This is a genomic window from Halopseudomonas sp., from assembly GCF_038130085.1.
Taxonomy (GTDB): Bacteria; Pseudomonadota; Gammaproteobacteria; order Pseudomonadales; family Pseudomonadaceae; genus Halopseudomonas.
Genome location: NZ_JAYPMU010000014.1, coordinates 56,027 through 104,206, shown reverse-complemented (window position 1 = coordinate 104,206; position 48,180 = coordinate 56,027). Strand labels below are relative to the sequence as shown.

Below are 48,180 nucleotides of genomic sequence, written 5' to 3'. Positions count from 1 at the left end.
CTCAGTTGATCGGCGCGGGTGATGCGCAAATCTGATTTGATCAGCGTTTCCCTAACTCCAGCTCCCCGCGATTCTCATACCGCCCCCAACCGACCCAGCCGTCCCAGTTTTCTTCCTCTGGCGTACGCACCCGTGCAATGCCTAGCGTCGCCATGACGGCATCGTAAAAACGCACCGCCCGCGGCAGGTTGTTAGTGCCCAGTGTGATGTAGGTAAACATGGCCCACTCGCAGCGCAGAAATCTGTCTACCAGCATAGTCAGCCGAGTGCTAATCGGTCATTTTTTAGACATCAATGGATCATTTCGCTATCATGCGCAGCTGCTGAACTTTCAGCCCATCACTTTGATCGTTGCACTTTTGCCAATGATCGACGCTTTTTTTCGCCGTTCAATCCAGTTTATCGGCTTACTTTCATGCACGCGCACTGCCTGTCAGCAGCTTGCCCGATGCGACCTATTGCTTTTGACAAGAAAGATACAGACGATCCGCTATGCCAAATTCAAATCTTCTCGCCGTAACTTCGATTACCCCCGACAGTTTCGACATCGACCAACTCCGCCACCAGCGGTTTAAGGTCTACACCGCCAAGCAGCTGGACCAGATTCCGCAACTTCAGCAGCTCAGCGCAGAGCAACGCTTTGAAATGCAGGTAGTCGCCAGCGTACTGCCGTTCCGCGTCAACCAATACGTCATCGACGAGCTGATCGATTGGCAGCAGGTCCCAGCCGACCCGATGTTTCAGCTCACCTTCCCGCAACGCGGCATGCTCAAGCCCGAACACTACGAGCGGGTTGCCGATGCCATGCGCAACGACGTCGGGGCAGCCGAACTGAAAACGCTGATCAGCGAGGTCCGTGCCGAGCTGAACCCCCACCCGGCAGGCCAGCTGGAGCACAACATCCCGATGCTCGACGGCCAGGTGGTCGAGGGCCTGCAGCACAAGTACCGCGAGACCGTGCTGTTCTTCCCCAGCTCCGGCCAGGTCTGCCACAGCTACTGCACCTTCTGCTTCCGCTGGGCGCAGTTTGTCGGCGACAAGGATCTGAAGATTGCAGCGCGCGAGTCCAACCAGCTGCAGGACTACCTGCGCGCCCACCCGGAAGTGACCGACGTACTGGTCACCGGGGGCGATCCGATGGTGATGAAGACCCGCAACCTGCGCGCCTATCTGGAACCGCTGCTCAGCGACGAGTTCGCCCACGTGCGCACCATTCGCATTGGCACCAAGGCCCTGACCTTCTGGCCGCAGCGCTTCGTCAGCGACGACGATGCCGAGGACCTGCTGGCCCTGTTCGGCGAAATTCAGGCCGCAGGCAAGCATCTGGCGATCATGGCGCACTACAACCACTGGAAGGAGCTGGAGCCGGAGATCGCCCGCGAGGCAATCCGCCGCATCCGTCAAACCGGTGCGCAGATTCGCGCCCAAGGCCCCCTGCTCGCCCACATCAACGACGACGCCAGTGTTTGGGCTCGCCTCTGGCAGACCCAGGTCGAGCTCGGCATCATCCCTTACTACATGTTCGTTGAGCGCGACACCGGGGCCCGCCATTACTTCGAGGTGCCACTGGTAAAGGCCTGGGAAATTTACCGCGATGCCATGCAACAGGTGTCGGGCATCGCCCGGACCGCGCGTGGCCCGTCGATGAGCTCGCACCCGGGCAAGGTCGAGATTCAGGGCGTCACCGAGATCAATGGCGAGAAAGTCATCGCCCTGCGCATGATTCAGGGTCGCAACCCGGACTGGGTACAACGTCCGTTCTTTGCCAAGTACGACGAGCAGGCCACCTGGCTCAACCACCTGCAACCGGCATTCGGCGAAGAACGCTTCTTTTTCGACGACTAACCCCACGACGCCCGGTGGTTCAGCACATCGCCGGGCTCTTTTATAATGCGCGCCTCATCCCTGAGGCGCCGTATGAAACCGCAACTGATTCCTGCAGCCGACATTGACCGGCTAGACACCTGGCAGAAGTACCGCAAAGGCCTGTGCGACAGCTGCAACGCCAGCTGCTGCACGCTGCCAGTGGAAGTCCGCATTGACGACTTGATCAGGTTGGGGCTGGTGGACGAATTTGAGCGCGAAGAACCGCTCAAACAGATCGCCAAGCGCTTGCAACGCGAAGGCGTGGTGGAACGCTTCCACCAGACAAGCAGCATTTTCACCCTCAGCCGCATGAGCAACGATGACTGCCTGTTCCTGGACACCCGCAGCCGCCGCTGCACCGTCTACGACAAACGCCCCACAACCTGCCGCAACCATCCTCAGATAGGACCGCGTCCCGGCTACTGCGCCTACCGCCCGAGACCCTGACACGCAGGCATAAAAAAGGCGCCGACCCGATGGGGGGCCGACGCCTGCTCCTTAAACCGGGAACTTAGTACGGGCAGTTGCCGCGATAATCAGAGATATCACGATCGGAGGTGTGGTTCGGGCCACACAGGAACTGCTTGTAGCGAGCATCCTCGTCGAGGTGCAGCTTCATCCAGGACACACCGAAGCGGCTCAGCACGTCGTTATAGATGCTGCCGCCGTTACCGCAGTAGTGGCTGCCACCATCGATCTCAACAAACGCCTTGTCATAGCTGGACGGCAGTGCGTTGTAGAACGGCGAAGCGTGCTGGTACACCGGCGCAATGACGTCCGACTCACAGGCAAAGATCAGGGTCGGTGCCTGAGCGCGACGCGCGTAGTAGCTGGTGGTATCCCACGGCGCCAGCGGAATGGCAGCCTTGATGCGACCTTGGCTGGCAACGCGAATGGTACCGCCACCGCCCATCGACCAGCCGATCACGCCGAGGCGATCGGTGTCGATCATGCCGCGAACCGGGCTGCCGCTGCGGGTGTTTTGTTCAATCAGGTAGTCCAGCGCGTTGTTGATCTGGGTTGCACGGCTCGGCGGCTGGTCAAAGCCGGAGTTGGTGTCGATGGTCATGACCACAAAGCCGTAGGACGCCAGCTTCGGGCCCCACCAGTCAATCGAGGACTCGGCAGAGACAAAGCCGGGAATCACGACAACCGCACCCATGGTGCCGGTAGTGCCTGTCGGGTAGTAGATGGTGCCGCCGCCAAAGCCGCTGACCAGGCTGGAGACGCGCTCATCGTTAACACTGTACTGACCACGATCGGCTTCAAGGAAGCTGACAGTCGGATCCGGACCGCGCTGATAGCTGGAACCGCCACCATCACCCGGATCAGTTGGCGGCGGGTTGTTGGCGAGAGCAGACATCGAAAACAGCAGCGCGCCAGCGCCGCAAATGGACAGAATGCCTTTTTTGCTGAATGGCATGGGTAAGACCTCCATGAATCGTGCGTGGTTTTTGTTGTTGGTACTTCACGATCCGGCATGCGCCGTTCGGACCTCGGGTTGCCTGAGCGCAACTCTAGCGCCCTCCCCGACCAACACCAGCACCCATTCAGGTGACCTGCCCACAAATCCACCCTTTCGGGCGATGGCTGACACTTCAGCCTGCAACTAATCTCCATTCTGCAATAGACGAACCCCGACGCCAGCCGAGCGGACCTCAGGTTGCCACCTCACATGCTGGCCTGCGCCAACGTCGATCAGGGGTCTTGTAAAGACTCCCGGACCGACTCGATTTCGTCGAACAGCCCCGCCATGATCTCCACGCCTGCGGGATCAAAATGCTTGCCTGACTGCTCCAGAATGTACGCCTGCGTCTTTTCTGCACTCCAGCCCTGCTTGTAGGGGCGCGAGCTGCGCAACGCATCATAGACATCGCAGAGAGCGACGATACGCGCCGAAATCGGTATTTCTTCGCCCTTCAGGCCCGCTGGGTAGCCACTGCCATCCCACTTCTCGTGATGATTCAGGGCAATTTCTGCCGCTAGCTCCAGCAAGGATGAGCGCCCACTATCCGCGAGAATATCGTGACCGATGCGCGAGTGCTGCTTCATGATCTCGAACTCGTCTGCCGTCAGCTTGCCCGGTTTGAGTAGAATCTCGTCCGGTATCCCGATCTTGCCGACATCATGCATGGGCGCCGCCAACCTCATCAGTTCCACCCAGGTTGCCGGCGCACCGACCTCGCGCGCAATCAGTGCCGCGGTTTCACCGATACGCATGATGTGATTGCCGGTTTCGTTGTCCTTGTAGTCCGCGGCCCGGGCCAACGCTCTAATGACCGCCTGATAGCTGTCGCGCAGCCGCGCGGTGCGCTCCTGAACCCGTATTTCCAGGGTTTCACGCTCCTGCTGCAACAACCGGTGAGCAAAACTCAACTCCAGACAATTGCGCACCCGCAGCAGCAGCTCGGGCAAATCAACCGGCTTGGTCAGGTAGTCATTACCGCCCAGATCCAGACCACGGCGCCGACTTACCGCATCTCCCAGAGCAGTCACCAGAATGATCTGCTGCGCGCTGCGATCGCGATCACGCAGCGCCTCCAAAATGGCGAAGCCATCGGGCGCGGGCATATCAAGATCCAGCAACAGCAGATCCCAGTTGTGTTCCTGCAGCCAGTTCAAGCCTTCAGCCGAATTGCTGAAGCCGCGTACCTGGCCAAGCCCCATCGTGCGCAGACTCGATTCCAGCAGCCGCAGGTTCGCGACGACATCGTCGATGACGACCACGGTCGCCCGTCGCAAGATATTACTGAGCATTACTCCTCCCCCGTTCCCAACAGCGCATGCACCAGCGCTCTCAGCTCGTCGCTATCTAGCGGTTTGCGGACCAAGCCCTGACACTCGCTCACCAGCTCATGCAGCTGCGCCGAATGCACCGAGCTGACCATCAACAATACCGGCAGCTCCCTGCCTGGTACTTGCTGACGCAGCCGCCGCAGCATCTGCACACTCGACTCATCGATGGCCGCTTCATCCAGCAGCAGCAGCTCCGGGGGTCGATCTGCAGCCTGTTCAACCAACTTTCCCGCGCGCCCGACCTGAACCAAGGCCTCATCAGTCAACAGCGCACGGACCTGGTCTATCAGGTCTGCGTCATCACTAAGGCAATAGATCACCGGCTGACCGGTACGAACCTTTGCCTTGATAGGCGTCAGCGGCAGCGCCACCCAAAACCGACTGCCAACACCAGGTTCACTGTGCAGGCCGATCTCGCCGCCCATGGCTCGGGTGTACTCGCGACAGATGGACAGGCCAATACCGGTACCCTGAATGGCGGTATTCTCACGCCCAAGGCGCTGGAAAGGCTCGAAAAGTAGTGCCTGATCCTCACCCTTGATGCCCATACCGGTATCTTCCACCACCAATCGCAGCCACTCGCCATGGATCTCGCTATAGAGTCGTACGGTACCGCCGACGCTGTTGTACTTCTTGGCGTTCGACAGCAGATTGATCATGACCTGTCGCAACCTGCGCGGATCGGCCATAACCGTTAGCCCCTTCGGCGCGGGCAACACCTCAAACCACAACCCCTGTTCCTTGATCTGCAAGCGCACCATCTCGGCACTCTCATTCATGATCTGGCCGACATCGGTTGGCACCAGCTCCACTCGTCGGGCATCAACCTGGATCGCCGACCAGTCGAGAATATCGCTCAACAGGGTGTTTAGATGCCGACTGGCCAGCAAAATCTCGTCGACATACTCCGACGGCTCACCCTTCTCCTGGCTATCCATCTCCATCAACTGGGCGAAACCGAGAATCGCGTTCAGCGGTGTGCGCAGTTCATGGCTCATACTGGAGATGAAACGCGCCTTCGCCAGATTGGCGGTCTCGGCTTCTCGGGTGGCCAAGCGCAGATCACTTTCGATGTGCTTGAGTTCATCAATATCGACGTGGGTACCGGCCAGCAGCGCAACCTTGCCCGTGTCGGGGTCGTGCTCGAGCACCCGCCCGCGACTCAGCAACCAGTGATAAACCCCCTGCTTGTCGGCAAACCGAAACTCAGCAGCGTAGTGGGCCCCTGAGCGCAACGCCGACTGCTCGGCGTTCAGGACTCTGGCCCGGTCATCTGGGTGAATGTGGGCGCGGAACTGCTCCAGCGCAATCAGCCCTCGCGGTAGCCCAAACCGCTCGCTAAACCGACCGCGCAGTTCTATCTGATCTGCATCAACGCGCCATTCCCAGATACTCTCGGTGGTGCTGTCGAGTACCAGCTCAATACGCTGCTGAGCACGCTGATTGAGCGCTTGGCTCTGCTCCAACTGCAGGCCGATTTCATGGGTGTGCTGAGCCATACCGTCCAGCTCGGCGATATCTGAGCGCACCCGCACTGGGCGCCAACGCTCGGCACCAATATCACTCATCATCCGAGAGATACCCTCAATTGGAGCCAGCAGCCGCCGACTCAAACCACGCGCCCTGATCCAAAGGAAGGCAAAGAACACCATATAAAATGCGACTAGCCCTGCAATCAGCAGCATGCCGATGCGGCGGTAGTGGTCCGCCATTTCGTTCGTTCGCGCGAACAGCTGCTCCTCGTCGACAACCGTCAGCAACTTCCAGCCCGTCTGTTCCACCGCCGTCCAGCCAACCAGCATCGCCTTGCCCTTGAGCATCAACTGCTGCACACCGTTGTCGCGGGCCTCCAGCACGCCAGCCAGATGCTCGGTTTCAGACCGCCTACTCAGGTTGAAGTCATCCGGCTTGAAGATTTCCTGCCGAATTGCGTCCTGGTAGGAATGGGTAGTCAGCTCACGCAGGCCGAAGTCCCGCTCGGCCGGAGCAGGCATAGCCATGATGTTGAGATCCTGGCTGACCAGCATTGCGTAACCATTCCAGGAGACCGGCAGGCTGTTGATCTCGGTCAGAATCCCGTCAACGGTGACATCAATGCCGACCACACCCTCAAGGAAGTCGCCGCGATACACCGGCGCAATCGCTGACATCATCCAGCCTTGGCCGGCCGGATCCAGATAGACGTCGGTCCAGACCACACCCCGACTGGGGTTGTGTTCTGCGTCAGCAAGGTAATAGAAGTTGTAGTCGGGGATCACCATTTCATGCGGATACTGCTCCGCAGTGGCAAACCAGGGGTAAATGTGGTTATAGCTATCCCAGCTGTTGAAATACACGCTGGCGATCAGCGGATTGCTGTGCTGCAACTCACGCATGACCGGATCGAGCGTTGCCATGCGCCTGATCTTGTCCAGATCCTGCCGCGATTCCGGGGTGGCGCCAGAATAGAAGAACGCGCTACCGCCAAGATCATCGGGGCTATAGATGACGCCGCTTGGCGTGCGTGCGGTCGCAACCTCCGGCAGCACCTGCGGCTCGGTCAAGGCCGCAGCAACGAGGTTTCGATAACCGTTAGTCAGTGCGGCTACCTGCTCCAGCCGCGCGTTGATTACCCGTGCCTCCAGCTTTGCAGCACCACTGAGTTCGGCCAACGCCGTCTGCCGCAGATAGTCGGTTTGCTCATCGCGAATAGCCGCGTTGCTGAACAGGTAGATAGCAATCAGCGCCGCCTCTACCAACACCAGCGGCACCAGCGCACTGCGAATAAACGCGCGCCAGATCCACTGTTGCAGGCCGATGTGCCGGTTTTCACCCATTATTATTATCCCCGAACAAGGCATGCCGGAAGGCATTTGATATCAATATGATATCACACGGATTATTCAGAACGCCCCTCTCACACGTTAGCCATTGGTCACCTATACCGCCAACCCCGACTTTCGGACATAAAAAAACCCGCGCCGGATTCCCGGGCGGGTTTTTTTTAGTTCGACGCAGCTCAGTTCTTGCTGGCGCGCTTGCGATCAGTCTCGCTGAGCAGCTTCTTGCGCAGACGAATCGACTTGGGCGTTACCTCAACCAGTTCGTCGTCATCGATGAACTCAAGAGCCTGTTCCAGGGTGAACTTGACCGGCGGTACCAGCTGGATGGTCTCATCCTTGCCGGAAGCACGCATGTTGTCGAGCTTCTTGCCCTTGGTCGGGTTGATGACCAGGTCGTTGTCGCGGCTATGAATACCGGCCAGCTGACCTTCATAGATTTCCTGACCAGGCTCCAGGAACAGCTTGCCGCGATCCTGCAGGGTTTCCAGCGAGTAGGTCAGCGCCTTGCCGGTCGCCATGGAGACCAGTACACCGTTCTGACGATGACCAACCTCACCCTGCTTGACCGGCCCGTAGTGGCTGAAGGTACTGGTGATGATGCCGGTACCCGAGGTCATGGTCAGGAAGCTGTTACGGAAGCCGATCAGGCCTCGCGCCGGAACAACGTACTCGAGACGCAGGCGGCCCTTGCCATCCGGAACCATGTTGCCCAGGTCGCCTTTACGCAGACCCATCTGCTCCATGATAGGACCCTGATGCTGCTCTTCGATGTCGATGGTGACGTTCTCGTACGGCTCCTGTTTCTCGCCGTCGATTTCCTTGATCACTACCTCAGGACGGGAAATACCCAGCTCGAAGCCTTCACGACGCATGGTTTCGATCAGTACCGACAGGTGCAGCTCGCCACGACCGGAAACCTTGAACTTGTCAGCGCTGTCGCCTTCTTCAACGCGCAGAGCGACGTTGTGCAGCAGCTCCTTCTCCAGACGCTCCTTGATGTTGCGGCTGGTGACGAACTTGCCTTCCTTGCCGGCGAACGGCGAGTCGTTGACCTGGAAGGTCATGCTCACGGTCGGCTCATCAACGGTCAGGGCCGGCATGGCTTCGACGTTCTGCTGATCGCACAGGGTGTCGGAGATGAACAGCGGATCGAAGCCGCTGATGCAGACGATGTCGCCCGCCTGTGCTTCTTCAACTTCAACGCGCTGCAGACCGTGGTGACCCATGATCTTCAGGATACGGCCGTTGCGCTTCTTGCCACTGGCGTCGATGGAGGTGACCGGCGTGTTGGTTTTGACCTTACCGCGACGGATACGGCCGATACCGATTACACCCAGAAAGCTGTTGTAGTCCAGGGCAGAGATCTGCATCTGGAACGGACCGTCGAGGTCAACGTCAGGGGACGGGACGCGATCGACGATGGTCTGGAACAGCGGAGTCAGGTCCTCGGACATTTCTTCCGGATCCATGCCGGCGATACCGTTGATCGCGGAGGCATAAACGAACGGGAAGTCCAGCTGCTCATCGGTCGCACCCAGGCTGTCAAACAGATCGAAGACCTGATCGATAACCCAGTCAGGGCGTGCGCCCGGACGGTCAATTTTGTTCACTACAACGATCGGACGCAGGCCGGCCTGGAAGGCCTTCTGGGTTACGAAACGGGTCTGCGGCATCGGGCCGTCAACCGCATCAACCAGCAGCAGTACCGAGTCAACCATGGACATAACGCGCTCAACCTCGCCACCGAAGTCTGCGTGGCCGGGGGTGTCAACGATGTTGATGTTGTAGCCGTTCCACTTGATGGCGGTGTTCTTCGCCAGAATGGTAATGCCGCGTTCCTTTTCCTGGTCGTTGGAATCCATGATCCGCTCGGAATCCAGTTCCTTACGATCCAGGGTACCGGACTGACGCAGCAGGGCATCGACCAGCGTGGTTTTACCGTGGTCAACGTGCGCGATGATGGCGATATTGCGGAGATTCTCGATCACTGTGAGCGTCCTGGGTGATGCGGCGACAGCCGGCATACTGAAAAAAAGAGGGGGGCATTATACAGACCCAAAGGTGACAATGGGTGTTTTTTGTTCAAAACACCCCGCCATTACTTCAATTGCGCCGAGCAGAACCGCAGCTCGGCAAAGCTATTTAGCGCTTGCTGCTGCCGACCGGACGCAGCACACGCACGTTGCCGTGACCTTCATCGAGCAGATACTGGGCATGCAACTGGCTCATCACGCCTTTTTCGCAATACAGCAGATAAGCACGAGACGGATCCAGTTCGGCAAAGCGGCTGTTAAGGGTATAGAAAGGAATTGATTGCACTTCCACCCCCTCCAACTGCAACGGGCGCAGCTCCTGTTCATCCGGGTGGCGGATGTCGATCACGATCTGGCCCGTCAGCGCCTGCTCGACAATCTCGACCGGCGAACCGCCCTCCATCATTTCGCCCAGCTCGCTGCATTCGCTGTAGACGGCATTCTCAACCGCCTGCGACAGCACCTCGAAATCGAACTCGGCCTCGGCCGCCTCAACCCGCGCCACCGTGGTGCGAATCGCCGGACTAACGGAGATCACCCCGCAGTACTCGGGCATGCTGCTGGAAAACTCCAGCGTGCCGATACGCCGCGCAACATCAATGATGTCCAGCTTGCTGGTGGTAATCAGCGGGCGAATGACCAGGCGCTCGGCAACCTTGTCGATCACACTCAGGTTCGGCAGGGTCTGGCTGGCAACTTGGGCAATCGCCTCACCGGTAACCAGCGCATCAATACCCAGACGATAGGCCACGCGGTCTGCCGCACGCAGCATCATGCGCTTGAGCACCACGCCCATCTGGCTGTTTTCGACGTTCTGCAGAATCTCGGCAACGACGCCCTCAAACGGCACACTGACAAAGCGCAGGCGATGACTGGTCGCGTAACGCTCCCACAGATAATGGGCGACCTGACGCACACCCAGCTCATGGGCACGGCCACCCAGATTGAAGAATACAAAGTGCGGCAGCAGACCCCGCTGGAGCATCTGATAACTCGCCACGGTGGAGTCAAAGCCACCGGACAGCAAACTAAGCACCGGCTCCATGGTCCCCAGCGGGAAGCCACCCATCCCCTCGTGGCGCGCCTGGATCAGATAAATCTTCTGATCACGGATCTCGACGTGCACTTCCACTTCAGGATCTTTCAGCGACACGCCCGCTGCGCCGCAGCGCCTGTTGAGTGCGCTACCCACTTTGATCGCGACATCCTGCGAGGAGAACGGATGAGTGCCCACGCGCTTGCAGCGCACCGCGAAGGTTTTGCCGTGCAGCTGCTCGCCAACGTTGGTCACACAGAGTTCGATCAATTCATCGATGGTGCCGAGCGGATACTCGTGCACCTCGAAGCAATGCGAAATGCCCGGCGTGTTGCGCAACCGCTCGATACAGCGCTGCTGCAACGCTGGGTCAGGCCCCAGATTGACTTCAAGACTGTCCCAGTTGCCGTTGACCCGGGCTTGCGGATCGACCGCCGACAGCACCTTTTTCAAATTGCCCTTCAATTGGGCAATGAAACGCTTGCGAACCTGGCGGCTCTTGATGGTAATTTCCGGGAAAAATTTGATGATCAGTTTCATGGGGCTGGCATATCGTGCGCAAAGCGCTGCATTATACGCGCAGCAGGCGCCCGGCGCTCGGCTAACTGCCGGGCGGGCAATGCACCAACTTGGCGCACAAACATCGTTCATTGCACCAACAAGGTGCTCCAGAATGGTGCGCACCACCAGGTTTCAGTGCAAGAGGCGCCAAACACGGGGCTTACAGCCAATGCTCCGAAATGGCACACCTTTTGCTCACTTGTAATGCAACCGAGCAGCGGCTCAACCGCTGGACGTTATATTGAGGCGCCAGACCGGCTGTCTGGCAAACGATTCCTTTTGGAGGAAACCATGTCGAAAGCGATGCAACTGATCAACGAGCATGACGTGAAGTGGGTAGACCTGCGCTTCACCGATACCAAGGGCAAACAGCAGCACGTCACCATGCCGGCCCGTGATGTCAACGAAGACTTCTTCGAAGACGGCAAGATGTTCGACGGCTCCTCGATTGCCGGCTGGAAAGGCATCGAAGCGTCCGACATGATCCTCATGCCCGATGACAGCACTGCGGTTCTGGATCCGTTCACCGAAGAGCCGACCCTGATCATCGTCTGCGACATCATCGAGCCCTCCACCATGCAGGGCTACGAGCGCGACCCGCGCGGCATCGCCAAGCGCGCTGAAGAGTACCTGAAGTCCACCGGTATCGGTGACACCGTATTCGTTGGCCCGGAGCCGGAATTCTTCGTATTCGACGAAGTGAAGTTCAAGTCCGACATCTCCGGCTCCATGTTCAAGATCTTCTCCGAACAGGCTTCCTGGAACACTGACGGCGACTTCGAGACTGGCAACAAAGGCCACCGTCCGGGCGTCAAAGGTGGTTACTTCCCGGTTCCGCCGGTCGATCACGACCACGAAATCCGTACTGCCATGTGTAACGCCATGGAAGAAATGGGCCTGACCATCGAAGTTCACCACCACGAAGTGGCAACTGCTGGCCAGAACGAAATCGGCGTACTGTTCAACACCCTGGTGAAGAAAGCCGACGAAGTACAGACCCTGAAGTACTGCGTACACAACGTTGCTGACGCGTTCGGCAAAACTGCTACCTTCATGCCGAAGCCGCTGTACGGTGACAACGGTTCCGGTATGCACGTTCACATGTCCATCTCCAAGGACGGCACCAACACCTTCGCTGGCGAAGGTTACTCCGGCCTGTCTGACACCGCCCTGTACTTCATCGGCGGTATCATCAAGCACGGTAAGGCGCTGAACGCGTTCACCAACCCGTCTACCAACTCCTACAAGCGTCTGGTTCCGGGCTTCGAAGCACCGGTCATGCTGGCCTACTCCGCCCGCAACCGCTCTGCCTCGATCCGTATTCCGTACGTTTCCAGCCCGAAAGCACGCCGCATCGAAGCTCGCTTCCCTGATCCGGCTGCCAACCCCTACCTGTGCTTTGCAGCACTGCTGATGGCGGGTCTGGACGGTATCCAGAACAAGATCCACCCTGGCGATGCAGCCGACAAGAACCTGTACGATCTGCCGCCGGAAGAGTCCGCACAGATCCCGCAGGTTTGCGGCAGCCTGAAGGAAGCGCTGGAGTCCCTGGACGCTGGCCGCGAGTTCCTGACCAAGGGCGACGTGTTCACCAACGAATTCATCGACGCTTACATCGAGCTCAAGAGCGCCGAAGAAATCAAGGTTCGCACCTTCGTTCACCCGCTGGAATACGACCTGTACTACAGCGTCTGATCCAGAGACAGGCAACTGTCACCCCAAAAAGGGCGCCCAGTCGGGCGCCCTTTTTTTACGCCCGTCGCAGATACGGATCAGGGTAGTTGCCAGCCCTCGCCGACGGTGCCAGCATGCGCATATGTCTCAAGGAGAGTACGAAAATGCCGCGCACGCTTATCTTTGCCCTCTGCAGCGCACTGATCTTCTGCCAAGGTGTCAGCGCCGAGATCTACACATGGACGGATGCGGACGGAAATACCGTCTACTCGGACAAGCCGTCCCCCAACGCCCAGCGCATTGAGGTCAGCACCCCCAACTCGATGGAGCCTCCGCGACCTACTCCTTCGTACAACCAGAACAGCAGCCAGGCGGATACCTCAAGCTCGACTCAGAGCCGCTACCGCCGGGTGGAAATCACCAGCCCCGCCAACGACAGCGCCGTGCGCGCCAACGACGGCAATATCACCCTCAGCGTCGCCATTGATCCGCCACTGCGCAGCGGCGCCTTGCTGCGTGCACGGGTTGACGGCACCCTCGGCGCCCAAGCCCTGCCCGGCGCGGGCCAGACCCAGGCCAACCTGACCCTGCCAAACCTGGATCGGGGGTCGCACCAGATTGAAGCAGTGATTACCGATACCCGCGGCAAGGAAATCGGCGCAAGCAGTCCGATTACCGTGCATGTGCAACGCACTTCGCTTAATCAGCCCGGCCGACTCAATAGCGCCAATCAGGCACCCCGCGCGCCTGCCGCGCCCACTGCTCCGAACGTACCTGCGCCACCGGCCAGCGCACCCTGACCAATACGCCCTTCCCGCGCCAATGACGAGCGCACCACTTCGGTGCATACTCGCAATTGGCGACTCCAATTCGCGCACCGTTCCAATGCGCTCGACCACACCAGGTCGAGCGCCCGCCGTATCGCACACCGGTCATTAATCAGGGGTTGGCAGTAAAGCAGCCCAGCATTAGCAGGGGCTGTGCGCGTTCTTGAGCAGTCCGGTGGCAGCCGGTCACAGAAACGGGCAAGTGATTCCCGCCATTACCCGGAATGCGCCCCGAATTGGTTCGCTTCTTGCATTTCCCTGCCCAAACAACGGATATAGCCATGCTGCCAGACCGATTTCTACGCCAGATTCTCGACAACCTGACCACCGCAGTGCTGCTGCTGGACAGCGACCTGCGCCTGAGCTTTATGAACCCGGCGGCGGAGATGCTGCTGGCGGTCAGTGGCCAGCGGGTCTATCAGCAGCGCGTGCAGGATCTGTTTACCGATACCGCCGCGGCGCTCGACTCACTGCATAACGCAGTCGAGAACGGCCACCCCTTCACCAAGCGCGAAGCACAGCTGACGCTCAGTAACGGCCAGAGCATGATGGCCGACTACTCGGTGACCCCGATCATCGCGGCCAATCGCAGCTGGTTGCTGATGGAGCTGTATCCGCGTGACCGTCTGCTGCGCATCACCAAGGAAGAGGCACAGCTGTCCAAGCAGGAAGTCACCAAGGTGCTGGTACGCGGCCTGGCCCACGAGATCAAAAATCCACTTGGCGGCATCCGCGGCGCAGCACAACTGCTGGCGCGCGAATTGCCGGAAGACGGCCTGAAGGATTACACCGACGTCATCATTGAAGAGGCTGACCGGCTGCGCAATTTGGTCGACAGCATGCTCGGCCCCTACCGCCCGCCAGCCCTGCGACCGATCAATATTCACGAGATTACCGAGCGGGTCTGCAGCCTGATCGAGGCCGAAACCCAGGGCGCACTGCACATCAAGCGCGACTACGACCCCAGCATTCCCGATGTCCAGGCCGATCGCGAGCAGTTAATCCAGGCCCTGCTGAACATCGTCCGCAACGCCATGCAGGCAATCGCCTCGGCGGCGCCGCTGGAAGAAGGCCAGATCACCCTGCGCACCCGCACGCTGCGCCAGTTCACCATTGGCCAGACCCGCTACCGGCTGGTCTGCCGTGTTGAAGTGATCGACAACGGCCCAGGCATCCCGGCCGACATCGTCGAAAGCATCTTCTACCCGATGGTCAGTGGGCGCGCCGACGGCACCGGCCTCGGGCTGTCGATCACCCAGAACATCATCAGCCAGCATCAGGGCCTGATCGAATGCGACAGCGTTCCGGGACAAACCACCTTTACCCTGTTCCTGCCACTGGAACAGGAGGGAGCGGACTAACATGCCCCGCCCCCACGACGACACGAGCGCCGCCCATGTGGCAGCCCGACTTTTAGCATCCTTGCCTTTGCGCAATGCCTCAACTGCCTGCCGGTGAAACCGGAACTGGAGAACTGTTTTATGACCCGCTCACAGAATCGTGCCGAGAACGTCTGGATCGTTGATGACGATCGTTCCATCCGCTGGGTACTGGAGAAGGCCCTGCAGCAGGAAGGCATGGAGCCGGTCGCCTTCGACAGCGCCGACGCCGCACTGGCGCGTTTGCAGCGCCAGCACCCGGATGTGCTGATCAGCGACATCCGCATGCCGGGCACCAGTGGCCTGGAGCTGCTTGCGACCGTACGCGAGCGCTATCCGAAACTGCCGGTCATCATCATGACCGCGCATTCCGACCTCGACAGCGCGGTGGCGTCCTACCAGGGCGGCGCGTTTGAATACCTGCCCAAGCCATTCGACGTCGACGAGGCCGTTGCCCTGGTGCGCCGCGCCCTGGCTCATACCCACGAGCAGGAAGCTCAGGACGAAGAAACCCTGCAGACCCGCACACCGGAAATCATCGGTGAAGCACCGGCCATGCAGGAAGTCTTCCGCGCCATTGGTCGCCTGTCCCACTCCAACATCACCGTGCTGATCAACGGCGAATCGGGTACCGGTAAAGAACTGGTTGCCCACGCACTGCACCGTCACAGCCCGCGCTCGCACAACCCGTTCATTGCGCTGAACATGGCGGCGATTCCGAAGGATCTGATGGAGTCGGAGCTGTTCGGTCACGAAAAAGGCGCCTTCACCGGCGCCGCCGTGCAACGCCGCGGCCGCTTTGAGCAGGCCGACGGCGGCACCCTGTTTCTCGACGAGATCGGCGACATGCCGGCCGAGACCCAGACCCGATTGCTGCGGGTACTGGCCGATGGCGAGTTCTACCGGGTTGGTGGTCACACCCCCATCAAGGTCGACGTGCGCATCATTGCCGCGACCCACCAGAACCTCGAAGGCCTGGTGCAGGCCGGCAAGTTCCGTGAGGACTTGTTCCACCGCCTCAACGTCATCCGTATCCATATTCCCAAGCTGGCCGAACGCCGCGAAGACATCCCGGCACTGGCCCAGCACTTCCTGGCCCGCGCGGCTCAGGAACTGGCCGTCGAGCCCAAGACCCTGAAGCCCCAGACCCAGGACTATCTGCGCAACCTGCCGTGGCCCGGTAACGTGCGCCAGCTGGAGAACACCTGCCGCTGGATCACCGTCATGGCCTCCAGCCGCGAAGTGCTGATCGAGGACTTGCCCCCGGAACTGCTCACTCAGCACCAGGACAGTGCGCCGGATGGGCATTGGGAGCACGGATTGCGCACGTGGGCCGACCAGGAACTGGCCCGCGGCGTCACCAACCTGCTCGATATTGCGGTACCCGCATTCGAGCGCATCATGATCGAAACAGCCCTCAAGCATACTGCCGGCAGACGCCGCGATGCCGCGCAGCTACTGGGCTGGGGCCGCAATACCCTGACCCGCAAGATCAAGGAACTGGGCATGAATGTCGACGGTTCCGACGACGATGAAAGCGAATAAAGTACACCCAGAGACAAACTGGCACGCTTGATGCTAAATGACTAATGGGTGTATTTGGGGTGACCTCGGTTCAGGCAGGCTGGGGTCGCCTTTTTTTTCGCCCCTACTTCTTCGGGCACCCTGACGTGACACACCTTGCAGCAACTGCCGGCGCCCTGCACACTGGCGCCTTTCTCAGCTGCGCACCCTGCCCATGTTTCATATCGCCCTGCTCGAACCCGAAATCCCGCCGAACACCGGCAACATCATCCGCCTGTGCGCCAATACCGGCTGCCAGCTACACCTGATCGAGCCGCTGGGCTTCGAGCTGGATGACAAGCGCCTGCGCCGCGCTGGGCTGGACTACCACGAGTTTGCTGCGGTGCGCAGCTACCCGGACCTGGCCAGCTGCCTGGAGCAGGTGCAACCGAACCGGGTGTTCGCCTTGAGCACCAAGGGCACCCGCTGGTTCAGCGAACCCGAGTATCAGGCGGGCGACCTGTTTCTGTTTGGGCCGGAGAGCCGCGGCCTGCCGGTCGAGGTGCGCGAGTCGCTACCAGCGGATCAGGTGCTGCGTATTCCGATGCAGGCCAGCAGCCGCAGCCTGAACCTCTCTAACAGCGCCGCGATTCTGATCTATGAAGCCTGGCGCCAGCAGGGCTATCAGGGCGCCAGCTGATGCTGCAACGCAAAAGCCCCGCACAGGCGACCTGTGCGGGGCTTTTTTTGCCGCAGGGATTGATCAGCGGGTCTTAACGACGACCTTGCCAACCGCCTGACGGGTGCTGAGGATGTTCAGCGCAGCTTCATACTCATTCAGCTCGAAGGTCTTGGAGACCAGCGGCTTGAGCTTGCCTTCACTGTACCAGCGGAACATTTCCTGGAAGTTCTCCAGATTGACCTGCGGCTCGCGCGCGGCAAAGGCCCCCCAGAACACGCCGACAATGGACGAGCCTTTCAGCAGCGCCAGGTTGATCGGGAATTCCGGAATACGACCGCTGGCGAAGCCAACGACCAGCAGACGACCTTTCCAGTTGATGCAGCGCACAGCTTCGTCGAACAGGTCACCACCGACCGGATCGTAGATCACGTCGGCGCCTTGGCCGTTGGTCAGTTCCTTGACCGCGTCCTTCAGGCTGACTTCGCTGTAGTTGATCAGCTCATCGGCACCTGCCGCCTTGGCAACTTCCAGCTTCTCGGCGCTGGAGGCAGCGGCGATGACGCGTGCGCCCATGGCCTTGCCCAGTTCAACAGCAGCCAGGCCTACCCCACCGGACGCACCCAAAACCAGCAGGGTCTCGCCCGGCTTCAGTTCACCACGCTGCTTCAGCGCGTGCATGGAGGTGCCATAGGTCATGCTGAAACCGGCAGCGGTAACGAAGTCCATATCGGCCGGCATCGGCAGTACGCGCATGGCGTCGGTCGCGACCTTCTCGGCAAAGCTGCCGAAGCCGGTCAGGCCCATGACTCGATCACCGACTTTCAGGTGTTTGACGTTCTCGCCAACGCTGGCAACCACGCCAGCCGCTTCGCCGCCCGGAGAGAACGGGAACGGCGGCTTGACCTGATACTTGCCTTCGATGATCAGGGTGTCGGGGAAGTTGACGCCGGCAGCGTGGATGTCGATGACGACTTCGTTTTTCTTGGCAACCGGATCGGCAGTCTCTTCCAGCACCAGACTGCTGGCAGGACCGTAGGCTTTGCACAGTACCGCTTTCATTGTTGTCTCCTTGGCTAAAGCTGAGCAATGGCGACAGTCTAGACGTGAACCCGGCTAGAGGGTCAATGACCATGCCCCGAGGTGATAGGTTCGCATAAGACCGGAGGCACGCGATATTTGGCTGCAGCGAGCCCCTCAGCTATCCTGTGCGGACATTTATGGAGTTCCATCCCGATGCATTGCAAACCCCTCTACTCTCTGCTGCTGGCGCTGACGCTGGTGGCCTCCCCGGTTTTGGCCCAGGAAGATGCGGCCGCCCCCACTACCCAGTACGTTGAACTCAAGCCATCGTTCGTCGGCACGCTGGGCAACGGCCCGCGCATTCAGTATCTGAAGGCCGACGTGGCCCTGCGCACCGACGATGCCGCGGCAGTCGAGCGCATCCGCTACCACGACGCCTTGATCCGCAACGCGCTGGTGTTTCTGTTCAGCGAACAACTGCCGGAGAACCTGAGTTCACTGGAAGGCAAGGAAGCACTGCGCGCCAGCGCGCTGGCCGCAGTACAGAAGGTGCTGGAAGAGGAAGAAGGCGATCCGCTGGTCGATGACCTGCTGTTCACCAATCTGATCGTGCAGTAACGACGGCGGGGGTGTTCACCCCCCGCTTCTCAGGCTTGCTGGCTCAGATAGCGATCCACGAAGGTATCGAAATCGATGTCATCCGCCGCTTCAATCGCCGCCTGATCCGCCAATGACGCTGCGGCCTCAGCCGCCATGCGCATCTGCGTTTCGCTGTCCAGCGAGCGGGTTCGGAAGTACGCGCTGTGCTCTTCTGACTGCACCAGAGCAAAGCGGAAGAAACTGTCGCCCTGTTCGGCGATCGCCGCCAGTACCCTTGCCGACGGCGTCAACGATGCATCCTTGAGCTTGGCGCGCTGCACTGTCACAGAGTCGACAAACGCCGAATCGCCCTGCGACTGGTCCAGCAGCTCGGCGCAAGCGGCGATCCCATCCAGCAGAGACTCGCCCCAGCTCACCAGGCTGCGCTTGCTGCCGTTATCGCTCAGCAGCAGGCCTGGCTCGCGGCCGCGCTTGACCGCCAGACTGAAATTACTCGCCGCCTGCTCGCATTCGCTGTCGCTCAACTCGGGACTGTCGCTGATAGCGCAGAACAGCAGGAAGCTGTCGAGGAAGTGAGCCGTCGCCGGCTCAATCCCGAGCGGTACGAACGGATCGATATCCAGACAGCGCACTTCAATGTACTCGACCCCGCGCTCACGCAGCGCATGAACCGGCTTCTCGCCACTGTTTGCGACCCGCTTGGGACGGATCGGGCTGTAGAACTCGTTTTCGATCTGCAGCAGGTTGGTATTGAGCTGCTGCCACTGGCCGCTGGCATCATGGGTACCCAGCGCGGCGTAGGGCGCATACGGCAGACTGATCGCGTCCAGCATGCTGTTGATGTAGTTATCGAGGCTGTTGTAGCAGACGTTCAGGCCGGACTGAGCGTTGTTGTTGTAGCCCAGATCACTCATCCGCAGGCTGGTTGCCCAAGGCAGGTAGAGGCTTTGCTCACCGAGCGGCTGCAGACGATGGTCCCGACCCTGCAGGAAACTGGCGCAGACCGCCGGGGACGCACCAAACAGGTACATCAGCAGCCAGGCATAGCGACGGAAGTTGCGGATCAGCGCAAAATAGCGCTCCGATTGATACGCCTGCGCGCTGCGGGTATCCCCCTCATGTGCCTGCAACACCTGCCACAGTTGTGGCGGCAGCGAGAAGTTGTAGTGAATACCGGCAATGCACTGCATGGCCTTGCCGTAACGCACCGCCAGGCCGCGCCGGTAAACATACTTAAGAGTGCCGATATTCGAGGTGCCGTACCGGGCGATCGGGATCTCCTCATCGGTGGCCGGCAGGCGACAGGGCATGGACTCGGTCCACAGTCGCTCCTCCCCCAGCTCGCTGTAGGTAAAGCGATGGATCTCGTCCAGCTGGCCAAACAGATCCTCGATACGCTTTCGCACCGGGGTGATCAGCTCCAGCAGCGCCTCGGAGTAGTCTGTGGTGATCCGCGGGTGCGTCAATGCCGAACCCAAGGCCAGCGGATGCGGCGTCTGCGCCAGCGTGCCGTCGGCGGAAATACGCAGACTTTCCTTCTCGATACCGTGCTGACAGTCGGACAGCAGCGCGCGGTTCGCGGGTGTCGCCAGCAGAGCCAGGCGTTCACGGAGCAGTGGTGACAAGGCGTCACTCCTTAGGCAGAGGGTCGACGCACACCGCCGACCCGTTAGATCAGTATAGAAAGGCTGCTGGGGCTCGCTCAGATGCGGGCAAAGGTGCCCAGGCACTTGGCAACCAGAGCGCCATCCTGCCACACCTCACCATCGACGACGATGGTGCGCGTACCGGCATGCATTACCTTGCCGGTACATTCCAGCACGCCGCCGGTGACCGCGCGGGTGTAGTTGATCTTGCACTCGATGGTCGCCGTGCTTTCGTGCGGCTCCAGCACACTGAACGCCGAAGCGCCCATGGCCGAATCAAGCAGGGTAAAGACCACCCCGCCATGCACCCGACCGGTGGAATTGAAGTGCTTGTCATCGATCGGCAGGCGCAGGGTGCACACACCCCGCTCGATGGCCGCGAACTCGATACCCACCAGCGCAGTGAAAGCGCTGCTGCGTTCGGCGGCAAACGCCGCCAGTGCCGGATGCAAATCGGTCATGGGGTCACTTCTTCTTCAGGTTCTTGGCGTTGGCAAACAGGTTGGCAAAGGTGCCACCGGCAGCCTCCGAGCGCGCATTGCTACCGCCCGAGTTACCGCGCGGTGCGCTCTGGCGACCGCGATTGCGCTCGCCCGGCTGCTGACGCTCGCTGGCTGGCTGAGGTTTGTCGTCCAGGCGCATGGTCAGGCTGATACGCTGACGCGGGATGTCCACCTCCAGCACCTTGACCTTGACGATGTCACCGGCCTTGACCACGTCACGCGGGTCCTTGACGAACTGGTGCGAGAGCATGGAGATGTGCACCAGACCGTCCTGATGCACACCGATGTCGACAAAAGCGCCGAAGTTGGCCACGTTGGTCACGACCCCTTCCAGGGTCATGCCCGGCTTGAGGTCCTTGAGGCTCTCAACGCCCTCCTGGAACTCGGCCGCCTTGAATTCGGGGCGCGGGTCGCGGCCCGGCTTGTCCAGTTCGCGCAGGATGTCGGTAATGGTCGGAATACCGAAGTGTTCGTCGGTGTAACGCGCCGGCTCCAGCTTGCGCAGGAAGGTGGAGTCTCCGATCAGGCCCCGAATATCGCGGCCGGTCTGTTCGGCAATGCGCTCGACCAGCGGGTAGGCCTCCGGGTGCACCGCCGAGGCGTCCAGCGGGTTGTCGCCGTTCATGACGCGCAGGAAGCCCGCCGCCTGTTCAAAGGTCTTCTCGCCGAGACGGCTGACCTTGAGCAGCTCGCGGCGATTGCGAAAGGCGCCGTTGCTATCACGGTAATCGACGATGTTCTGGGCGATGCTCGGGTTGAGACCCGAGACGCGGGTGAGCAGCGCAGCAGAGGCGGTGTTCAGATCGACGCCGACCGCGTTCACACAGTCCTCAACCACCGCATCCAGCCCGCGTGCCAGTTTCACTTGCGAGACGTCGTGCTGATACTGGCCGACACCAATGGCCTTGGGCTCAATCTTCACCAGTTCGGCCAGCGGGTCCTGCAGGCGACGGGCGATAGACACCGCACCGCGGTAGGTCACGTCCAGATCCGGAAATTCGCGGGCCGCCAGCTCGGAGGCCGAGTACACCGAGGCGCCCGCCTCGGAGACCATCACCTTCTGCATCTTCTGGCCACTGCACAGCTTGATCAGATCAGCCGCCAGCTTGTCGGTCTCGCGCGAGGCCGTGCCGTTGCCCACCGCAATCAGGTCAACCTGATGCTTGCTGCACAGCGCAGCCAGGGTCGCCAACGAGCGATCCCAATCGTTGCGCGGCGCATGCGGGAAAATCGTCGCGGTATCGAGCAACTTGCCGGTGGCATCGACCACCACCACCTTGACCCCAGTGCGCAGCCCCGGGTCGAGGCCCAGCGTTACCCGCGGGCCGGCCGGTGCCGACAGCAGCAGATCTTTCAGGTTGCTGGCGAACACGCGAATCGCCTCATCTTCAGCGGCCTCACGCAGCTCGCCGAGCAGTTCGGTTTCCAGATGACCGAGCAACTTGACCCGCCAGGTCCAGCGCACCACTTCGTTCAGCCAGCGATCCGCCGCGCGGCCCTGATTGCTGATGCCGACGGCTTCGCCGATCAGCGCTTCGCAGGGGTGCATGGCGCCCGGCGCCGGCTCGGCGTCACCCAGCTCGAGCGCAATACTCAGCACGCCTTCGTTGCGGCCACGCAGAATCGCCAGCGCGCGGTGCGAGGGCACCTTCTTCAGCGGCTCGTCGTATTCGAAATAGTCGGAAAACTTGGCGCCTTCCTGCTCCTTGCCCGCCACCACGCGGGATACCACCCGACCGTCATCACGCAGCGCACCGCGCAGACGTTCCAGCAGACTGGCGTTTTCGGCAAAGCGCTCCATCAGGATGTACTTGGCGCCATCCAGCGCGGCCTTGGTATCTGCCACGCCCTTGTCGGCGTCAACGTAGCCAGCAGCGGTGCTCTCCGGGTCGAGTTGCGGATCAGCAAACAGCGCATCAGCCAGCGGCTCCAGACCGGCCTCGATGGCGATCTGACCCTTGGTTCGGCGCTTGGGCTTGTAGGGTAGGTAAAGGTCTTCCAGTCGGGTCTTGGTGTCGGCTTCCCGAATGTCGCGCTCCAGCTCGGGGCTCAGCTTGCCCTGCTCGGCAATACTCGACAGCACCGCAGCACGGCGGTCTTCCAGTTCACGCAGATAGCGCAGACGCTCTTCGAGATAGCGCAGCTGGGTATCGTCGAGACTGCCGGTTACTTCCTTGCGGTAACGGGCAATAAACGGGACGCTGGCGCCCTCGTCCAGCAGACTGACGGTAGCGGCGACCTGCTCGGGGCGAACAGACAGTTCGCTGGCGATGCGCGAGGCAATACTCTGCATGGGGAGACACTTCCACTCTTGGCTATAACAGGCCGGGCAGTATAACCGACAGATGCGCCCGTGGTCGGCCTTCATAAAGCGGCTGGATGACGGCGCCATAACAGGGTAAAAAGAAACCTCTTGTAACAATGGCCAGCCCTCAAGTTACGGGGGCTTGAGTCACAATGCAGGCTCACTCTTTTCGGTAGGTGGTACATGGCAGACGAAGGCGAAAAAATCCTGATTGTCGATGACGATGTGCGGTTGCGACGACTGCTTGAGCGCTTCCTTGGCGAGCAGGGCTACCGAGTCCGCGCGGTCGAGGACGTTGCGCAGATGGATCGCCTGCTGGCACGCGAGATCTACTCGTTGATCGTGCTCGACCTGATGCTGCCCGGCGAAGACGGCATGAGCGCCTGTGCGCGGCTGCGCGCCGAAGGCAACACCACGCCGATCATCATGCTGACCGCCAAAGGCGACGAGACCAGCCGCATTCAGGGGCTGGAGATCGGTGCCGACGACTACCTGCCCAAGCCGTTCAACCCGCGCGAGCTGGTTGCCCGCATGAAAGCGGTACTGCGCCGCCAGGCCCCTCAGGTGCCGGGCGCCCCGAGTGCGGACGACGATCAGGTCACCTTCGGCGAGTTCACCCTCAATCTGGCCACCCGTGAACTGACCCGCGGTGACGAAGTGAATATGCTGACCACCGGCGAGTTTGCGGTACTCAAGGCGCTGGTACGCCACCCGCGCGAGCCGCTGACCCGCGACAAGCTGATGCAACTGGCCCGTGGCCGCGAGTGGGATGCACTGGAACGCTCGATCGACGTACAGATTTCGCGTCTGCGCCGGATGCTGGAGCCCGATCCATCCAAGCCGCGCTACATCCAGACTGTCTGGGGCGTCGGCTACGTGTTCGTACCGGACGGTCAGAATACGTGAAGGGCGGACCCGGCTGGCACCCACTGCTGCCACGCAGTTTCTTTGGCCGCACCATCCTGCTGGTGCTGATCGTCACCCTGTTTTCGCAGGTGCTGACACTGATCTATCTGCTGAGCAACGAAGACCTGCTGGTTGATCGTCAGTACAGCCACGGCACCGCGATGCTGGTGCGCGCCTACTGGGCCAGTGGGCCGGAGGCCCGCCGCGATATCGAGGAGATGACCGGCATCCACATCATGGTGCCCGAACAGGTGCCACAGGGCGAAGTGCACTGGCCCTACTCCGGCATTTTCACCCATCAGCTGCGCGACGAGCTCGGCGACCAAACCGAAGTCCGAGTTCAGACCCAAGCCCAGCCGGCGGTCTGGATTCACCAGCCAATCTACGGCAATTACTGGCTGAAAGTGCCGCTCTACGCTCACCCCCTGCGCGGTCAGCGGGTCTGGCTGGTAGTTACCTGGCTGGTGCTGATTGGCATGCTTTCCACCGCCGCCGCCTGGCTGCTGGTACGCCAACTGAACCATCCGCTGAAGATGCTGGAGCGCGCCGCTCAGCGTATCGGTCGCGGCCAAAGTGTGCGGCTGCTCGACACCAGCGGGCCGTCGGAGATTTCCGAGGTGTACCGGGCGTTCAACCAGATGTCGCAGGACGTCGAACAGGCCAATCGGGACCGCACCATGTTGCTGGCCGGCGTGTCGCATGATCTGCGCACGCCACTCACTCGCATGCGGCTGTCATCCGAGTTGCTGTCGGATGCCGAACCCGAGCTGACTGACGGCATGATTCGCGATATCGAGGACATGGACGCCATCCTCGAACAGTTTATGAGCTACATCCGTGACGGCAGCGCCGAGCCGACCGAGGAAGGTGATATCAACGAGCTGATTCGTGAGGTAGTGGCGCCGTTGAACAGTAACGGCGAGGTCGTGCGGCTGTGTCTGGCCGAGGTGCCGCGCCTCACCTTCCGCCGCCTGTCACTCAAGCGCGTACTGATCAACCTGATCGACAACGCCCTGGTGCACGGTGGAACCGGCGTGGAAGTCTGCACTTACGTCAGTCGCGTGGGTGCTGAGCGGCAGCTGACTGTCAGCGTGCTGGACCGCGGCCCCGGCGTGGAGATTCTGGACAACGATGCCCTGTTCAGCCCCTTTATCCGCGGTGATCAGGCGCGTTCAACCAAGGGCACCGGGCTAGGGCTGGCCATCGTCAAGCGGATTACCGACAGCCACGGCGCGCAGGTGCAACTGCTCAATCGGGTCGGTGGCGGCACCGAGGCAAGACTGAGCTTTGCGCTGGGCGACTGAGGCCCAGCTCAGCTGGCCCGGCGTAGCAAGCCTGCCTGGTCCAGCGCCTGCTCCAGCGCCTGCAGGTCCGGGATCAACAGATCCTCTGGCTCGTCACTCAGGCTGACCTGCTGAAGCGTCCACTCCGTGGCGCTGGCGGTCGCCGTCACGTCTGCACGCTGCAACTTGCGTGAACGGGGAATGCCCCATACCCGCAGGGCGATGAAATGCACGCCGGGCGTGCCGCCAATGGCGTTAAGAATCAGGGTGCGTGGCTGAACGTCGGGCACGTCGGCGGCATCGCCCATCAAGAGATCAAGGTCGACCATCGGTACCTGCTGGTCGCGCCAGAGAGTCCAGCCAAGAAACCAATCGGGCCCCTGATTGGCAGCCTGACTCAGACGAAAGCCCACCAGCTCGGCAACCGCTACGTTCGGCAGCAGCAGCGACTGCTCGCGCAGCGGCACGATCAAGCCGTTCAGTGTCTCCAGCGCATCAGACGCCATGTACCCACTCCCTCATGATGATCAATAGTGTGCTCAGCTGGCGGCAGACCATTCCTGCGCCAGCCAGCGTTGCAGCGCAATCGCCAGTTCTTCCGGCGAACCCTGGCGCTGACTGAATCCCGCCTCAAGCACCGCGCCGGGCATGGTTGCACAGGCCGCACTCTGCGTATCCTGAGTCCAGACTTCAATACCCTGCTGACGCATTCGCCCGCAGGCCGCAACGCCATCTTCGCCCATACCGCTGAAGATGATCGCACCGCAGGCCGGCCCAAACTGCTGACAGACCAAGTCCAGCACGGTCTCAATCGACGGCTGATACGGGCCGGGCCAAGGTTCATTACTCAGGCTCAGCTCACCGTCGCGACCGAACAACAGCTGCTGGGCAATCGGCACCACCAGCACTTCGCCGGCCTGCAATCGGCTCCCGGGCCGGCAATTGAGTACTTGCCACTCGTTCTGCCGCCCAATGATCTGCGGCAGCTGTTGCTCAAAGCCCGGATCGATGTGTTGGGCATAGACAAAGGCAATCGGCAGACTTGCCGGCAAGGTGTCCAGAAAGCGCTTGACCGCGGCCGGCCCGCCAAGGGACGCGCCCAGCACCCAGACGCAAGGACCGCGCTCGATCGGATTGGGCAGCGCAGCCGCAACCAGGCTCGGCGCCTGGCCCTGGGCTGGAGCCCCCAGCAACGGCAGCAGCTTGGCATACAGGCGACATTGCCAGCGCGGATAATCTTCGCTGTCAGCGACGGGAATTTCCCCCGCCCCAAGCAGCACCGGCACCTCGCTATGCTCAAGCAGCCATTCGGTCAACGGTGATTCGTCAGCCAGCTCCAGCAGCCAGGCATCAGTCTGAATCTGTGCCAGTTGCTCCGGCTGCAGCACCGCCGGATCTTCAGCAGACACGATGCGATAGCCAAAGGTACTCAATACCTTCGCCAGCTGCTTGCGCTGGCCTGCGTCGCAGGCCAGCAATGCAATACCGGGCGCCGGCTCAGTCACCACTCTCTACCAGTTGATCAATCACCTCGAGCAGCTGCGCTTCCTGATACGGTTTACCCAGATAGACGTTGACGCCGATACCGAGTGCGCGCTCACGGTGCTTCTCGCCTGTCCGCGAGGTAATCATCACGATCGGCAGCTTCTCGAGACGCGGATCGTGGCGCACCAGCGTTGCGACTTCGAAGCCGTCCATGCGCGGCATTTCGATGTCGAGCAGCATGATGTCCGGAGTAATGTCCTGCAGCTTGGCGATCGCTTCGACCCCATCCTTGGCGGTAACCACTTCCATGCCGTTGCGCTCAAGCAGGCGGCTGGTGACCTTACGCACGGTGATCGAGTCGTCGACCACCATGACCAGCGTTGGCCGCTCTTCCTCGTACTCGCCAACCAGAGCCGCACGCTCGGCGGCCAGTTGCTGCTGGGCGTGCTGCGCCTGCTGGGCACGAATCACCGCCAGCAGATCCAGAATCACAACGACCCGGCCGTCCCCGAGGATGGTCGCCCCCGAGATACCGGGCACCACGGCGAACTGCTTGCCGAGGCCCTTTACAACGATCTCGCGCGAGCCAGCCAGCGCGTCGACCTGCACCGCAACGCTGTGCTCGGCGCCACGTACCAGAATGACCGGCAGCGGCAGACTGTGGCCCGACAGTTTGGGCTGCTGGCCGGTTACCAGCAGGTCGCCGAGATAGCGCAGATCGTAGGTCTTGCCGGCGTATTCGAATGGGGGTGCGTCAGGCGCGTAATAGGCCTCCAGCTCGTACCCGGAAACCCGCACGATACCCTCGATCGTGTTAAGCGGGATGGCGTACAGGTCTTCACCCGAATACACCATCAGCGCACGGTTTACCGACACCGTGAACGGCAGGCGAATAGTGAACGTCGAGCCATTACCCGGTTCAGTAGTCAGCGTCATGCTGCCGCCGAGCTGCTTGACCTCGGCATTAACCACGTCCATACCGACGCCGCGACCCGAAATCTGCGTCACCTTCTCGGCGGTAGAGAAACCGGCTTCGAGAATGTACTGCAGCACTTCCTGATCGGTCAGGTCGGCATCCGCATCCATCAAGCCGCGCTCGATGGCCTTGCGGCGCACGGCCTCCAGATTGATACCGGCGCCGTCGTCCTGCAGGGTCAGCACGATCTCGCCGCCCTCTCGCTGCAGATCCAGACTGATCCGACCGTCGCGCGGCTTGCCACTGGCCGCCCGCTGTTCGGGCGATTCGATGCCGTGGTCAACCGCGTTGCGCAACATGTGTTCCAGCGGTCCGATCATGCGCTCCAGAACGCTACGATCCATCTCCCCTTCGGCGTTGCCGATGGCGATGTCCACGTGTTTACCCAGTTCACTGGCAACCTGACGAACCACCCGGCGCAAGCGCGGCACGAGCCGCTCGAACGGTACCATGCGGGTACGCATCAGGCCTTCCTGCAGCTCGGTGTTGACCCGCGCCTGCTGCAGCAGCAGGGTTTCGGCGTCGCGGCTGCGGGTCGCCAGCGTTTCCTTCAGATCAAGCAAGTCAGACGCAGACTCGAACAACGAGCGCGACAACTGCTGCAACTGGGAGTACTGGTCCATCTCCAGCGGGTCGAAATCTTCGTAACCGGGGCCCATCTGGTCCTGGTGGCGCGAGAGGATCTGCGCCTGGGTTTCCATGTCGAGGCGACGCAGCTGATCACGTACCCGGTCGATGGTACTTTCCACGTCCTCAAGAATGTGCGCAACGTCGGTGACCTGCTGTTCGATACGGCCACGGAAGATGGAAGTCTCACCCGCCAAGTTAACCAGTTCTTCAAGCAGCGCAGCCGAGACCTTGACACTTTCCTGAGCAGCAGCACGCTTACCGCTGTCACCAACGGCGGGAGCATCGGCTTCCATCGCCTGCTTCAGCACCGCGTTGACCTCGGCCAGAGACATACCGTCTGCGCTGGCTGCCGGCAACTCAGCCGGCGGCTCGGGGGGCACCGGCAGCGGTGCTATCGGAGTCGGGATTGGCGCCAGTGCTTCGGCACCGGATGCCAGCTGGGCTACCGCATCCTGCAGCCCGGTCAGCTGTGATTCCTGCGCGGTACCGCTAGTGAGCGCCCCTTCCAGTTGCTTGGCCTGCTCGGCCAGCGCATGCTGACCGGCCAGACGGGCGCTGCCCTTGAGGGTTTGCACTCGGTGCAGCAGGTCAGCCGCGGCAGCGGCGTCGTTATCCTTGGCAGCAAACAGCCATTCACAGGGGCCCAACAGCTCTTGGGCTTCCTCGACGAACATCGCCAGCATGCCCTGCATTGGCGGCGCCATAGCAGGTTCGGCTGTCTTGCGCTCCAACGGCTGACTGGCAGCCGGCTCGGCGCCAGGCAAGGCCGGCACCTGGGAAGGATTCCTGCGGAAGCCGTTGATCGCGGCGATCAACGCGGCGCCGTCGCTGATCGGCCTGGAGGCGACCACCCCTTCAACCATCTCGGCGAGCGCGTCGTGGCAGGCGTGCAGCAAGGCGATCAGGCCATCGCTGGACTGATAACGTCCGTCGCAGAGGCCCTCGTATACAAATTCCATCTCGTGGGCGAGATCGCCGACCGGGCGAATTTCGGCCATCCGGGCGCCACCCTTGAGGGTATGCAGATCACGCTGCAGCGCTTCGACCGCGAGCGTGTTACCCGTATCGGCAATCCACTGCTGCAGGCTGCCCGCAGCGCTATCAATAATTTCCTGCGCTTCTTCCAGGAAGATGTCGACCAGCTCAGCATCCGTACCCGCTTCGCTGAGACTCCAGCTGCCGCCCGCAGGCGCTGCCGTTTCGGGCGCTGTAATCGAATCCGGCTCGCGTTCCGCCGCGCCTGGAATAAGCGCCTGCAACGCTCGCATCTCAGTCTCGGCCGGAAGCAGATGCTGATGGGCCGCCACCTGATCCATCATGCTGATCAATCGGTCATGACCGGCCGCCAGCGCGTTCAGGACGTCCTCATCAAGCTCCAACAGCTCGGAGCGCAGGCGATCATGTACTTGCTCAAGCACATCGGCCAAGCGCTCCAGCGGCGCCAGCTCAACTTCACCCGCCACCTCGGCCAGCGCACGCAAGCTGGCCGCCAGCTCGGCGCTATCCAACTCGGGAACGCTGCCGGGCGAACGCACGTTCAGCTCGTCGCTGACATCCAGCAGCAGATCGATACCTTCCGTCAGGAAGATCGACATCAGGTCGGCACCAGCGCCGCTCTCCAGATCTGCCCTGCCGCTGTCTCGCGCCGTCAGCCCCTGTTCGCGCATGGCGTCGATACGCTGCAGGAACGCGTCAGAACCGGGAATGGTTGCCTGCGGCGCAGATGCCAGCTGCTCCAGGCCGGTCTCGAACAGGGCCACCGCATCGCCAAGCAGATCGGCCATCGCCTGATCCGCGGGAATTAGATTGGCTTTGAAGTCTTTGGTCAGTTTTTCCAGCGGTGTGGCCAGCAGCGCGATCGGCTGAATTCCGGCCATATGCGCACTGCCCTTGAGGGTATGCAGTGCGCGCTGCAGCGCGTCGCTCAACGCCCGCGGTGTGCCGTACTCGTGGCAGTCGCTGAGGTAGGCGTTGATCTGGTCGATATGATTGCGGGTCTCGTTGCGGAAAATCTCCAGCAACATCGGGTCCATGCCGCCCGCAGCCTCTGGCTCTGGCTCTGGCTCTGGCTCTGGCTCTGGCTCTGGCTGTTCCGCAGACTGGTCTGCCGAAAACGCGAGGTCAATGGCCTCAGGCTGGCCTGGTTCAAACTCTGCGAGCGGCAACTCGGGCTCTTCAGCAGAGGTATCTTCCAGCTCGGGAAGCGACACATCTTCAAGCTCTGACAGCGACCATTCCGCCTCGGACTCCGGCAGTTCTTCCAGCTCTGGCAATTCCAGCGCGTCGCTCTGTGTCTCTGGCTCAAGTTCCGGCTCAACGCCAGCCGGATCGAGACCCTCGTCCTCGAAAGCCGCAAGCGGTAGCGCCTGTTCGCCGTCGACCGGCTCTTCGGGGGTATCGAGTTCGGGCAGTTCAAACTCGCTGAAGTCGACGATTTCTTCGGCTTCGGCTTCGGCTTCGGAAGGCAGCGTGTCTGCTTCATTGCCCGCGTCAAGCGACTCTGCAGCTTCAACAGCCTCGGATGGTGCCTCCTGAACCGCTGCTGTTGACTCAGGCAGGTCTTCACCTCGAGACAGCGCGTCGGCCTGTGCGGTCAGCGCCTCAACTTCCGGCAACATGTGCTGCTGGTGCTGCTCAAAATCGCTGACCAAACGCGGCATCAGCGCGCGCACGGCATTGACGACCTGGAACAGCGACGCGTCCGCTTCAATGCTGCGATCAATTACCCGATTGAGCATGTTCTCGACGGACCAGGCCAACTCGGCGAGCACGCCCGCGCGCACCATACGGCCGCTGCCCTTGAGGGTGTGGAAAGCACGGCGTACTTCTGCGAGCGCCTTGTCATCTTCAAGATCGGCCTGCCACTGCGGCGTAAACTCGGCGAGCGTCTCCAGCACTTCACCGGCTTCTTCAACGAAGATCTCGACCAGTTCCGCATCCAGCTCGTCTTCTTCCGGCTCGGCGGCGGCTGCAGGGGCGGGCGTCGGCGCAGGAATCTCTGCTTCTGCCTCTGCCTCTGCCTCTGCCTCTGCCTCTGCCTCTGCCTCTGCCTCACTGACAGGCTGGTCAGCTGCCACAGGCTCGGCAAGCAACTCGGGCACTTCCAGCTCAGGCAGGCCGACGTCGGCGTCCGCCTCAGGCTCGACCTCGTCTGCCAGTTCACCCTGCAGGTTCTGTGGATGGTAACCAAGCAGGCCAAGACGCTCTTCAGCCACATCGAGGATGCTATCGCCCCGGTCACTGTCGTCTTCGGCCAGGCGTTCAAGGTAGTAATCAATACTGGTGATAACATCGGCCAGCGCGTCCAGTGCCGTCCAATCCGGCACCAGCGCACGCTCCACCAGCTGCTCGCTGATGTAACGACGGCAGGCCGAGACCGCGGCCGCTGCGCGAGCCAGCGGCACCATCGCCAGACCACCACGGACGCTGGTCAACAGTCCATCAATGGGCGCCAGGTAACTGTGATCCCATTGATGAGCAATAAACGCGTTGATCGCTTCGCGGGTTTCTTCCAGCGCGTTACGCGCTTCCTGCACCACCAACTGGTGGACCAGCGCAATATCCTGGGCCGCTGCAAGGCCCTGCATGTCGCTGTCGCCGCCACCATCCTGCTCGCTGCGCTCAACACCCAGAATGCCCTGCAGACTGGCTTCGACATACAGCATGCCGCCAGCCACATCCATCAAGGCGGCGTCGCTGATCGCCGACTCGCCGGACGCCAGACGACCAACCTGTTCAATCTGCTCGGTAAGCACCCGCCGCGGCTGCCCCAGCCCCAGCATCGCCAACGTGTCGGCGATGCGCTTCATCACCGGCAGCATGCCTTCCAGACCATCGAGCTGACGACGATCGCTGCGCACAAACAGATCCAGCTGATCCTTTACCTGCAGCAGCTCTTCGCCCAGCGCCAGTGCCACCGACTGCATGGCTTCACGATCAGGGCCAACCAGTCGATCACCGCCACCGCGCTGCTCTTCATTCCAGCTGCCCTTGAGCTGATAGCGTTCTTTCAGTGCATCCAGACGCGGACTGCCATCAGCGCTCTTGGCGACATAAAACAGCAGGTTGCGTAATAACTCACGCGGCGGCGAACTCTGCAGCGCTGTCGCGCCGCGCGCCATCAACTGACGTAATTCCTGATCTGCCTGACGCAGCAACTGCCTTACTGCAGCGCTGTTCTCGATGCTGCCGATCTCAAGCCCTTCGGCCACACCGGCGAAAATTGACCAGAGCTGAGCGTAGGGTGCGCCTGCACATAGCGTTTCCAGACGCACAAACACGTTGCGCAAATGTCGACTGTTCTGGGCCACATCCTGGCCGCGGATAACGCCGGCCTGGGACATCTGCAGCGCCTGGCGCAACTTCCGCAGCTGGCGTACGCTGGCGTCGTCGCTCAGATCAGCAACCCCGTCGCTACGCTGCTCGGTGTCCGCGGCGTCCAGCGCCGGACTGAACACGGCATTTTCGGACAGTAGCTTGTCACCGCGGGCGGTGCGCATGTCGTTGAGCAGCGGCAGCAACACCATCGGCAGGTCTCGACGGCCACTCTGCACCCGGTCCAGGTAAGCCGGCATCTGCAGAATCGCCTGCATCAGAACTTCCAGCGCTTCGCCTTCACGACTGGCCGAACCGTTCATCAGCGCCTGCGCCAACTGCTCCATTTCTTCGGCGAGCAAAGCCGCACCGTAGAACTCAACCATCTGCAGCGTGCCATGGACCTGATGGATATAGGTCAGACAAAAACGCAGTCGAGTCGAGTCCTCGGGGTTTTCGACAAAGGCTTCAAGGGCCTGTCGCGCTTGATTCAGCGTTTCGGATATCTCGCCCTTGACCCAGTCAAGCGCGACATAATCATGCCGATCACCCATATTCACTCCAGACGTCCATTGCTGTCCCGCCGCACATAGGCCTGCACCTGATCATCGGGCAGACGCTCGAGCAGCGGGTTGTTCCAGTCCACGATTTCACCCAGTCCGATCACCAGCATGCCACCTGGAGCCAGCCGTCTGGCAAGCAGGTTCAACAGGTCGCGACGACGCCAGCGGCGGAAATAGATGAGCAGGTTCTGGCAGAAGATGATGTCCAGGTCCTGAATCGGAGCCTGGGCCAGTTCAAGAATGTTCAAACGGGCAAAGCAGACCCGGTCACGCAGCGAATATGCCACTTCATAACGGTCATTCGGCAACGGCTGCAGCCACTCGCGGCGCTCCCGTTCGTTGAGTCCGCCAAGCCGACCGCCCGAGTAGACCGCAGTTCGCCCCTGCTCCAAGGCCTTGTGGCTGATATCGGTTGCCCAGATACCGTATCCGGCGGGATGCCCACCAGCACGGCGCAGGCTCTGCTCAACCATGATCGCCATCGAATAGGCTTCCTCGCCACTGGCGCAGCCAACGCTCCAGAGTTGCAGCGGGCGATCCGCTCCGCGCGCTTTCAACAGTTGATCGAGGTGGCGACCGACTGCGTCAAACGAGGGGCGATGGCGCATAAAGCTGGTTTCGCGCACGGTCAAGCGTTCGATCAGCGCTGACCACTCCACAGCGCCCGCAGCACCGTTAGTGACGTGCTCAAAGTAGGCCTGATAGTTGGCCATGCCGAGCTCGCGCATGCGCGCGCTCAGACTGGTCTGCAGAAAGGTCTTGCGTTGATCGCTGACGCACACGCCCGTGCGCGCTTCCAGCAGCGTTTGCCACTGACGAAACTGCTGCACGTCCATTTCCGGCAGCTGTTGCAACGACCAGTTTTGCGTTGTCTGCACGTATGACCCTCGCACTCAGCGTCTTCGGGCGGCGCCTGGCGCCACCCGTTTCAGCTTAGTCGCCCTGCTGCGGCAGTGTGAAACCATCGACCGACTGACGCATCGCCTCGGCCAGTTTCGCCAACTCACCAATGCTGCGCGCGGTCGCGGTAGTACCGGCAGAAGTCTGCGAGGTAATTTCCTGGATCACGTTCATGGTGTTGGAGATGTGGCCGGCAGACGAAGCCTGCTGACGGGCCGCGTTGGAGATGTTCTGAATCAGCGCCGCGAGACTGGTGGATACCTTTTCAATCTCTTCCAGCGCCACACCCGCGTCCTGCGCCAGACGAGCGCCGCGGACAACCTCGGAGGTGGTTTGCTCCATCGAGATAACCGCTTCGTTGGTATCGGTCTGAATGGTTTTTACCAGTGCTTCGATCTGCTTGGTTGCACCGGAGGAACGTTCTGCGAGGCGCTGAACCTCGTCCGCAACCACCGCGAAGCCTCGACCCGCGTCACCGGCCATGGAGGCCTGGATTGCGGCGTTCAATGCCAGAATGTTGGTCTGGTCGGCAATGTCGTTAATCAAGCTAACGATGTCACCGATCTCCTGGGACGATTCGCCCAGACGCTTGATCCGTTTGGAGGTGTCCTGAATCTGCTCACGAATGGTATCCATGCCAACAATGGTGTTTTGAACCACCTCGTTACCCTTGTTGGCGATGGCTACCGAGCGCTCCGCTACCGCCGCCGATTCGGAGGCGTTGGCAGATACCTGGTCAATGGAAACCGCCATCTCGTTTACCGCCGCCGAGGCGCCGGCAATCTCCTGCGCCTGGTGCTCGGAGGCTTCGGCCAGATGCATCGCGGTGCCCTGGGTTTCCTGGGCTGCGCGCTCCACTTCCTGGGCCGTATCGTTAATCGTTCCTACCAGCGCACGCAGTTGGTCGATGGACTCGTTGATGGAGTCGGCGATCGCGCCGGTGAAGTCCTCGGTCACTGTTGCCTGGGCAGTCAGGTCACCGTCGGCCAGGTCACCGATCTCGTCAAGCAGTCGCAGAATCGCCGCTTGGTCACGTTGGGTTTTCTCCAACGTCTCGTCCAGACGCAGGCGAGTATCACGGGTCAGCTGAATACCGATCAGCAGCAGACACATCAACGCGATCGCTGCCAGAACGTAACCCAGAATGGTGTTGGCAACGCGCGAATCGGCGTTGTCTTCAAAGCCTTGCGCCAAACGGGAGGCGTTCTCCAGCAGCGACTGGGAGTCGGTGAAGATGTCGTTGGCAGCGGTACGGACCTGGTACAGCTCCGGAGAGGTCAGCAGGATTTGGTCAACCGAATCGGATACGTAGCGGAACAGCGACTGAATTTCCTGCAGCCGGCTGGCCGCATCGGCATCGGCTACCTTGGTGATGCCGATACTGGCATTACCCTCAATCATGCCCTGCAGTACGCGACCGAACAGGCTAGCATCACGGCCAAAACTGTCGGCGGCCATCACCGCGTCTTCATCACCTTCCAGTACCCGGTTTACCGAGCCCAGGATACGCTCTGCCAGCAACGACTGACGCTGAGCGATGGCGACCTGATCGGCCGGTGAATCACTGGCAATCAACACGTCTACAACGTCTTCATACTCGACCTGCAGCTGCGGAACGGTATCGGACAGCGTCGCGGCAACCTCATGCAATGACAGTACCGTGGTCTGGCTGGCAAGGATCGCGTCGGCATTGCGGCGTACCTTGTCCCAGTCAGCCTGCAGCTGCGCCTGCTGATCCGCCATGCTGGACGGCATCGGCGGCAGCCCGGACGCCGCGTCGCCCTTGACCAGGTAGTCCCAGCGCTGCTGGAAGTCGTTACGGGCGCTCAGCAGCAGGCCGAACGCTTCCGGCGTACCGGTTGCGGCTTCTGTTGCCGACTTGGAGATCTGCTGGGAGAGAACCCGCAGCTCGCCCGCGTGACCAATATATTCGGTGTCACGCGAGCTTTGCGTGTTCAGGTAAAGGAAGTTGGCGATCAGCAAAACCAGCGACAGCAGCAGAATGGCACCCAGGCCAAGTACCGTTCGGTTGCTTCGCAAGGAAGACAGCGTCTGTGTATCAAGTATCTTCATATTACTGGCCCCTACCTGGCCTACGGCTGTTTTTTCTGGCTAATCATGCTCCAGCGCAATTCGGGGCTTTTCCCGGTTGCGCCAATTCCGATCAGATGGCTACGTCGAGAAAATCCTGATCACGTGCCAGGGCGCGAAAGTTGAATACCAGCGCGTCGCGCTCCCCTCGGTATCCACCTACAACATAGGGCCGCACCCGCGGCTCAAGCTCCGGCAACTCGGTACTGAAAGTGCTGACCGGCAAATGCTGCATCCCCAGTACTTCGTCGACCAGCAAGCCGACGAACAGGTCGTCACGATCAAACACCAGTACCCGGCGCTGCTTGCGCCCACCTCCGGCGGTGACTCCGAAGAAACGGCTCATGTCGACAATCGGCAACAAACGCCCACGCACGTTGGCTACACCGCGCACCCAGGCCTTGACCCGGGGCAACGCGGTGTAACGTGGTTCGTGCAGGATTTCAGTAATTTCACCCATGGCCGCCAGCATCACATGGCCGGCGAGGCGAAAGCCGACGCCACTCCAGGTCTCGCTGACCTCGTCCTGAGACGGCAGGCCGGCTGCCTGCTGGCGGCACTGGCCAGCCAGCTGCTGGAGCAGTTCGAAAGGATGTTGAATATCTGACATGCCGTCCCTGTTCTCGTTCTTATCCGGCATCGAAGGCGCCGGCACCTAGCTGCCGAGCACGGTTTTCAGGGTCTTGATCAAGGTAGACTCATCGACGGGTTTGGTCAGATAGTCCTTGGCGCCCTGACGGGTGCCCCATACCTTGTCGGTTTCCTGATCCTTGGTAGTGACGATGATGACCGGAATATGATTGGTTTCCGGGTCCTTGGTCAGCTGGCGGGTTGCCTGAAAGCCGTTAAGGCCCGGCATGACGATATCCATCAGCACCGCATCCGGCTTCTCCTGACGGGCAAGCGCCACGCCATCGGCACCATTTTCGGCCTTGAGTACTTCGTAGCCGTGTTTTTCCAGCATGCCGGTCAGCTTGTACAGCTCGGTCGGCGAATCATCTACTACCAAAATGCGGGCCATCAGACTCCCCCGGGTTGTTCTTCGTATTGATTGCTACTCAGGCGCCGGCGGCGCCCGCGACGCTGCCGCTCTGCGGAACATGGGCGCGAATGGCCCCCAGCAGTTCTTCCTTGCTGAACGGTTTGGTCAGGTACTGATCGGACCCGACGATCCGCCCCTTGGCCTTGTCAAACAAGCCGTCCTTACTCGACAGCATGATCACCGGGGTAGCCCGGAAGGCGCTGTTGTTCTTGATCAGGGCACAGGTCTGATAGCCGTCCAGACGCGGCATCATGATGTCGACAAAGATGATATCCGGGTGGTTGTCGGCAATCTTGGCCAGTGCATCAAAGCCGTCAACCGCAGTGATGACGTTACAGCCAACTTTCTTCAGCAGGGTCTCGGCCGTGCGTCGGATCGTCTTGCTGTCATCAATCACCATGACCTTGAGGCTCTCGAAATTTTCTTCCATAAGACCAGCCTTTGTTATTGATGGAGGGTCGATTCAGTAGGCTGCCGCGCGGCACCCCTCGACCAGCCAATTCCCTTTCCGCGTACTTTTAGCATAGATTCAGCAGGCAATCTATAAAGCTGGCGCAGCGCCGAGACGACAGAGCAAGCCGGTCCACACTGGCTGCGCAGACGCTGTGGCGCTACACTCGATTCCCCTTCCGAAACAGCCAGGAAAGCACACATCCTATGCGAATTCGCCTCGGTATCGTCATGGATCCAATCAACGCGATCCAATACAAAAAGGACAGCTCGCTGGCCATGCTGCTGGCCGCCAGTGCTCGCAACTGGGAACTCTTCTACATGGAGCCCCAGGACCTCTATCTGGCCAACGGCAAAGCCATGGGCTGCTTCCGCCCGCTGCAAGTTCATGCCAACCCCGATCACTGGTACGACCTGGGCGAACAGCAGCAGGCCCCGCTTGATTCGCTGGATGTGATCCTGATGCGCAAGGATCCGCCGTTCGACAACGAATTCCTCTACGCAACGCACATTCTGGAAGCGGCAGAACGCGACGGCGTGCTGATCGTCAACCGACCAGCCAGTCTGCGCGACTGCAACGAGAAGCTGTTTGCTACCCAGTTCCCTCAGTGTGCGCCGGATCACATTGTGACCCGCCGCGCGGACATTCTCCGCGAATTCGCTACCCGGCACCGTGACGTTATTCTCAAACCGCTCGACGGGATGGGCGGCTCCATGATTTTCCGTATAAGGGAAGGCGACCCGAACCTCAGCGTAATCATCGAGACCCTGACCTGCCATGGCACCCAGCAGATCATGGCCCAGCGCTACCTCCCGGAAATCAAGGATGGCGACAAGCGCATCCTGATGATCAAGGGCGAACCGGTACCCTACTGCCTGGCACGGATCCCACAGCAAGGCGAAACCCGCGGCAACCTCGCCGCTGGCGGCCGAGGCGAGGCGCGGCCACTGACCGAGCGCGACCGCTGGATCGCCGAGCAGGTCGGGCCGGCACTGCGTGAACGCGGACTGCTGTTCGTTGGCCTGGACGTGATCGGCGACTACCTCACCGAAATCAACGTCACCAGCCCTACCTGCATCCGCGAAATCGACGCGGCCTACGACACAGACATCGGCGGCCGTCTGATGGACGCCATCGAAGAGTTGCTGCAGGCCCGCTGATCCCTGCCCGCAGCCGAGCACAGATGTTCGGCGGCGTGACGCAGCACATGGACTTTTGCAACCGCCGCGGGCAGACTTCACCGGACAGTGACAGCACCTAGCACACGGACCGCATGAACAACGCAGCGCCCCCCTCTACCCCCAGCAGCCCTCCGACCATCACCCCCCGTGATCGCCTCGGCTTCACCCTGTTTCTGGCTGCCGTGCTGCATGCGCTGATCATCCTCGGCATTACCTTCGATATCCCGACCCCGAGCGAGCTATCGAAAAGCCTCGAAATCACCCTTGCGACCCAGCACAGCGAAGCGCCGCCAGAAGACGCTGACTACCTTGCCCAACTGAATCAGCAGGGCAGCGGCACACTCGACGAAAAGGCCGCACCCAGCACCACGGAAGAAGCGCCCTTCCAGGACAGCGAGATCAACAAGATCAGCCCGCCGCCGCAGGTCAGTGCACCGCCACCTGCGCCAGTGCAGCAAAAGACCGTGACGACCACCGCACCCAGCCCGCAACGCGTCGTTACCGCCCCGCCCACGCCCAAACCGATACCGGCGCCCGCCGCACAACTGCGCTTCGACATGAATGATCTGTCGCGAGAAATCGCCAGCCTCGAAGCGCAACTGGCCGAAGACCGCCAGGCCTACGCCCGCCGCCCGCGCATATTGCGCCTCAACGCGGCCTCGACCATGCAGGACAAGGGCGCCTTCTATAAAGATGCCTGGCGCCGCAAGGTCGAGCAGGTCGGCAATCTGAACTACCCGGCCGAGGCCCGCGCCAACCGCATTTACGGCAGCCTGCGCCTGCTGGTACAGATCAACCGCGACGGCACCCTGCGCGACGTACAGATCCTTGAGTCCTCCGGCGAGCAGATACTGGACCAGGCCGCCATGCGCATCGTCCGGCTGGCCGCTCCGTTCATGCCCTTTACCGGCGATCTGATGGACATCGACGTGCTAGAGATTATCCGCACCTGGCGCTTCGAGCCGGGCGACCGGGTATCCAGCTTCTGACCAGCAGACCTGCCGCCTGCGCGGCAATTCTGCCCTTGCCCTGCCACGCCTTCGGCCCAATACTATGGGCATGATGCAGACGACCCCGAGCAATCTCACCCATCACTTCCTGATCGCCATGCCCCACATGGCCGATCCGCATTTCGATCACAGCCTGATCTACCTCTGCGAACACGGTGCCGAGGGCGCCATGGGGCTGATCATCAACCAGCCGAGCGAGCTCAACTTGAGCGACCTGCTTGAGCAGCTGGCGCCCGACCTCGCCACCTTGAGCGATCTGTCCGTGCTCAACGGCGGGCCGGTTGAACCCGAGCGCGGCTTCGTGCTGCACGGTGGCAGCCGCAAATGGGAGTCGAGCGTCGATCTCGGACCGCTGACCCTGACCACCTCACGGGATATTCTCTGCGACATGGCCCAGGGCGAAGGCCCGGACAACGTGCTGATTACCCTTGGCTACGCCGGCTGGGGCGCGGGTCAGCTGGAGCAGGAGCTGGCCGACAACGTCTGGCTGAGCTGCCCGGCTGACCACAGCATTCTGTTTAACCTGCCCTGTGATCAGCGCCTCGCGGCGGCGGCGCGCTCCCTCGGGGTGGACTGGAGTCTGCTGACCAGCCAGGCGGGCCACGCCTGATGCCAACAGCCCACCGCCGCGCCATGGCCTTCGACTACGGCACGCGCCAGATCGGCGTTGCCGTTGGCCAGACCCTGACCGGCAGCGCCGAACCACTGACCAATTTGCGTGCCCGCGACGGCGTACCGGACTGGGACCAGATCGCCAAGCTCATCCGCGAGTGGGAACCCAACGTGCTGGTCGTCGGCCTGCCATTGAACATGGACGGCAGCGCCAGCGATATGAGCGAACGCGCCGCCCGCTTCGCCCGGCGCCTGAATGGCCGCTTCCAGCTGCCAGTCGAGACCGTCGACGAGCGCCTGAGTACCTTTGAAGCCAAACAACACCTCAAGTCGCAGGGACGCACACCGAGCAGCTACCGGGACGATCCGGTCGACAGCCTCGCCGCGGCCCTGCTGCTGCAGACCTGGCTGAGCAGCCAGAGCAAGGAGACACCATGAGTACACTTCCCGCGGTCGATAGCCTGCTGAACAGCATGGCCGACCAGCTGCGCGCCCATCTCAGCGCGCGGCAGATCAGCGACCCGGCCTTTGTCGGCATTCATACCGGCGGCGTCTGGATCGCCGATGCGCTGCATGCTGCAGTTGCCCCTGAGGCGCCGATGGGCACGCTGGACATTGCCTTCTACCGCGACGACTTCGAGCAGCACGGTCTGCCGCAGCGGGTGCGCCCATCCGAGCTGCCGTTCAGCGTCGACGACCGCCACATCATTGTGGTCGACGACGTGCTGATGACCGGCCGGACTATCCGCGCCGCGCTCAACGAACTGTTCGATTATGGCCGCCCGGCCTCCGTCACCCTGGTGACCCTGATCGACGTCGATGCGCGCCAGCTGCCGATCCGCGCCGACATCCTCGGCGCCACGCTGGCTCTGGCCCCTGGCCAGCGCGTAAAATTGTCCGGCCCTACCCCGCTGCAACTGACCCTGACCGACGCCGCTACCAATTGAGATCGCCATGAGCCTGACGCCGCATCACCTGCAACTCAACCAACAGGGCCAGCTGCGCCACTTCCTGACCATTGAAGGGCTGTCACGTGAGCTGCTGACCGAACTACTCGACACCGCCGACTCCTTTCTTGAAGTCGGCGAACGCGCCGTCAAGAAAGTCCCGCTGCTTCGCGGCAAGACGGTCTGCAACGTGTTTTTCGAGAATTCGACCCGCACCCGCACCACCTTCGAGCTGGCGGCCAAGCGCCTGTCAGCCGACGTGCTCAACTTGAATATTTCGACCTCCTCGACCAGCAAGGGTGAAACCCTGTACGACACCCTGCAGAACCTGGAGGCAATGGCCGCCGACATGTTCGTCGTCCGTCATGGCGACTCCGGCGCCGCGCATTTCATTGCCGAACGGGTCTGCCCAGAGGTTGCGGTGATCAACGCTGGTGACGGCAACCACGCGCACCCGACCCAGGCGATGCTCGACATGCTCACCATCCGCCGTCACCGCGGCGACTTCGAGAATCTCTCCGTTGCCATTGTCGGCGACATCCTGCACTCGCGGGTGGCGCGCTCGAACATGCTGGCACTGAAGACCCTCGGCTGCCCGGACATTCGCGTCATTGCCCCGCGTACCCTGTTGCCCGAAGGCATCGACCAGTACGGCGTGCGCGTCTTCAACGACCTGCGTGTCGGCCTGCGCGACGTCGACGTGGTAATCATGCTGCGGCTGCAGAAAGAGCGCATGCAAAGCGGCCTGCTGCCGAGCGAAAGCGAGTTCTACAAGCTCTACGGCCTGACCCGTGAAACCCTCGCACTGGCCAAGCCCGATGCGCTGGTCATGCACCCCGGCCCGATCAACCGTGGCGTCGAAATCGAATCCGAAGTCGCCGACGGGCCGCAGTCGGTGATCCTCAAACAGGTGACCTACGGCATCGCTGTGCGCATGGCCGTGATGTCGATGGCCATGACCGGACAGACCACCCAGCGCCAGCTCAACCAGGAAGCGAACTGAACCATGCGACTGACGATTGAAGGCGCCCGGGTCATCGACCCCGCCAGCCAGTTTGATGAAATTACCGACCTGCATATCGCCGCTGGCCACATTCAGGCTATCGGCGCAGCTCCGGAAGGCTTCACGCCGAACCAGCGCATCGACGCCCGCGGGCTGATCGCCTGTCCGGGTCTGGTCGACATCAACGTATCCCTGCGCGAGCCCGGCTACAGCCGCAAGGGCAGCATTGCCAGCGAGACCCGCGCGGCCGCCGCCGGTGGCGTTACCACCCTGTGCTGCCCGCCAGACAGCCGCCCGGTGCTCGACACCCCGGCGGTCGCCGAACTGATCCTTGATCGCAGTCAGGCCGCCGGCAACGCCCGCGTCCTGCCGATCGGCGCCCTGACCAAGGGCCTGGACGGCGAGCAACTGAGTGAGCTGGTCGCCCTGCGTGACGCCGGGTGCGTTGCCTTTACCCAGGGCCTAGCGCCGATGGGCAGCAACCGTATCCTGCGCCGCTCACTGGAATACGCAGCGACCTTCGGCCTGACCATCATTTTTACCCCGCAGGACGCCGATCTGGCCGAGGGCGGGATGGCCCACGAAGGCCCGACCGCCTCCCGCCTCGGTCTGGTCGGCATTCCGGAGAGCGCCGAAACCGTTGCGCTGGCCCGTGACCTGCTGCTGATCGAACAGACCGGCGTGCGCGCCCACTTCAGCGGCCTGACCAGCGCCCGCGCCATGGACATGCTGGCCGATGCGCAGGCCCGCGGCCTGCCGGTAACCGCTGATGTCGCGGCTTATCAACTGCTGCTGTGCGACGAAGACCTGACCGGTTTCTCCAGCCAACTGCACGTCATGCCACCGCTGCGCTCGGCGGCTGACCGCCGCGCACTGCGCCAGGCGGTGCAGAGCGGCGTGGTACAAGCCATCGCCTCGCACCACCAGCCGCACGAAGCCGAGTCCAAGCGAGTACCCTTTGCCGCCTCCGCCCCCGGCATCAGCAGCGTCGAGATCCTGCTGCCGCTGACCATGACGCTGGTTGCCGACGGTCTGCTTGAAATGCCGGCGGCGCTCTCGCGGGTGACCACCGGCCCGGCGGCCGCACTCGGCATCGCCGCCGGCCAGCTGACTCAGGGAGGGCTTGCCGACATCACCCTGTTCGACCCGGCGCAGGCATGCGAAATTGGCCGAAACTGGCTGTCCAAAGGCGCCAACTGTCCTTTCATCGGACAAGGCGCCCCGGTGGCGGTTACTCACACTCTCTACGGCGGGAAACTGGTATATCAGGCACCCTGACGCTGTAGTCGGTTGAACGCCGTGCGCGGCATACACTGAGCGATTGGAAGGAGTCCGGGCATGGCCGCATTCGGCTTGCGTGGCAAATCACTGCTGGCCCTGCTGCTGGCCTGTCTGTTGGCCCTGGTGCCTGCTGGCCTGATTGGCTGGTCGGTGCTCAACGGCATTCACGAACACTTCGGCGAGGCCTATGCGCGCAACGCGACGCTGCTGAACCGCGAGCGCATCAGCGCACCGATCAGCCGCGAGCTGGCACTCTCACTGCGCTTTGCCAACTCCGAAGTGACGCGCCAGTGGCTGCGCGACCCGAACGATCCGGCCAAGGCCGACCTGTTCTTCCGCGAAGCCGAGCTGTACCGCGCTGACTTCCGTGACCATGCCTACTTTATCGGCCGGCTGGACAACCTGGGCTACTACTTCAACGGCGGCGACCAAGCGCAGAGCCAGGCCCCGCGCTATATTCTCAACCCCGAGTCCGACGCCGACAGCTGGTTCTTCAGCACCCTGCGCAACACCGAGGACTACAACCTCAACGTCGACACCAACCCCGAGCTGAACACCACCAAGGTGTGGCTCAACATGGTGGTCAAGGATCACGACGGCAGCGTCCTCGCACTGGCGGGATCCGGCCTGGACCTGTCGAGCTTCATCCGCGACTTCATTACCAGCGATGATCCGGGCGTCACGCCGATGATCATCGACGCCCAGGGCGCTATCCAGGCCCACAGCGACCGCAGCCTCATCGCGCTGAACTCCGGCGCGGACGCCAACAAGGGCGCCGGCGCCAATCTGCTGAACCTGATCAGCCCGCAGGATCAAGCCGCGGTCACCGATGCCATCGCTAGCACTGGTGCAGAACCGGGCAGCGTGCGCATCCTGCCGGTCGCACTGCAAGGCGCCAACCAGCTGCTGGCGATGACATACATTCCCGAGCTGGACTGGTATGTGGTCAACGCCATCGACCTGACCACCGCCGAGGTCATCGACAGCACCTGGCTGACGCCACTGCTGATCGGTCTGGCGGCGCTGCTGACCATTCTGGTACTGATCTTCGCTGTCGCTATCGAGCGTCTGCTGCTCGGCCCCTTGCGCCAGCTCAAGCGCGGCGCTCAGGCCATGGCCGCGGGCAATTATGACGTGGCCATGCCGGCCGCTCGCGACGACGAGATCGGCGAGCTGAGCGATGCCTTTGGCGTCATGGCCGAGAAGGTCCGCACCCATACCCAAGAACTTGAACAGCGCGTGCAGGAGCGCACCCGCGACCTCGAGCAGGTCAACCTGCAAATGAGCAATGCCCAGCGCAAGATCGAAGACTCGATCGATTACGCCAGCCTGATTCAGCGTTCCATCCTGCCCAATCGCGAATTGGTCAACGCTCTCGGCGAGCACCACGCGGTACTGTGGCGCCCCCGCGACGTAGTCGGTGGGGATTTCTACATTTTCCGCCACGAAGATAACCAGTGCCTGTTTGGCGTCGTCGACTGCGCCGGCCATGGTGTACCCGGCGCCCTGATGACCATGCTCGCCCATGCGGCGCTGGATCAGGCGATCAGCGACTGTGGCATGAACGATCCGGCAGCCATTCTCCGCCGTACCGACCAAATCGTTCGACACATGCTCAGCGACTCTGGCGAAGCCCGCTCGATTGCGACCAACATGGACGTCGGCCTCGCCTACGTTGATCTACAGCAACGCCAGATCACCTTCGCCGGTGCCAAAATTGCCCTGTATCACAGTGACGGCGATCAGGTTGATCATCTGCCGGGCGCACGCAGGGCATTGGGCGACAAGCGCATCGGTGACTATCACAATACGGAGATCGAGCTGCGCCCCGGTCGCACGTTCTACCTGTGCACCGACGGTTTCCTTGATCAGGCGGGCGGCGACCGCGGCTTTGGCTTCGGTAACAGCCGTTTTGCCGAGATGCTGCGCCGCCACGCCAGCCTGCCGCTGGACGAGCAAAGCGCAGCATTCAGCGATACACTGGCCGCCTATCAGGGCGACTACCCTCAACGCGACGACATCACCATGCTGTGTTTCCGCTTTGACTGAGCACCCGCCCGAACGCACAGGAGTTGTAATGGAAAATCTCGACCTATTCGCGATGCGAGAGCGCTTCAACAGCCAGCAGATCATGCTGTGCTTCAATGGACCGATTTCGCGCAGCCTCATCGAAGAGATCGGCAATGCGTTGCGCAATTACCTGGCGGCCGACAGCGCACCGACCTCCGCAGCGATGGACGTGTTCGCGGTATATATCGAAATGACCCAGAACATCAGCCACTACACCCGCGCCAAGGGCTGGAACGAGCAGGAAGCAGGCGCCACCGTGGTGGTATCCCGCAACGAGGATGGCCGCTACATCGTGTCGGCCGGCAACCTGATCGAAAGCGCTGACGGCGACAACCTGGTCAGCTCGATCAACGACCTGGCAAAGCTGGACAAGGCCGGTCTCAAGGCCGCCTACAAGGAACAATTACGTCGCCCACGTGACGCAGACCGCCCCTCCGGCGCCGGTCTGGGGCTGATCGACATCGCCCGCAAATCCAGTGCCCCGCTGCAGGCCACCCTGCAGCCCGTCGCCAACGGCCGCAGCTTCTTCAGCCTGCGCGCCGTGATCTGACCGAACCAAGAGCCAAGCACCCATGAATGATTTCAGCATTCCCAGTTCGCAATCCACTCCGGAAGTCCGCAGCGACTGGGCCACAGGCCAACTGCATATGGCCGGTGACTCCTACCCGGAAAACTCGTTCGACATGTTCCAGCAGGTCTTTGACTGGATCGAGTCCTACCTCGACCAGGCAACCACTCCGCTCAGCCTCGAGCTGCGCCTGCTGTATCTGAATACCAGCAGCGTAAAGGCCATGATGGATGTTTTTGATCTGCTCGAAGCCGCGCATCAGGATGGCAAGGCAGTGCAGGTCAACTGGTACTACGACCCGCAAAACGAGCGCGTCGCAGAGCTGGCAGAGGAGTTCAAGGAAGACTGCAGCTTTACCTTCAACATCATCAGTCACACCTGAGCACGCCATGAAAGAGCCAAAAGAGGACCTGGAAGCGCAGATCAGCCGGTTGCTGGACCAGCCTGCCCATCAGGATAACCCTCTGCATGCGCCGCTGCGTGAGCTGTGGGCCGCCCATCAGGACCTGGCCCGCCGCATCGACCGCATCAGCCACATCTCCGATGGCTATCAGAGCATGGCCAAGCAGCGCGAGCACTCGCTGACCGAGCGCCTGAACAAGCAACTGCGCCAGCTGGAAAAGGTGGCCCGCATCTCGGACCGCTATCAGGTGATGATGCGTGACCTCAACGAGGCCCTGCGCGAAGCCTCGACCCACGACGCCCTGACCGGCCTCGGCAACCGCCGCCTGCTGGTTGAGCGGCTGAAGAAAGAAGCCGAGCGCTTTATCCGCTATCAGCGCCCTTTCAGTATTGCCATGCTCGATGTGGACCACTTCAAAAGCATCAACGACCGCTACGGCCATGAAGTCGGCGACGGCGCGCTGGTGGAACTGGCCCGGGTGCTGGATGCGGAGATCCGTGACAGCGACCTGTGTGGTCGCTGGGGTGGCGAGGAATTTCTGATTCTGCTGCCGGAAACCGGCGCCACCGAAGCAACAATGGTGATGGAGCGGGTACGGGCTGCTGTAGAGCGGCTGACCATCCGCGTACAGGACGAGTCGGTCGGCATGACTGTCAGCATCGGCATCGCCCAGCACAGCCCCGGCAACAGCTATTCGGACACCATCAGCAGAGCTGACCATGCGTTGCTGGAAGCCAAACGCGGCGGGCGCAACCGTCTGAGCGCCGCAGCCGCCCAATAGCAAACCGCCGTCTGAACGACGGCGGTCATGGCATCAGAAGCGACGGGTGCGGTTCGCCACTTCCTCTTCTTCTTCCAGCGACAGACCCTGACTGGCCTGATCTTCCATCAGGTGCTGACCATCGGTTTCCGAACCCAGCTTGATCATCAGGCGCAGGTCGTTCGCCGAGTCGGCGTGCAGCAGCGCATCTTCATAGGTGATTTCACCCGCGCTGTAGAGCTTGTACAGCGCCTGGTCGAAAGTCTGCATGCCCAGCTCGTTGGAGCGCGCCATCAGCGGCTTGAGCTCATGCACCTCGCCCTTGCGGATCATGTCGGCGGCCAGCGGAGTATTGAGCATGACCTCAATCGCTGCCCGGCGGCCCTTGCCGTCCGGCGTCGGGATCAACTGCTGGGCCACAATCGCCTTGAGGTTCAGCGACAGATCCATC

At 61.5% G+C, this 48,180-nt stretch carries 40 protein-coding genes (1 of these 40 running past the window's edge); 21 read left to right on the top strand and 19 right to left on the bottom strand.

Features of this window, described 5'->3' with window-relative positions:
• Positions 1 to 40: 40 nt before the first annotated feature.
• Positions 41 to 220 (bottom strand): hypothetical protein, encoded by a 180-nt coding sequence (locus AAFM31_RS12145; RefSeq protein ID WP_341708202.1) that lies wholly within the window; start codon positions 218 to 220, stop codon positions 41 to 43.
• A 272-nt stretch (positions 221 to 492) separates the two neighbouring features.
• Here AAFM31_RS12145 and AAFM31_RS12140 point away from each other — a divergent pair, with 272 nt between their 5' ends.
• Together AAFM31_RS12140 and AAFM31_RS12135 are read left to right on the top strand one after the other, a co-directional pair.
• Positions 493 to 1,845: a lysine 2,3-aminomutase gene (locus AAFM31_RS12140; protein WP_341708201.1), complete on the top strand. Its 1,353-nt coding sequence runs from the start codon at positions 493 to 495 to the stop codon at positions 1,843 to 1,845.
• A gap of 72 nt (positions 1,846 to 1,917) precedes the next feature.
• Positions 1,918 to 2,313, top strand: coding sequence for a YkgJ family cysteine cluster protein (locus tag AAFM31_RS12135; protein WP_341708200.1), 396 nt, complete (start codon positions 1,918 to 1,920; stop codon positions 2,311 to 2,313).
• A gap of 64 nt (positions 2,314 to 2,377) precedes the next feature.
• Here the strand turns inward: AAFM31_RS12135 and AAFM31_RS12130 are convergent, their stop codons facing one another.
• The 5 genes from AAFM31_RS12130 to thiI form a co-directional block, all read right to left on the bottom strand.
• Positions 2,378 to 3,289 (bottom strand): dienelactone hydrolase family protein, encoded by a 912-nt coding sequence (locus AAFM31_RS12130; protein ID WP_341708199.1) that lies wholly within the window; start codon positions 3,287 to 3,289, stop codon positions 2,378 to 2,380.
• 275 nt (positions 3,290 to 3,564) lie between these two features.
• Positions 3,565 to 4,623, bottom strand: coding sequence for an HD domain-containing phosphohydrolase (locus tag AAFM31_RS12125; RefSeq protein ID WP_341708198.1), 1,059 nt, complete (start codon positions 4,621 to 4,623; stop codon positions 3,565 to 3,567).
• A complete protein-coding gene (locus AAFM31_RS12120) occupies positions 4,623 to 7,478 on the bottom strand; it encodes an ATP-binding protein (RefSeq protein ID WP_341708197.1) in 2,856 nt (951 codons plus the stop codon). The genes AAFM31_RS12125 and AAFM31_RS12120 overlap by 1 nt, the downstream gene beginning before the upstream one ends.
• Positions 7,479 to 7,660: 182 nt before the next feature.
• Complete coding sequence (gene typA, locus AAFM31_RS12115) at positions 7,661 to 9,472, bottom strand: translational GTPase TypA (RefSeq protein WP_341708196.1); 1,812 nt, start codon at positions 9,470 to 9,472, stop codon at positions 7,661 to 7,663.
• 154 nt (positions 9,473 to 9,626) lie between these two features.
• Complete coding sequence (gene thiI / locus AAFM31_RS12110; protein WP_341708195.1) at positions 9,627 to 11,093, bottom strand: tRNA uracil 4-sulfurtransferase ThiI; 1,467 nt, start codon at positions 11,091 to 11,093, stop codon at positions 9,627 to 9,629.
• 312 nt (positions 11,094 to 11,405) lie between these two features.
• Here thiI and glnA point away from each other — a divergent pair, with 312 nt between their 5' ends.
• The 5 genes from glnA to trmL all read left to right on the top strand — a co-directional run bounded on the left by glnA (position 11,406) and on the right by trmL (position 17,197).
• The gene (glnA, locus tag AAFM31_RS12105; protein ID WP_341708194.1) at positions 11,406 to 12,809 is read left to right on the top strand and encodes a glutamate--ammonia ligase; all 1,404 of its coding nucleotides are present in this window, start codon (positions 11,406 to 11,408) and stop codon (positions 12,807 to 12,809) included.
• Between the two features lie 143 nt (positions 12,810 to 12,952).
• Entirely contained in the window at positions 12,953 to 13,588 is a 636-nt protein-coding gene (locus AAFM31_RS12100; RefSeq protein ID WP_341708193.1) for a DUF4124 domain-containing protein, read from the top strand.
• Between the two features lie 308 nt (positions 13,589 to 13,896).
• Entirely contained in the window at positions 13,897 to 14,976 is a 1,080-nt protein-coding gene (glnL, locus tag AAFM31_RS12095) for a nitrogen regulation protein NR(II) (protein ID WP_341708192.1), read from the top strand.
• 120 nt (positions 14,977 to 15,096) lie between these two features.
• Positions 15,097 to 16,539, top strand: a complete 1,443-nt coding sequence (gene ntrC / locus AAFM31_RS12090) for a nitrogen regulation protein NR(I) (RefSeq protein ID WP_341708191.1) — start codon at positions 15,097 to 15,099, stop codon at positions 16,537 to 16,539.
• Positions 16,540 to 16,732: 193 nt separating this feature from the next.
• A complete protein-coding gene (gene trmL / locus AAFM31_RS12085) occupies positions 16,733 to 17,197 on the top strand; it encodes a tRNA (uridine(34)/cytosine(34)/5-carboxymethylaminomethyluridine(34)-2'-O)-methyltransferase TrmL (protein ID WP_341708190.1) in 465 nt (154 codons plus the stop codon).
• Positions 17,198 to 17,260: 63 nt separating this feature from the next.
• Here the strand turns inward: trmL and AAFM31_RS12080 are convergent, their stop codons facing one another.
• Complete coding sequence (locus AAFM31_RS12080) at positions 17,261 to 18,238, bottom strand: NADPH:quinone oxidoreductase family protein (RefSeq protein ID WP_341708189.1); 978 nt, start codon at positions 18,236 to 18,238, stop codon at positions 17,261 to 17,263.
• A 174-nt stretch (positions 18,239 to 18,412) separates the two neighbouring features.
• Here AAFM31_RS12080 and AAFM31_RS12075 point away from each other — a divergent pair, with 174 nt between their 5' ends.
• The gene (locus AAFM31_RS12075; RefSeq protein ID WP_341708188.1) at positions 18,413 to 18,817 is read left to right on the top strand and encodes a flagellar basal body-associated FliL family protein; all 405 of its coding nucleotides are present in this window, start codon (positions 18,413 to 18,415) and stop codon (positions 18,815 to 18,817) included.
• A gap of 29 nt (positions 18,818 to 18,846) precedes the next feature.
• On the opposite strand, the gene gshA is transcribed toward AAFM31_RS12075, so the two are convergent.
• The 3 genes from gshA to AAFM31_RS12060 form a co-directional block, all read right to left on the bottom strand.
• Positions 18,847 to 20,424 (bottom strand): glutamate--cysteine ligase, encoded by a 1,578-nt coding sequence (gene gshA / locus AAFM31_RS12070; protein WP_341708187.1) that lies wholly within the window; start codon positions 20,422 to 20,424, stop codon positions 18,847 to 18,849.
• Between the two features lie 77 nt (positions 20,425 to 20,501).
• On the bottom strand, positions 20,502 to 20,906 hold the full coding sequence (locus AAFM31_RS12065; RefSeq protein ID WP_341708186.1) for a PaaI family thioesterase: 405 nt from the start codon (positions 20,904 to 20,906) through the stop codon (positions 20,502 to 20,504).
• A 4-nt stretch (positions 20,907 to 20,910) separates the two neighbouring features.
• Positions 20,911 to 23,241 (bottom strand): Tex family protein, encoded by a 2,331-nt coding sequence (locus AAFM31_RS12060; protein ID WP_341708185.1) that lies wholly within the window; start codon positions 23,239 to 23,241, stop codon positions 20,911 to 20,913.
• Between the two features lie 195 nt (positions 23,242 to 23,436).
• Between AAFM31_RS12060 and ompR the strand changes: the two genes are divergently transcribed.
• Together ompR and AAFM31_RS12050 are read left to right on the top strand one after the other, a co-directional pair.
• Positions 23,437 to 24,159: a two-component system response regulator OmpR gene (gene ompR, locus AAFM31_RS12055; protein ID WP_341708184.1), complete on the top strand. Its 723-nt coding sequence runs from the start codon at positions 23,437 to 23,439 to the stop codon at positions 24,157 to 24,159.
• On the top strand, positions 24,156 to 25,463 hold the full coding sequence (locus AAFM31_RS12050; protein WP_341708183.1) for an ATP-binding protein: 1,308 nt from the start codon (positions 24,156 to 24,158) through the stop codon (positions 25,461 to 25,463). Before ompR ends, AAFM31_RS12050 begins: the two co-directional genes overlap by 4 nt.
• 8 nt (positions 25,464 to 25,471) lie before the next feature.
• Here AAFM31_RS12050 and AAFM31_RS12045 read toward each other — a convergent pair whose 3' ends face one another.
• From AAFM31_RS12045 to AAFM31_RS12010, 8 genes are all read right to left on the bottom strand, one after another.
• Complete coding sequence (locus AAFM31_RS12045) at positions 25,472 to 25,948, bottom strand: chemotaxis protein CheW (protein WP_341708182.1); 477 nt, start codon at positions 25,946 to 25,948, stop codon at positions 25,472 to 25,474.
• 33 nt (positions 25,949 to 25,981) lie between these two features.
• A complete protein-coding gene (locus AAFM31_RS12040; RefSeq protein WP_341708181.1) occupies positions 25,982 to 26,947 on the bottom strand; it encodes a chemotaxis protein CheB in 966 nt (321 codons plus the stop codon).
• Entirely contained in the window at positions 26,940 to 33,401 is a 6,462-nt protein-coding gene (locus tag AAFM31_RS12035) for an Hpt domain-containing protein (protein WP_341708180.1), read from the bottom strand. The genes AAFM31_RS12040 and AAFM31_RS12035 overlap by 8 nt, the downstream gene beginning before the upstream one ends.
• Positions 33,402 to 33,403: 2 nt before the next feature.
• Positions 33,404 to 34,288 (bottom strand): CheR family methyltransferase, encoded by an 885-nt coding sequence (locus AAFM31_RS12030; protein WP_341708179.1) that lies wholly within the window; start codon positions 34,286 to 34,288, stop codon positions 33,404 to 33,406.
• Positions 34,289 to 34,343: 55 nt separating this feature from the next.
• Entirely contained in the window at positions 34,344 to 36,383 is a 2,040-nt protein-coding gene (locus tag AAFM31_RS12025; RefSeq protein ID WP_341708178.1) for a methyl-accepting chemotaxis protein, read from the bottom strand.
• Positions 36,384 to 36,474: 91 nt separating this feature from the next.
• Positions 36,475 to 37,011, bottom strand: coding sequence for a chemotaxis protein CheW (locus AAFM31_RS12020; RefSeq protein ID WP_341708177.1), 537 nt, complete (start codon positions 37,009 to 37,011; stop codon positions 36,475 to 36,477).
• Positions 37,012 to 37,056: 45 nt separating this feature from the next.
• On the bottom strand, positions 37,057 to 37,422 hold the full coding sequence (gene pilH / locus AAFM31_RS12015; RefSeq protein WP_088276064.1) for a twitching motility response regulator PilH: 366 nt from the start codon (positions 37,420 to 37,422) through the stop codon (positions 37,057 to 37,059).
• Between the two features lie 37 nt (positions 37,423 to 37,459).
• Complete coding sequence (locus tag AAFM31_RS12010) at positions 37,460 to 37,873, bottom strand: PleD family two-component system response regulator (protein WP_104736514.1); 414 nt, start codon at positions 37,871 to 37,873, stop codon at positions 37,460 to 37,462.
• Between the two features lie 227 nt (positions 37,874 to 38,100).
• On the opposite strand from AAFM31_RS12010, the gene gshB reads away from it, so the two are divergent.
• The 11 genes from gshB (at position 38,101) to siaD (ending at position 47,750) form a co-directional block, all read left to right on the top strand.
• A complete protein-coding gene (gene gshB / locus AAFM31_RS12005) occupies positions 38,101 to 39,054 on the top strand; it encodes a glutathione synthase (protein WP_341708176.1) in 954 nt (317 codons plus the stop codon).
• A 113-nt stretch (positions 39,055 to 39,167) separates the two neighbouring features.
• A complete protein-coding gene (locus AAFM31_RS12000) occupies positions 39,168 to 40,064 on the top strand; it encodes an energy transducer TonB (protein ID WP_341708175.1) in 897 nt (298 codons plus the stop codon).
• A gap of 70 nt (positions 40,065 to 40,134) precedes the next feature.
• On the top strand, positions 40,135 to 40,695 hold the full coding sequence (locus AAFM31_RS11995; protein ID WP_341708174.1) for a YqgE/AlgH family protein: 561 nt from the start codon (positions 40,135 to 40,137) through the stop codon (positions 40,693 to 40,695).
• Positions 40,695 to 41,135 carry a Holliday junction resolvase RuvX gene (gene ruvX, locus AAFM31_RS11990; protein WP_341708173.1) on the top strand — a complete coding sequence of 147 codons (441 nt, stop codon included), beginning with the start codon at positions 40,695 to 40,697 and terminating at the stop codon, positions 41,133 to 41,135. Before AAFM31_RS11995 ends, ruvX begins: the two co-directional genes overlap by 1 nt.
• Positions 41,132 to 41,644 (top strand): bifunctional pyr operon transcriptional regulator/uracil phosphoribosyltransferase PyrR, encoded by a 513-nt coding sequence (gene pyrR / locus AAFM31_RS11985; protein ID WP_341708172.1) that lies wholly within the window; start codon positions 41,132 to 41,134, stop codon positions 41,642 to 41,644. The genes ruvX and pyrR overlap by 4 nt, the downstream gene beginning before the upstream one ends.
• A 7-nt stretch (positions 41,645 to 41,651) precedes the next feature.
• Positions 41,652 to 42,647, top strand: coding sequence for an aspartate carbamoyltransferase catalytic subunit (locus AAFM31_RS11980; protein WP_341708171.1), 996 nt, complete (start codon positions 41,652 to 41,654; stop codon positions 42,645 to 42,647).
• Between the two features lie 3 nt (positions 42,648 to 42,650).
• Positions 42,651 to 43,925 (top strand): dihydroorotase, encoded by a 1,275-nt coding sequence (locus tag AAFM31_RS11975; protein ID WP_341708170.1) that lies wholly within the window; start codon positions 42,651 to 42,653, stop codon positions 43,923 to 43,925.
• A gap of 60 nt (positions 43,926 to 43,985) precedes the next feature.
• Positions 43,986 to 45,977 carry a biofilm regulation protein phosphatase SiaA gene (gene siaA / locus AAFM31_RS11970; RefSeq protein WP_341708169.1) on the top strand — a complete coding sequence of 664 codons (1,992 nt, stop codon included), beginning with the start codon at positions 43,986 to 43,988 and terminating at the stop codon, positions 45,975 to 45,977.
• A 28-nt stretch (positions 45,978 to 46,005) separates the two neighbouring features.
• Positions 46,006 to 46,548 (top strand): biofilm regulation protein kinase SiaB, encoded by a 543-nt coding sequence (gene siaB, locus AAFM31_RS11965; protein WP_341708168.1) that lies wholly within the window; start codon positions 46,006 to 46,008, stop codon positions 46,546 to 46,548.
• Positions 46,549 to 46,570: 22 nt separating this feature from the next.
• Positions 46,571 to 46,948 (top strand): biofilm regulation phosphoprotein SiaC, encoded by a 378-nt coding sequence (siaC, locus tag AAFM31_RS11960; RefSeq protein ID WP_341708167.1) that lies wholly within the window; start codon positions 46,571 to 46,573, stop codon positions 46,946 to 46,948.
• 7 nt (positions 46,949 to 46,955) lie between these two features.
• Entirely contained in the window at positions 46,956 to 47,750 is a 795-nt protein-coding gene (siaD, locus tag AAFM31_RS11955; RefSeq protein WP_341708166.1) for a biofilm regulation diguanylate cyclase SiaD, read from the top strand.
• Positions 47,751 to 47,783: 33 nt separating this feature from the next.
• On the opposite strand, the gene AAFM31_RS11950 is transcribed toward siaD, so the two are convergent.
• A protein-coding gene (locus AAFM31_RS11950) for a PilT/PilU family type 4a pilus ATPase (RefSeq protein ID WP_341708165.1) crosses the window boundary here: on the bottom strand, positions 47,784 to 48,180 show its final stretch. 758 nt of this gene lie beyond the right edge of the window; the window shows 397 of its 1,155 coding nt (coding positions 759–1,155); the start codon falls outside the window, past its right edge — the gene reads right to left on this strand; it ends in the stop codon at positions 47,784 to 47,786.

Excerpts from the sequence above, each read along its gene's own strand:
- AAFM31_RS12145 (WP_341708202.1), bottom strand. The coding sequence starts at position 220 with ATGTTTACCTACATCACACTGGGCACTAACAACCTGCCGCGGGCGGTG.
- AAFM31_RS12140 (WP_341708201.1), top strand. The coding sequence starts at position 493 with ATGCCAAATTCAAATCTTCTCGCCGTAACTTCGATTACCCCCGACAGT.
- AAFM31_RS12135 (WP_341708200.1), top strand. The coding sequence starts at position 1,918 with ATGAAACCGCAACTGATTCCTGCAGCCGACATTGACCGGCTAGACACC.
- AAFM31_RS12130 (WP_341708199.1), bottom strand. The coding sequence starts at position 3,289 with ATGCCATTCAGCAAAAAAGGCATTCTGTCCATTTGCGGCGCTGGCGCG.
- AAFM31_RS12125 (WP_341708198.1), bottom strand. The coding sequence starts at position 4,623 with ATGCTCAGTAATATCTTGCGACGGGCGACCGTGGTCGTCATCGACGAT.
- AAFM31_RS12120 (WP_341708197.1), bottom strand. The coding sequence starts at position 7,478 with ATGGGTGAAAACCGGCACATCGGCCTGCAACAGTGGATCTGGCGCGCG.
- thiI (WP_341708195.1), bottom strand. The coding sequence starts at position 11,093 with ATGAAACTGATCATCAAATTTTTCCCGGAAATTACCATCAAGAGCCGC.
- glnA (WP_341708194.1), top strand. The coding sequence starts at position 11,406 with ATGTCGAAAGCGATGCAACTGATCAACGAGCATGACGTGAAGTGGGTA.
- AAFM31_RS12100 (WP_341708193.1), top strand. The coding sequence starts at position 12,953 with ATGCCGCGCACGCTTATCTTTGCCCTCTGCAGCGCACTGATCTTCTGC.
- glnL (WP_341708192.1), top strand. The coding sequence starts at position 13,897 with ATGCTGCCAGACCGATTTCTACGCCAGATTCTCGACAACCTGACCACC.
- ntrC (WP_341708191.1), top strand. The coding sequence starts at position 15,097 with ATGACCCGCTCACAGAATCGTGCCGAGAACGTCTGGATCGTTGATGAC.
- trmL (WP_341708190.1), top strand. The coding sequence starts at position 16,733 with ATGTTTCATATCGCCCTGCTCGAACCCGAAATCCCGCCGAACACCGGC.
- AAFM31_RS12080 (WP_341708189.1), bottom strand. The coding sequence starts at position 18,238 with ATGAAAGCGGTACTGTGCAAAGCCTACGGTCCTGCCAGCAGTCTGGTG.
- AAFM31_RS12075 (WP_341708188.1), top strand. The coding sequence starts at position 18,413 with ATGCATTGCAAACCCCTCTACTCTCTGCTGCTGGCGCTGACGCTGGTG.
- AAFM31_RS12065 (WP_341708186.1), bottom strand. The coding sequence starts at position 20,906 with ATGACCGATTTGCATCCGGCACTGGCGGCGTTTGCCGCCGAACGCAGC.
- AAFM31_RS12060 (WP_341708185.1), bottom strand. The coding sequence starts at position 23,241 with ATGCAGAGTATTGCCTCGCGCATCGCCAGCGAACTGTCTGTTCGCCCC.
- ompR (WP_341708184.1), top strand. The coding sequence starts at position 23,437 with ATGGCAGACGAAGGCGAAAAAATCCTGATTGTCGATGACGATGTGCGG.
- AAFM31_RS12045 (WP_341708182.1), bottom strand. The coding sequence starts at position 25,948 with ATGGCGTCTGATGCGCTGGAGACACTGAACGGCTTGATCGTGCCGCTG.
- AAFM31_RS12035 (WP_341708180.1), bottom strand. The coding sequence starts at position 33,401 with ATGGGTGATCGGCATGATTATGTCGCGCTTGACTGGGTCAAGGGCGAG.
- AAFM31_RS12025 (WP_341708178.1), bottom strand. The coding sequence starts at position 36,383 with ATGAAGATACTTGATACACAGACGCTGTCTTCCTTGCGAAGCAACCGA.
- AAFM31_RS12020 (WP_341708177.1), bottom strand. The coding sequence starts at position 37,011 with ATGTCAGATATTCAACATCCTTTCGAACTGCTCCAGCAGCTGGCTGGC.
- pilH (WP_088276064.1), bottom strand. The coding sequence starts at position 37,422 with ATGGCCCGCATTTTGGTAGTAGATGATTCGCCGACCGAGCTGTACAAG.
- AAFM31_RS12010 (WP_104736514.1), bottom strand. The coding sequence starts at position 37,873 with ATGGAAGAAAATTTCGAGAGCCTCAAGGTCATGGTGATTGATGACAGC.
- gshB (WP_341708176.1), top strand. The coding sequence starts at position 38,101 with ATGCGAATTCGCCTCGGTATCGTCATGGATCCAATCAACGCGATCCAA.
- AAFM31_RS12000 (WP_341708175.1), top strand. The coding sequence starts at position 39,168 with ATGAACAACGCAGCGCCCCCCTCTACCCCCAGCAGCCCTCCGACCATC.
- AAFM31_RS11995 (WP_341708174.1), top strand. The coding sequence starts at position 40,135 with ATGATGCAGACGACCCCGAGCAATCTCACCCATCACTTCCTGATCGCC.
- ruvX (WP_341708173.1), top strand. The coding sequence starts at position 40,695 with ATGCCAACAGCCCACCGCCGCGCCATGGCCTTCGACTACGGCACGCGC.
- pyrR (WP_341708172.1), top strand. The coding sequence starts at position 41,132 with ATGAGTACACTTCCCGCGGTCGATAGCCTGCTGAACAGCATGGCCGAC.
- AAFM31_RS11980 (WP_341708171.1), top strand. The coding sequence starts at position 41,652 with ATGAGCCTGACGCCGCATCACCTGCAACTCAACCAACAGGGCCAGCTG.
- AAFM31_RS11975 (WP_341708170.1), top strand. The coding sequence starts at position 42,651 with ATGCGACTGACGATTGAAGGCGCCCGGGTCATCGACCCCGCCAGCCAG.
- siaA (WP_341708169.1), top strand. The coding sequence starts at position 43,986 with ATGGCCGCATTCGGCTTGCGTGGCAAATCACTGCTGGCCCTGCTGCTG.
- siaB (WP_341708168.1), top strand. The coding sequence starts at position 46,006 with ATGGAAAATCTCGACCTATTCGCGATGCGAGAGCGCTTCAACAGCCAG.
- siaC (WP_341708167.1), top strand. The coding sequence starts at position 46,571 with ATGAATGATTTCAGCATTCCCAGTTCGCAATCCACTCCGGAAGTCCGC.
- siaD (WP_341708166.1), top strand. The coding sequence starts at position 46,956 with ATGAAAGAGCCAAAAGAGGACCTGGAAGCGCAGATCAGCCGGTTGCTG.